At 38.4% G+C, this 57671-nt stretch carries 53 protein-coding genes and 4 pseudogenes (2 of these 57 cut by a window edge); 11 read left to right on the forward strand and 46 right to left on the reverse strand.

The window, feature by feature from the left end; all coding sequences use genetic code 11:
• The 6 genes from ANG_RS07260 to cdaA form a co-directional block, all read right to left on the reverse strand.
• On the reverse strand, positions 1–287 hold the 5' portion of the coding sequence (locus ANG_RS07260) for an EbsA family protein (RefSeq protein ID WP_003035038.1). It extends 208 nt beyond the left edge of the window; only the first 287 of its 495 coding nucleotides appear in the window; its start codon is at positions 285–287; its stop codon lies beyond the left edge, outside the window.
• A gap of 215 nt (positions 288–502) precedes the next feature.
• Positions 503–1615: a glycerate kinase gene (locus tag ANG_RS07265; protein ID WP_003035006.1), complete on the reverse strand. Its 1113-nt coding sequence runs from the start codon at positions 1613–1615 to the stop codon at positions 503–505.
• A gap of 3 nt (positions 1616–1618) precedes the next feature.
• Complete coding sequence (serB, locus tag ANG_RS07270; protein WP_003034888.1) at positions 1619–2269, reverse strand: phosphoserine phosphatase SerB; 651 nt, start codon at positions 2267–2269, stop codon at positions 1619–1621.
• A gap of 112 nt (positions 2270–2381) precedes the next feature.
• Complete coding sequence (gene glmM / locus ANG_RS07275) at positions 2382–3734, reverse strand: phosphoglucosamine mutase (protein WP_003034891.1); 1353 nt, start codon at positions 3732–3734, stop codon at positions 2382–2384.
• Between the two features lie 23 nt (positions 3735–3757).
• Positions 3758–4486, reverse strand: a complete 729-nt coding sequence (locus ANG_RS07280; protein WP_003035032.1) for a CdaR family protein — start codon at positions 4484–4486, stop codon at positions 3758–3760.
• Positions 4473–5330 carry a diadenylate cyclase CdaA gene (gene cdaA, locus ANG_RS07285; protein ID WP_003034897.1) on the reverse strand — a complete coding sequence of 286 codons (858 nt, stop codon included), beginning with the start codon at positions 5328–5330 and terminating at the stop codon, positions 4473–4475. Before cdaA ends, ANG_RS07280 begins: the two co-directional genes overlap by 14 nt.
• Before the next feature lie 107 nt (positions 5331–5437).
• Here cdaA and murT point away from each other — a divergent pair, with 107 nt between their 5' ends.
• Genes murT through ANG_RS07300 form a run of 3 tightly spaced genes read left to right on the forward strand, consistent with a single transcriptional unit; the run spans position 5438 to position 7843 of the window.
• Positions 5438–6781 (forward strand): lipid II isoglutaminyl synthase subunit MurT, encoded by a 1344-nt coding sequence (gene murT / locus ANG_RS07290; protein ID WP_020999546.1) that lies wholly within the window; start codon positions 5438–5440, stop codon positions 6779–6781.
• On the forward strand, positions 6781–7566 hold the full coding sequence (gatD, locus tag ANG_RS07295; protein WP_003035035.1) for a lipid II isoglutaminyl synthase subunit GatD: 786 nt from the start codon (positions 6781–6783) through the stop codon (positions 7564–7566). The genes murT and gatD overlap by 1 nt, the downstream gene beginning before the upstream one ends.
• 28 nt (positions 7567–7594) lie before the next feature.
• Entirely contained in the window at positions 7595–7843 is a 249-nt protein-coding gene (locus ANG_RS07300) for a LapA family protein (RefSeq protein ID WP_003035088.1), read from the forward strand.
• A gap of 378 nt (positions 7844–8221) precedes the next feature.
• On the opposite strand, the gene ANG_RS07305 is transcribed toward ANG_RS07300, so the two are convergent.
• From ANG_RS07305 to ANG_RS07335, 7 genes are all read right to left on the reverse strand, one after another.
• The gene (locus ANG_RS07305) at positions 8222–10120 is read right to left on the reverse strand and encodes an ABC-F family ATP-binding cassette domain-containing protein (RefSeq protein ID WP_003035094.1); all 1899 of its coding nucleotides are present in this window, start codon (positions 10118–10120) and stop codon (positions 8222–8224) included.
• Between the two features lie 74 nt (positions 10121–10194).
• The gene (locus ANG_RS07310; protein WP_025271866.1) at positions 10195–10560 is read right to left on the reverse strand and encodes a hypothetical protein; all 366 of its coding nucleotides are present in this window, start codon (positions 10558–10560) and stop codon (positions 10195–10197) included.
• 1 nt (position 10561) lies between these two features.
• Positions 10562–11266, reverse strand: a complete 705-nt coding sequence (locus tag ANG_RS07315; protein WP_003034985.1) for a matrixin family metalloprotease — start codon at positions 11264–11266, stop codon at positions 10562–10564.
• A 144-nt stretch (positions 11267–11410) separates the two neighbouring features.
• On the reverse strand, positions 11411–12202 hold the full coding sequence (locus tag ANG_RS07320) for an alpha/beta hydrolase (RefSeq protein WP_003034999.1): 792 nt from the start codon (positions 12200–12202) through the stop codon (positions 11411–11413).
• Between the two features lie 97 nt (positions 12203–12299).
• Entirely contained in the window at positions 12300–13961 is a 1662-nt protein-coding gene (locus ANG_RS07325; protein WP_003035058.1) for a ribonuclease J, read from the reverse strand.
• Positions 13962–14658: 697 nt separating this feature from the next.
• The gene (locus ANG_RS07330; RefSeq protein ID WP_025271867.1) at positions 14659–15945 is read right to left on the reverse strand and encodes a peptidase U32 family protein; all 1287 of its coding nucleotides are present in this window, start codon (positions 15943–15945) and stop codon (positions 14659–14661) included.
• 130 nt (positions 15946–16075) lie between these two features.
• The gene (locus ANG_RS07335) at positions 16076–17005 is read right to left on the reverse strand and encodes a peptidase U32 family protein (RefSeq protein WP_003035012.1); all 930 of its coding nucleotides are present in this window, start codon (positions 17003–17005) and stop codon (positions 16076–16078) included.
• Between the two features lie 138 nt (positions 17006–17143).
• Between ANG_RS07335 and ANG_RS07340 the strand changes: the two genes are divergently transcribed.
• Positions 17144–17437, forward strand: a complete 294-nt coding sequence (locus ANG_RS07340) for a DUF3270 domain-containing protein (RefSeq protein WP_003034955.1) — start codon at positions 17144–17146, stop codon at positions 17435–17437.
• Positions 17438–17523: 86 nt separating this feature from the next.
• On the opposite strand, the gene ANG_RS07345 is transcribed toward ANG_RS07340, so the two are convergent.
• The 12 genes and pseudogenes from ANG_RS07345 to ANG_RS07395 all read right to left on the reverse strand — a co-directional run.
• Positions 17524–17994: a YtxH domain-containing protein gene (locus ANG_RS07345; protein WP_003035000.1), complete on the reverse strand. Its 471-nt coding sequence runs from the start codon at positions 17992–17994 to the stop codon at positions 17524–17526.
• Between the two features lie 15 nt (positions 17995–18009).
• On the reverse strand, positions 18010–18393 hold the full coding sequence (locus tag ANG_RS07350) for a DUF948 domain-containing protein (protein ID WP_003035016.1): 384 nt from the start codon (positions 18391–18393) through the stop codon (positions 18010–18012).
• Between the two features lie 18 nt (positions 18394–18411).
• On the reverse strand, positions 18412–19185 hold the full coding sequence (gene lgt, locus ANG_RS07355) for a prolipoprotein diacylglyceryl transferase (protein ID WP_003035056.1): 774 nt from the start codon (positions 19183–19185) through the stop codon (positions 18412–18414).
• Entirely contained in the window at positions 19178–20110 is a 933-nt protein-coding gene (gene hprK, locus ANG_RS07360; protein WP_003035022.1) for an HPr(Ser) kinase/phosphatase, read from the reverse strand. The genes lgt and hprK overlap by 8 nt, the downstream gene beginning before the upstream one ends.
• A gap of 117 nt (positions 20111–20227) precedes the next feature.
• Positions 20228–20749, reverse strand: a complete 522-nt coding sequence (locus ANG_RS07365; RefSeq protein WP_003034911.1) for an NUDIX hydrolase — start codon at positions 20747–20749, stop codon at positions 20228–20230.
• Between the two features lie 50 nt (positions 20750–20799).
• Positions 20800–21072 carry a PspC domain-containing protein gene (locus ANG_RS07370; protein WP_025271868.1) on the reverse strand — a complete coding sequence of 91 codons (273 nt, stop codon included), beginning with the start codon at positions 21070–21072 and terminating at the stop codon, positions 20800–20802.
• Positions 21073–21176: 104 nt separating this feature from the next.
• Positions 21177–21626, reverse strand: a complete 450-nt coding sequence (locus ANG_RS07375) for a SprT family protein (protein ID WP_020999542.1) — start codon at positions 21624–21626, stop codon at positions 21177–21179.
• Positions 21613–23742: a Tex family protein gene (locus ANG_RS07380; protein ID WP_025271869.1), complete on the reverse strand. Its 2130-nt coding sequence runs from the start codon at positions 23740–23742 to the stop codon at positions 21613–21615. The genes ANG_RS07375 and ANG_RS07380 overlap by 14 nt, the downstream gene beginning before the upstream one ends.
• 167 nt (positions 23743–23909) lie before the next feature.
• Positions 23910–24086: pseudogene (locus ANG_RS10995) on the reverse strand (DpnII family type II restriction endonuclease); the annotation flags it as partial.
• Positions 24087–24096: 10 nt separating this feature from the next.
• Complete coding sequence (locus ANG_RS07385; RefSeq protein ID WP_003027635.1) at positions 24097–24531, reverse strand: DpnD/PcfM family protein; 435 nt, start codon at positions 24529–24531, stop codon at positions 24097–24099.
• A 2-nt stretch (positions 24532–24533) separates the two neighbouring features.
• Positions 24534–25304, reverse strand: coding sequence for a DpnI domain-containing protein (locus ANG_RS07390; protein ID WP_003034993.1), 771 nt, complete (start codon positions 25302–25304; stop codon positions 24534–24536).
• Positions 25305–25377: 73 nt separating this feature from the next.
• Positions 25378–25515, reverse strand: a pseudogene (locus ANG_RS07395) (DNA adenine methylase); the annotation flags it as partial.
• Between the two features lie 142 nt (positions 25516–25657).
• Between ANG_RS07395 and ANG_RS11115 the strand changes: the two are divergent.
• From ANG_RS11115 to zwf, 5 genes are all read left to right on the forward strand, one after another.
• Positions 25658–25798, forward strand: a complete 141-nt coding sequence (locus ANG_RS11115) for an SPJ_0845 family protein (RefSeq protein ID WP_003035023.1) — start codon at positions 25658–25660, stop codon at positions 25796–25798.
• Positions 25795–26700, forward strand: a complete 906-nt coding sequence (locus tag ANG_RS07400; RefSeq protein WP_003035039.1) for a permease — start codon at positions 25795–25797, stop codon at positions 26698–26700. Before ANG_RS11115 ends, ANG_RS07400 begins: the two co-directional genes overlap by 4 nt.
• The gene (locus tag ANG_RS07405) at positions 26697–27512 is read left to right on the forward strand and encodes a TIGR03943 family putative permease subunit (RefSeq protein WP_025271870.1); all 816 of its coding nucleotides are present in this window, start codon (positions 26697–26699) and stop codon (positions 27510–27512) included. Before ANG_RS07400 ends, ANG_RS07405 begins: the two co-directional genes overlap by 4 nt.
• Positions 27513–27626: 114 nt before the next feature.
• A complete protein-coding gene (locus ANG_RS07410; protein ID WP_003034989.1) occupies positions 27627–28991 on the forward strand; it encodes an MFS transporter in 1365 nt (454 codons plus the stop codon).
• Between the two features lie 47 nt (positions 28992–29038).
• Entirely contained in the window at positions 29039–30526 is a 1488-nt protein-coding gene (zwf, locus tag ANG_RS07415; protein ID WP_003035033.1) for a glucose-6-phosphate dehydrogenase, read from the forward strand.
• Between the two features lie 52 nt (positions 30527–30578).
• Here zwf and ftsY read toward each other — a convergent pair whose 3' ends face one another.
• From ftsY to ccpA, 13 genes and pseudogenes are all read right to left on the reverse strand, one after another.
• Entirely contained in the window at positions 30579–32081 is a 1503-nt protein-coding gene (gene ftsY, locus ANG_RS07420; protein WP_003035042.1) for a signal recognition particle-docking protein FtsY, read from the reverse strand.
• 12 nt (positions 32082–32093) lie between these two features.
• The gene (locus tag ANG_RS07425) at positions 32094–32906 is read right to left on the reverse strand and encodes a Cof-type HAD-IIB family hydrolase (protein ID WP_003035079.1); all 813 of its coding nucleotides are present in this window, start codon (positions 32904–32906) and stop codon (positions 32094–32096) included.
• Positions 32906–33700, reverse strand: coding sequence for a Cof-type HAD-IIB family hydrolase (locus tag ANG_RS07430; protein WP_003035015.1), 795 nt, complete (start codon positions 33698–33700; stop codon positions 32906–32908). The genes ANG_RS07425 and ANG_RS07430 overlap by 1 nt, the downstream gene beginning before the upstream one ends.
• Before the next feature lies 1 nt (position 33701).
• The gene (smc, locus tag ANG_RS07435) at positions 33702–37235 is read right to left on the reverse strand and encodes a chromosome segregation protein SMC (RefSeq protein ID WP_003034919.1); all 3534 of its coding nucleotides are present in this window, start codon (positions 37233–37235) and stop codon (positions 33702–33704) included.
• Positions 37226–37924, reverse strand: coding sequence for a ribonuclease III (gene rnc / locus ANG_RS07440; protein ID WP_003035086.1), 699 nt, complete (start codon positions 37922–37924; stop codon positions 37226–37228). Before rnc ends, smc begins: the two co-directional genes overlap by 10 nt.
• Before the next feature lie 382 nt (positions 37925–38306).
• Positions 38307–38666, reverse strand: a pseudogene (locus ANG_RS07445) (YbaN family protein).
• An 8-nt stretch (positions 38667–38674) separates the two neighbouring features.
• A complete protein-coding gene (locus ANG_RS07450) occupies positions 38675–39478 on the reverse strand; it encodes an MBL fold metallo-hydrolase (RefSeq protein ID WP_003034882.1) in 804 nt (267 codons plus the stop codon).
• 1 nt (position 39479) lies between these two features.
• Positions 39480–40832 (reverse strand): cell wall metabolism sensor histidine kinase VicK, encoded by a 1353-nt coding sequence (vicK, locus tag ANG_RS07455; RefSeq protein ID WP_025271871.1) that lies wholly within the window; start codon positions 40830–40832, stop codon positions 39480–39482.
• A complete protein-coding gene (yycF, locus tag ANG_RS07460) occupies positions 40825–41526 on the reverse strand; it encodes a response regulator YycF (RefSeq protein ID WP_020999538.1) in 702 nt (233 codons plus the stop codon). Before yycF ends, vicK begins: the two co-directional genes overlap by 8 nt.
• A 300-nt stretch (positions 41527–41826) precedes the next feature.
• Positions 41827–42159: a hypothetical protein gene (locus tag ANG_RS07465; RefSeq protein ID WP_003035050.1), complete on the reverse strand. Its 333-nt coding sequence runs from the start codon at positions 42157–42159 to the stop codon at positions 41827–41829.
• Positions 42160–42185: 26 nt separating this feature from the next.
• Complete coding sequence (locus ANG_RS07470) at positions 42186–43499, reverse strand: glycosyltransferase family 4 protein (RefSeq protein ID WP_003035045.1); 1314 nt, start codon at positions 43497–43499, stop codon at positions 42186–42188.
• 1 nt (position 43500) lies between these two features.
• Positions 43501–44499, reverse strand: coding sequence for an LTA glycolipid anchor biosynthesis glycosyltransferase, IagA/BgsA family (locus ANG_RS07475; RefSeq protein WP_020999537.1), 999 nt, complete (start codon positions 44497–44499; stop codon positions 43501–43503).
• A 179-nt stretch (positions 44500–44678) separates the two neighbouring features.
• A complete protein-coding gene (ccpA, locus tag ANG_RS07480; protein ID WP_003035075.1) occupies positions 44679–45683 on the reverse strand; it encodes a catabolite control protein A in 1005 nt (334 codons plus the stop codon).
• Positions 45684–45947: 264 nt separating this feature from the next.
• Here ccpA and ANG_RS07485 point away from each other — a divergent pair, with 264 nt between their 5' ends.
• Positions 45948–47030 (forward strand): M24 family metallopeptidase, encoded by a 1083-nt coding sequence (locus ANG_RS07485; RefSeq protein WP_003034946.1) that lies wholly within the window; start codon positions 45948–45950, stop codon positions 47028–47030.
• Positions 47031–47399: 369 nt separating this feature from the next.
• On the opposite strand, the pseudogene ANG_RS07490 reads toward ANG_RS07485, so the two are convergent.
• A pseudogene (locus ANG_RS07490) lies at positions 47400–48742 on the reverse strand (LTA synthase family protein); the annotation flags it as partial.
• Positions 48743–48861: 119 nt separating this feature from the next.
• Between ANG_RS07490 and ANG_RS07495 the strand changes: the two are divergent.
• The gene (locus ANG_RS07495) at positions 48862–49797 is read left to right on the forward strand and encodes an IS30 family transposase (protein ID WP_020999450.1); all 936 of its coding nucleotides are present in this window, start codon (positions 48862–48864) and stop codon (positions 49795–49797) included.
• A 22-nt stretch (positions 49798–49819) separates the two neighbouring features.
• Here ANG_RS07495 and ANG_RS07500 read toward each other — a convergent pair whose 3' ends face one another.
• From ANG_RS07500 to cps2T, 7 genes are all read right to left on the reverse strand, one after another.
• Positions 49820–50644 carry an LTA synthase family protein gene (locus tag ANG_RS07500; RefSeq protein ID WP_148290569.1) on the reverse strand — a complete coding sequence of 275 codons (825 nt, stop codon included), beginning with the start codon at positions 50642–50644 and terminating at the stop codon, positions 49820–49822.
• 282 nt (positions 50645–50926) lie between these two features.
• Positions 50927–52690, reverse strand: a complete 1764-nt coding sequence (locus ANG_RS07505; protein ID WP_003037304.1) for a rhamnan synthesis F family protein — start codon at positions 52688–52690, stop codon at positions 50927–50929.
• On the reverse strand, positions 52687–54084 hold the full coding sequence (locus ANG_RS07510; protein ID WP_003037479.1) for a glycosyltransferase family 2 protein: 1398 nt from the start codon (positions 54082–54084) through the stop codon (positions 52687–52689). Before ANG_RS07510 ends, ANG_RS07505 begins: the two co-directional genes overlap by 4 nt.
• 17 nt (positions 54085–54101) lie before the next feature.
• Positions 54102–55313, reverse strand: coding sequence for an ABC transporter ATP-binding protein (locus ANG_RS07515; protein ID WP_003037426.1), 1212 nt, complete (start codon positions 55311–55313; stop codon positions 54102–54104).
• On the reverse strand, positions 55313–56116 hold the full coding sequence (locus ANG_RS07520; RefSeq protein ID WP_003037475.1) for an ABC transporter permease: 804 nt from the start codon (positions 56114–56116) through the stop codon (positions 55313–55315). Before ANG_RS07520 ends, ANG_RS07515 begins: the two co-directional genes overlap by 1 nt.
• A gap of 2 nt (positions 56117–56118) precedes the next feature.
• Positions 56119–57054, reverse strand: a complete 936-nt coding sequence (locus tag ANG_RS07525; protein WP_003037440.1) for a glycosyltransferase family 2 protein — start codon at positions 57052–57054, stop codon at positions 56119–56121.
• Positions 57051–57671, reverse strand: partial view of a beta 1-4 rhamnosyltransferase Cps2T gene (gene cps2T, locus ANG_RS07530; protein ID WP_003037254.1) — the 3' portion only. The gene runs 528 nt beyond the window's last position; the window shows 621 of its 1149 coding nt (coding positions 529–1149); its start codon lies beyond the right edge, outside the window; its stop codon occupies positions 57051–57053. The genes ANG_RS07525 and cps2T overlap by 4 nt, the downstream gene beginning before the upstream one ends.

Consider the following 57671-nt stretch of genomic DNA (forward strand, 5'->3'; position numbering starts at 1 on the left):
TCTACCTTACGAATCGTTGAAATTTCAATCTTTGAAGGTGTAAATGGGTTTGCCGTTATGATTCTTAAAATCCCATCGTCATATATCGTAAAATATCTATGCACGCCAATTCCCAATAATACCATGAATAAAAAGAAAGAGAACAGGACTAAAAACGGAACTTCTGAACTTTCAAACAAAAATGCAAAACCTATAAAAATCGGAATAACCGATAAAGACCAATAAATAATTAGAAGAGAAAGATCTGGCTGCCAATGGTAACGCAATTGCCCAAAAATCTTTATCATATCTACACCTCCTCTTATATAGTTTATCATAAAAAAAAGAAAAATGGGAGTGAGATTAAACAACAAAGAAAAAAATTAAGGATGCAAGATACTATCCCTCTCATCCCTTATCACAGTAGTCGAAAATGATAGCGATGTTAGAGAAGAATACCTCAACTGACTCACAAGTAACTTGACATTTTATTTTCCTAATATTCAACCGACAGAATGGATGGTCATATTTTCATTCTCAATAAATTTCCGATATTTTGTGCTGTTCGGACGAGGTTTTCTTCTGCCCTATCTAAAGTAATAATTAAAGGTTCGACTTGAGAAATGATTGGAAAAGCAGCCTGAATGTTCTCTACTGGAAAATCCGGTAAATCATTCCTTAGACTACCACAAATAGCAATTACAGGAATATTGATTGGCGTTCTCCTTGCTACTCCAATAGGGGCTTTACCTGACAGACTTTGCTGATCCATTCGACCTTCACCCACAATCACTAAATCAGCCTTTTTGACACGATTATCAAAATCGAGCAAGTTGAGACAAGTATCAATCCCTGATACAATTTTTCCATGCGCAAATGTCACCAGCCCTGCTGCCATACCTCCTCCAGCAACGGCACCAGCCAGTGAAAAGATTGTTGGATTCGCCTGTTTATAAAACGTTGCCATGGCTTGATCTACTTGAGAAAATAGCAAATCAGGCAAGCCTTTTTGACCCCCAAAAATGTATGTAGCTCCGTTTTCACCACAGAGAGGATTCATAACATCTGTCAGAATCTGAATATCCAAATTTTCTAAAATTGCAGGAACTTTATCTGCTGAAATGCGAGCCACATGGTCTAAAGACGAACCCTTTGCTTGGAGCAAGTGATTATCCTTATCAAAAAATTCATAACCCAATCCAGCTGCCATTCCAATTCCACCATCATTGGTAGCCGAACCACCTACGCCAATATAAATTTGCCTCACATCTTCTTTGGCGAGATACAAAATTAACTCTCCTAATCCTCTGGTATCAAGAGTCAAAGGGTTTCTTTTTTCTGATGAGATACTCGCCAACCCAACCAAGTCAGCCATTTCAAAGAGAGCCACATCGCCTTTACGAGCATATTTCATCGTAACTGCCTCGCCGAATGGTCCGGTTACTGTCCTTTCATATTCGGATAATTTCATTGAGGCGACTAAAGCAGCAACTGTTCCTTCGCCACCATCTCCAATAGGTAGCAAGTCAAATGTTGCTTCCGGGATTGCCTTAGAAAAACCTTCTTTTATGGCCTCTGCAACACTTTTAGCCGATAAACTTTCTTTAAAAGAGTCAGGTACAATTAAAATATGCATACTCTAATCCTCGCTTTCTATCTCTTCCAAAAGTTTTACGACCTGATACAAGTCATTCTGATGAATTTGATAAGGTGCTTGCGCTCTCACAATAGGCTTGGCATTAAAAGCAATCCCAATTCCTGCTGTTAATATCATTGGAAGGTCATTAGCACCATCTCCTACAGCAATGGTTTGAGCAAGAGTCAAGTTGTTTTCCTTTGCCCATTGCTTTAGCATTGCTTTTTTGACTTCTTTTGTGACAATTGTTCCTAAAACTCTACCTGTTAGCTTACCGTCTTTCACTTCCAAACGATTAGCTTTTATGTAATCTACGTTCAACTTCGCGGCTAATTCGTCTACCATTTCATGAAATCCACCTGATACAATGCCAACCTTGTAACCACGCCAGTGCATGTCTTCTATCAACTCTTGAGCACCTTTGGTAAAATGAATTTTCTTAGAAACTCGTTTAAAAATTGTTTCAGGAAGTCCTTTGAGCAAAGTCACACGTTCTATCAGAGCCGTTTCAAAATCATATTCCCCTTGCATAGCCCGTTCTGTAATGGCTGCGACTTGCTCACCAACTCCTGCTGCAGCACCTAGCAAATCGATTCCTTCTTCTCTAATCAAGGTACTGTCTACATCCAGTACCAATAATCCTCTTGTTTTCACGTCATCACCTCATATATTGCTTGTATTATATAAAAAATTGATTGACAAAACAAGTTGCAATATAAAGACAAAGAAAAGCCCTGTTTGTTATACAAACAAGAGCTTCTTTGCTTTATTCAATACCAATTTCAGCGCGCACAATATCTGCAATTGTATCAACGTAATAGTCTACTTCTTCGTGGCTTGGTGCTTCTGCCATGACCCGTAAAAGTGGTTCTGTTCCGCTTGGACGAACAAGAATACGACCATTGCCAGCCATTTCCGCTTCCATTTTTTCAATCACCGCTTTAATAGCAGGTACTTCCATGGCCTTGTGCTTCATGCTGTTTTCAACACGGATATTGACCAATTTTTGTGGATAAATCGTTACTTCTGACGCTAATTCAGACAAAGGTTTACCTGTTTCTTTCATCACTTTTGTCAATTGAACGGCTGTCAGCTGACCGTCACCCGTCGTATTATAATCCATGATGATTACGTGACCAGATTGCTCACCGCCCAAATTGTAACCAGATTTGCGCATTTCTTCTACAGCATAGCGGTCACCAACAGCTGTAATCACCTTGTTAATGCCTTCACGATCCAAAGCTTTATGGAAACCAAGATTTGACATAACAGTTGTTACAATTGTATTTTGAGCAAGCAAACCTTTTTCAGAGAGGTATTTCCCAATGATATACATGATTTTATCGCCATCGACAATCTCACCGTTCTCATCAACTGCAATCAAGCGATCGCTATCGCCGTCAAATGCCAGACCAAGTTCCGAACCTGATTCACGGACTGTTTCTTGCAATTTTTCAGGATGTGTAGAGCCAACATTCAAGTTGATATTTAGCCCATCTGGATTTTCCCCGATGACCGTCAATCTAGCTCCCAAATCCGCAAATACCTGACGAGCACTCGTTGAAGCAGCACCATTTGCTGTATCAAGGGCAACTTTCATTCCCTCTAAATCAAGACCAGTGGACACGAGATATTGTTGATATTTGCGCAATCCTTCTGGATAATCCATAAGAGTTCCTAAACCTTCCGCACTTGGACGCGGTAAATCGTCTTCTTTGGCATCAAGAAGAGCTTCAATTTCCAATTCACGCTCATCGTCCAATTTATAGCCGTCGCCACCAAAGAATTTAATACCGTTGTCAAGCGCTGGATTGTGGCTAGCTGAAATCATGACACCAGCACTTGCTTTCTCAGATTTCACCAGATAAGCCACACCTGGTGTTGCGATAACCCCAAGCTTGTAAACACGGATTCCAACCGATAAAAGTCCTGCTATTAATGCACTTTCCAGCATTTCTCCTGAAATACGTGTGTCACGTCCTACAAAGACGCGCGGCACATCTTTCTCATGTTGGCTCAATACATAGCCACCAAATCGCCCTAATTTAAACGCTAACTCTGGTGTTAATTCCACATTTGCTTCTCCACGAACTCCGTCCGTTCCGAAATATTTTCCCATTTTTTTAAATCCTTTCAATACTTTTATTTCGATGAGCTCGTCGAACTTGAAGACGAACTTGATGATTTAACAGTAATTTTTATGGTTGTCTCATAAGGAGTAATCACACTTGGCAAAACTGTACCATTTGCATCAACTGCCTGTAGTGGGGCATTTCCTGAATAGTTAGCGGATATTTTTTCACTAGTTGGCACTACCGCTTCCACATGATCTACCTTAGCCAGCGTATCTTCGTCACTTGTAACAGTTACCTTATTGTCACCAACCGTCACGCGATCAACCATCAACCCATCTGCTAACTGTGCTGAACTGATAGTTGTTTTCACTTCAACTGTCTTACTTGCTTTCTTGCCAACTTTCACCGTAATCTTAGCCGGTGTAACAGTCGCAGTCAACCCACTTGGTAAATTTTTAATAGCTAAAGGTACCTCTCTTGTTCCTTCCGTAGCTTTTGTCAAATCCGCCACAACCTTGAATTTTCGTGTACTTTCTTGCATTTCACTGGCAAGGGTTACACGATTAGAGCCTGTCAGCACCACCGACACTTCAGATGAAAATCCACTAATAAAATATTTTTCACTATTGTATTTAATATCGATTGGTACACTAGGCAAGGTGTTGGTATAGGTTTCAGAAGTTGTTTGTCTAGCATTTGAATTATTTTGGTAATTTGTCGTGGTGGCGTAAATAAATAAAACACCCGCAAAAAAGATTGAAGAAATGATGTACCAAATCTGTTTACGATTTTTCATGTTTCCAACCTCCTAGCACACGATTTCTAAATGGTGATTTTGGTGGTTCATCTGAAATCAGTATTTTCCGCAATTCTGCTTCAAATTCCTCTAATGTCAAATTATGCTTGAAAACTCCATTATGTGTGATAGAGATACCTCCAGTTTCCTCCGATACTACAAAAGTAAGGGCATCGGATACTTCTGACAGACCGATTGCCGCGCGGTGACGTGTCCCAAATTCCTTAGAAATCCCTGTGTTTTCTGTGAGCGGAAGATAAGCGCAAGAAACGGCTATTTTATTGTCTCTTACAATGACAGCACCGTCATGTAGCGGTGTATTGGGAATGAAGATATTGATTAACAACTCACCAGATACATCAGCGTCCAACGGAATCCCTGTTGCAATGTATTCTTGCAAGGTTCTGCTTCCTTGGATAGCAACGAGAGCTCCAATTTTCCGCGGACTCATATAATCCACTGCTTTGACAAATGCCTGCACCATTCTTTCTTCTGAGCTAATGGGTGCTGTCGAAAACAAATCGGTAGCACGCCCCAGCCTCTCCAGACCTGTACGAATCTCAGGTGTAAAAATCACAACCGCCGCAATGACCCCATAGGTGATAACTTGGTTAATCAACCAAGAGACCGTTGTTAAACCAATGGCATTGGCAAGAATCTGAGCCAGCACAAACATTAAAACCCCTCGAACGAGAATCATAATTTTAGTGCCAGCGATTGCCTTTGTAAAATAAAATAAAATCCAAGCAACCAGTGCAATATCTATAATATTGGTAACAATACTCCAAGGGCTAGAAAATAAACTAGACCAATATTGGAGATTGGACAATTGCTGAAAATTCATTTTCAGTGTCCTCTCTTTCTCAACCTAAAAACGTTCTTGACTATTATATCACTTTTCAAAATATTTTTCTGTAACCTTCTTTACTTTTTTATGATAAAATATTTCTTATGAAGATAAATACATTATTTGGCAAACTTGTAGGAAAATCCTCCCATTTTGTGTTAAGCAAATTGGGACGCGGATCGACCTTGCCCGGAAAGCTTGCTCTGAAATTTGACAACAACATTTTAAACACACTAGCGCGTGACTACGAAGTGGTGGTAATCACAGGAACCAACGGTAAAACTCTGACTACTGCTCTTACAGTTGGAATCCTCAAAGAGGCTTTTGGCGAAGTTGTGACCAATCCCAGCGGAGCCAATATGATTAGCGGGATTGCGACGACTTTTCTGACCGCTAAAAAAGGAAAATCCGGCAAGAATATCGCCGTACTAGAAATCGATGAAGCCAGTCTCTCACGCATTTGCGACTACATTAAACCGAGCCTCTTCGTCTTTACTAATATTTTCCGCGACCAAATGGATCGTTACGGGGAGATTTACACGACCTACCAAATGATTTTGGATGCTGCTCAAAAGGTTCCTACGGCAACTGTCTTACTAAATGGAGACAGTCCGCTGTTTAACTCTGTTACTCTCAAAAATCCGGTCCAATATTATGGTTTTGATACCGAAAAAGGAGAACCACAGCTAGCTCATTACAATACGGAGGGTATTCTCTGTCCTAAATGTCAGCACATTTTAAAATACAAGCTCAATACTTATGCTAATCTAGGCGATTATATTTGTGAGCACTGTGATTTTAAACGTCCTGAATTAGACTACAAACTGACCCAATTGACCAGCCTTCATCACAACAGTTCAGAATTTGTCATTGACGGTCAAAGCTATCACATCAACATCGGTGGTCTGTATAATATCTATAATGCTTTAGCTGCCGTTTCCGTTGCTCAGTTCTTTGGAGTTGACCCAACCACTATCAAGACTGGTTTTGACAAGAGCAGAGCCGTTTTCGGACGTCAGGAAACTTTCAAGATTGGCGACAAAGAGTGCACGCTGGTTCTCATTAAAAACCCTGTCGGAGCCACGCAAGCTCTGGAGATGATCAAGCTCACTCCTTACCCATTTAGCTTGTCCGTTTTGCTCAATGCTAACTACGCGGACGGTATTGACACGAGTTGGATCTGGGACGCGGATTTTGAGCAGGTTTTGAACATGGATATCCCGCATATGATTGCTGGCGGGGTTCGTCATTCTGAGATTGCTCGCCGCTTGCGAGTTACTGGTTATAATGCTGAACAAATCAGTGAAGTAGCTGATTTGAGCCAAGTCTTTGAAGAAATTAAAAACCAAGAAACCAAGCATGCCTATATCCTAGCTACTTATACCGCCATGCTAGAATTCCGTGAATTGCTTGCTTCTCATCAAGTCGTCAGAAAGGAGATGAACTAATGGTTTATACATCACTAACTTCTCCTGAAAATCGGGATTATACTTATGATTTAAAGATTGCTCATCTCTATGGCAATCTCATGAATACCTACGGTGACAATGGCAATATTCTCATGCTCAAATATGTAGCTGAAAAGCTAGGCGCTCGCGTTCAGATTGATATTGTCTCACTTGAAGATGAGTTTGACAAAGATTACTATGATTTGGCGTTTTTTGGCGGAGGGCAAGACTACGAGCAGACCATTGTGGCACGAGATCTGCCTGCAAAAAAAGATAGCTTGGAAGAATTTATCAATCATGACGGCGTGGTGCTAGCTATTTGTGGTGGCTTTCAGCTTCTAGGTCAATACTATATCGAAGCTTCTGGTCGGCGGATTGAGGGACTTGGAATTATGAGACACTATACTCTCAATCAAAAAAATAACCGCTACATCGGCGACATCAAGATTTATAACGATGAATTTGACGAAACCTATTATGGTTTTGAAAATCACCAAGGACGGACCTTTCTATCTGACGATGAAAAACCGCTCGGCAGAATTATTTATGGGAATGGAAACAACAAGGAAGACCAAAGCGAAGGCGTACACTACAAGAATGTCTTTGGCTCTTATTTCCACGGTCCTATCCTATCCCGCAATGCCAATCTAGCTTACCGCCTAGTGACAACTGCTCTGAAGAATAAATATGGTCAAGATATTCCCCTCGCCAACTACGAGGACATTCTAGCTCAAGAAGTCCCAGAAGAATACGGAGACGTCAAGAGCAAGGCAGAGTTTGAATAGGGATATGAAACACAAAAGGAGACCAATGATGAAAGAAAGAATGTACTACATTTTACTGCTACTTGCAATCCTCCTAATCGCTGGACTGTCTTTGGCAAATATGCAAAGCGTCACCGTTAGCTTTATTCTCTTTCGTTTTAAAATTCCACTGATTCTCTTAATTTTACTCTCTGTCTTACTTGGAGCTATCACTACTATCCTCATCAGCATGCCAAAGAATTTTTCTCTCAAAAATGAATTAGCCAAAGCCAAAAAAGAACTCAAAACAAAAAACTAGGTTGGAAATCCAACCTAGTTTTTTGAAGATATTCTTAAAAAATTCGGATTTTACTTTCGGACACGTCTTTTTTTGTCAAAATCCTCTTGTCCGAAAATCGGACGACATTATTTTTTCAAAAAAGCTTTGTCCGAAACAAGAATGTTCGGAATTTTCTCCAAAAACTTCCTTCCGAAAACTGGTCAAAGCAATCTCTCCCCTAAAACTTCTCGTCCGAATGTGGAAAATGGCAAATTATTTAAAAGTTGCCTCGTCCTTCATGAAGGACAAAGTTTTTTGCTCAAAAAACTCTCATTCCCGTTTGAAACGTTCGAGATTTACTCTCAGGGAGGAATTTCTCCTCTTCGGATGAACTTTCTTGACTTAAAAATAGCGCGCTCACACCTGTTCTGCCACTTCTTCCCACTCTGTCATGGCTGCTTCCTGTCGTTCAGTCAGCTGGTCTAGCTTCTGCTGAAACTCCATGAGCTCACTCGCGTCATTGGTCTCCTGCATAGCTGTAGTCAACTCGGTCGTTTGCATCTCCAGCTCTTCGATTTCAGCTTCCAGCTGCTCCAAACGGCGAGCTAATTTTCGCGCTTCTTTCTGCGTTTCTTTCTGGAGTTGGTAGTTGGTGACTGGCTGAGGCTGAGTGGGCTCTGATGCAGTAGCTTTCTCCTCTCTCAAAGCTTCCAGCTCTGCTTTTTTCTCCAGATAATAGTCATAATCGCCCAGATAAAGAGTAGAGCCAGTATCAGAAAGCTCGATAATCTGCGTGGCAACGCGGTTAATAAAGTAGCGGTCATGGCTAACAAAGAGCAGAGTGCCGTCAAAGTCAATCAAGGCATTCTCCAACACCTCTTTGCTATCAATATCTAGGTGGTTGGTTGGCTCATCCAGCACCAAGAAATTTTTATTTTCCATAGACAGCTTAGCCAGTAAAAGCCGCGCCCGTTCCCCACCTGACAGCATACTGACAGACTTTTTGACATCATCTCCTGAGAAGAGAAAGGCACCTAGACGATTGCGGATTTCCACTTCTGGTGTTAGTTTAAAATCATTCCAAAGTTCGTCCAAGACTGAATTGCTCGGTGTCAATCGGCTTTGGGTCTGGTCATAGTAGCCCAGTTCCACATTTGCCCCCAGATGCTCCTGCCCACGGATAAAAGGAATTTGTCCCACAATGGACTTGATAAGAGTTGTTTTGCCAATACCATTTGGTCCGACAATAGCTACTGCGTTAAATTTACGAATATCCAGATTGATAGGCTCGGACAACACTTGGTTATCATAACCGATAGCCGCATCTTCTACAATCAGAACGACATTTCCAGAAGGTTTAGCCGAGCGAAAGGTCATATTAGCAGAACGGCTGCCTCTGTCTGGCTTGTCAAGACGCTCCATTTTTTCTAGCTGTTTGCGTCTGGATTGAGCGCGCTTGGTTGTAGATGCCCGAACCAGATTGCGATTAACAAAATCCTCCAAAGCAGCAATTTCCTTCTGCTGCTTTTCATAATTCTTGGCCTCTGTCAAGAGCTTCTGCTCCTTTTGCTGAACAAAACTAGAGTAATTTCCCACATAGCGGTCCAACGAATGCTGGGTCAAGTCCAGCGTCACAGTGGCTACTTTGTCTAGGAAATAACGGTCGTGACTGACGATGATGAGAGTTCCGCTATAGTTGCTCAAATAGTTCTCCAGCCAAGCAATCGTCTCTATATCTAAATGGTTGGTAGGCTCATCCAGTACCAATAAATCTGGCTTTTCCAACAGCATTTTCGCTAAAGCCAATCGAGTATTCTGCCCGCCCGAAAGCTCTTCTATCTTCATCTGCCACATAGACTCATCAAACTTAAAACCATTGAGAATTGCACGAATATCTGCCTCATAGGTAAAGCCACCTGCCTGACGGAAATCCTCTGACAGCTGATCGTACTGAGTCATGAGAGCAGTCAGCTCTTCTCCTGCCAATTCTCCTATTTGCAGCTCCATCTGACGCAACCTCTTCTCCTGCTGACGCAAGCCATCAAAGACCAGCAGCATCTCGTCATAGATGGTATTCTCCGACTCAAAGTGGCTGTCCTGAGCCAGATAGGACAGGGAAAGATCTCGTTTTTTATTGATTTGACCAGAAGTAGGCTCTTCCTCACCTACTAAAATCTTGAGCAGGGTTGACTTTCCAGCTCCATTTTTACCGACTAGGGCAATCCGGTCAGCCTCATCCACCTGCAGGTTAATATTATCAAAAAGAACCTCCCCTGCAAAAGAGCGTTCAATCTTATTTGCTTGTAAAATAATCATAAACCTATTATAGCAGATTCCTATCTCAACTGCTATCTTAGAAAACAAAAATACGGTTCATTTCGACCGCATTTTCATTTAAAGCTACTTAAAATTTCTTGATTTTGCATCACAAGGTAAACACCTAATAGAATAATCAAAGCAAAAAGCCCTAATTTGATGATTCCTTTTACAAAACGAATGACCCAAAGAATTATCATCGAACCAATCAACCACATCACAGCTGAATGATTGAAAAATCCTTGAATAGCTTGACTATTTTGACCAAAGAAATTCTGAATGGACACAGGAACATGTTCCTGCCATGCAGCTGTAACACCGATATGATTGGCAATATCAGAACCACTTTGCCATAGCCAGGCAAAAATGCTAGAATTAAAGACAAACAAGAAAACTTGCTCTGGGAAACGTCTAATGATTTTAAAGATACTTCTTATCATGCTATGCTTGATACAACTCCTTTACTGCTTGAACATCTACTGCTTGAATCCCGTAAAACGAGCCAGAAGATTGCATGACGGATTTTTCTTCATTATGCTCCAATCCAATCGCATGTCCCAGTTCGTGTTCTGCTGTGTTTACGATTCGCTCATAAGAGTAGCCATATTGACTATTCAATAGATAGTAACGATTTAGTCGAACCGTTACATTTGTGAAGCGTTTCGTCAATAAATTAGTTTGTGATTCTGCCTCACCTGCCGCACTCACCGTACCATCATTCATCTCTGTCGCCACAATATTGGCTTGATTTTTATCATTTACAATCTGAAAAGTAAAAGCACCTGTTTGATTCCAAGCACGAATGGCTTCTTGATAAGCTGAGCGAAATGTCTCATCTTGTGTATCTATATAAACCGTAGCGCTTGCTGTGTCCCATCGGACACCAGACGCTTGATGAACATGATTGTCCGATAGCTGTTTGGTCAGGTCTTTCACATTTTGCCCGACGCCTAGCTGACTATCCTGTCCACTTACATATCGATAAATTTGACTGACATCTTGCTGAAGTGTTGTCGAAAAACTGCTTTTAGAAGGACTCATGATATACAAGATTCCGACTAAAAAGAGTGCTGTTAATGCAAGACTATAAACTAAACGCCATATCAAGCGCAACAGCGCTGAAAATATTCGAAATATAAACCTCATACTTCCCTCCTAATCTCAAATGTAAAGAGTAAGTATAATGAGATTCGCTTAAAAATTTCTTAACATAGAGAACTGTAAAAGAAAGAATAAAATATTGACAAAAAAATGTAAATTGCTGTCAAAAAAGTCATCTCTCAAGCAACTTTAGGATAAGCGCTCCTCCACTTCAAAATCAATCGGCAACCATTTCAGAAATTCTTCTAGTTGATTTTCCCAATAATACCACTCATGCTTTCCCGGATTATGATGATAGGTGATATCTAAGCCACATTCGCGCAATTGTTTAACAGCTACTTCATTTGCTTGATAAAGAAAATCCTGCTCCCCACACCAAGCGTAAAATTTAGTCTTTTTATCTGACTTCTTTGCCATTGTCGTCAAAAAATGCCGCTTGACATCAGCTGCTTTCAAATCGCCAAACACACCTTGCCAATAGTTGAGCGTCCCACCTGGAAGTTCTTCTATGTCCACATCATCTAGACCGAGCCCAATAGCGCCTGAAAATGACCCTGCATAAGAGAATCGATCTGTCGTCAAGGCTATTTTATAAGCCCCATAACCTCCCATTGACAGACCTGCAATAAATGTTTTCTCCCGTTTCCGACTCATATTGGGGAAGAATCGCTGCATAACCTCAGGCAATTCTTTTGCTATGGCATCATAATAATTCAATCCATAAGCAGTATTGGTGTACCAAGCAAGATCTGTTGACGGCATAATGACAATTAAATTTGTATGGCGCAGTAAACGCTCAATATTCGTCCGTTTTCGCCACGAATTTTCATTGCCTCCCATGCCGTGCAAAAGGTAAAGAACGGGAATATCCATATCTGCTATCTGACTGGGGGCTACTGCATCCGCATCAGGATAGATGACATTGACACGACGCTCCATTTCTAGTACTGCTGAATGATATTCTATTTCAAAAAATGCCATTTTTTCTCCTTTTAATATAAGTGTAAGAAAGGGGTTGGAACAAACGTCCTGACCCCACGATTTTTGTAACTATATAAAATGTGCTAATTTAACCTACTTAACGCACTTCCATTACAACAGGTAAAATTGCCGGACGACGTTTGGTTTGCTCAAAGAGATATTTCGCAAGATTGTCACGCACCGAGCCTTTCAACTCACTCCAGTCAAAATTATCTTTTGCAAGGTAATCTTCAACTGTTTTATTGATTAAGTCAGCACTCTCACGCAAAATATCACGGCTTTTCTTGACATAAACAAATCCACGTGTATGAACCTTGGCTTTGGAAATAATCTTCTTGTCACGACGGTTCACCGTAATGGCGACGATAAAGATACCGTCTTCAGACAGAACTTTACGGTCACGAAGAACGATATTTCCGACATCACCAATCGCATTTCCATCAATCATGACATCACCAGAAGATACCGCACCAGAAGGTACAAAATCACCCTTTTCATATTCCATAATGCTACCACGTTTTGGAATAAAAATGTTCTCTGGCAACATACCAATTGCCATTGCAGCTTTAGCATGTGCTGCCAATTCACGATATTCTCCTTGAATTGGGAACAAGAATTTCGGCTGCAAGAGGTTTAACATCAATTGCAAATCGCGCTCATTTCCATGTCCAGACACTCGTAAATCTTGCGTAATTAGTTTGACAACACCACCTGCTTGGTAGATCATGTTTTCCACACGCGCCACCAAAGCTTCTTTTGCGATAGACGGTGTTGTAACAATATAAACCAAATCGCCTTCTTTGATTTCTACATAACGGTGACGTCCGATAGACATCTTGCGCAAGCCATTGATTGGCTCACCCATACGCCCAGTTTCCAAAATAATCAACTCATGATCTTCAAACTTGGACATTTCTTTTGCCTTGATTAGCAAACGTTCGTCCACGAGTGATAATTTCTTCAAGCGAATAGCAGTACGAACGATATTTTCAATGTCAAACCCCGTCAGCACAACACGACGACCTGTCCTAGCAGCAGCTTCAAAAACCTGTTGAATACGAGAAAGATTGCTTGCAACCGCTGCAACTATGACGCGTCCATTCCAATCACCAATCGTATCGGTGATTTCTTTGCCGACTTCACTTTCACTCGCCACTTGAATACTACTATCTGCATTTGCAGAATCACTAAGAAGAGCTAGAACACCTTCTCGACCAATTTCTGCTAAACGCGTAAAATCTGTTGCATAAGACTGACTAGCCGTTTGGTCAAACTTAAAATCACCCGTATAAACAATATTTCCCTCAGACGTTTTCAAAACAATCCCTAAACTCTCTGGAATGGAATGCGTTGTTTTAAAGAAAGATACAACTGTACCTCCAAAATCAATCTCTGTGTCTTCATCAATCACATGAAAATCATTGAACTTTTTGACCGTATCATTTCCTTTGACAAATAACTTAGCCAACTCAATCGTCAATTCTGAGCCAAATACAGGGACTTTCGTTTCAGCTAATAAATAAGGCAAGGCACCAATTGCATCCGCATGCCCGTGTGTCAAAAATACCCCTGCAATACGGTCCTTATTTTCAAACAAATAGTCCATATTTGGAATGACAAAATCCACACCAAGCTGTTCATTTTCCGGATACTTTAATCCGACATCCAGGACGAAAATAGATTCATCCACTTCAGCGATGTAAAGATTTTTTCCATTCTCACGTACGCCACCTAAAGCAATCAATTTAATATTGCTCATTGATTCTCCTTTTCAAATTTTTTTACTAACGGTCCTTGGAATCCCAAGTCGAATTACAGTTTTGCAAATCTTTTGCATATCCAATTTATTATACTACTTTTCATGATTTTTTTCAAAGAACAGAGCATACAAAAAACTCCTAGTTACTGTATATCTACAGAAAGCTAGGAGCCGTCTCTATTTGCTAATAAGTGATAGATAGACTTTCAGAAAGTAATTATCTGAAAAGAGATTCTTATGATGATTCCATCGTTATTTTATTAAAGAATGATTTTCTTGTCCACAATATATCAAAAACAAGTTTTTTCATCTAAAACAATAGCGGTTTTATACCAAAGCGTGAAAATCATTAAAAAGCTTCTACCGACTGCATCAAATAACATTCTTATTTATTCTTACTTTGCGTTCTTTATACGCGATGCAATTCTACAAACCACTACATGACATCTTCAGAAATATTTATCAAATACCTCCAATTAAGAAAAACAATTAGCAAATAGAAACTAATACATCATAAACGATTTAAAATATGAACGTTCCGATACCCATTGGAATCAGCCCTTTCTTATCTTTCTTTAATTATATTGTACACCTTCTTTTTTAAAAAAGCAAGCGTTTACATCAAAATTTTTAAAATATTTTTTGCAAATGAAAAGAGGTAGAATTAACCATTCAAACCTCTTCTCAATGTGGATTTTTATGCCCGTACTGTGACACTTATGCCGTCTTCTTTATAAAGATTTATCAAACCTTCTTTACGACTACGTACCATATCACCTGGATAAACCGGATGTGGCAAGGAAATCGTCAATAGTTCCATCGGATTTGGAGCCCGATCAATTTTATTTCCATCTGAATCGTGTAAATCTGTAATGACTGCATCAAAATGACGGAAACCAGGACCATAAAACTCAACTGGGTCGCCCTCGTTAATGACATTTCGTTGCCGAATAGTCGCTGTTTGCGTATCAGGGTCATAAGCCACCACTTCTGCCACAAATTTATATTGCGGAATTTTGCGGCGTGCTCCAAAAAGCTGCTCATTTTCAGTCGGTGTATGATAATAAAATCCTGTCGCCAACTCACGTTGCGCAACTTTCCACATTTCATCTACTAAATCTTGCTTGATTGCTTCAAACTTTTTAGGACTTTCAAGATAAGCATCTACTGCCGCCTTGTAACAATTTGAAACAGTAGATACATAGTGAATAGACTTCATACGTCCTTCAATTTTCAAGCTGTCTACTCCATTTTCAATCATATCTGGAATATGGTCAATCATGGACATATCCACAGCCGACATAGAAAATTCTTCTGGAATTTCGCCTTTTAAGCTCTTGTGCTCTTGTCCAAAGGGCATATCGTAGAGATCATATTTCCAGCGGCAAGATTGAGAGCAGCCCCCCCGATTGGCATCCCGCATGCTCATATGATTGGACAAAGTACAACGTCCTGAGTAGGAAATACACATAGCACCATGAACAAAAGCTTCAATCTCCACATCGGTATGTTTGCGGATTTCTGCTAGTTCTTCCATAGAAACCTCACGCGCCAAAACGACACGTGTCAACCCCAAATCTTTCCAAAATTCTAAGGTTTCATAGTTTGTTGCGCTAGCTTGTGTTGACAAGTGTACTTCCAAACCTGGCGCTTCTGTACAAGCAATGGCAATCAATGCTGGGTCAGATACGATAACGGCAGAAATGCCAATATCTCGCAAAGTGCGGAACCATTCCCCAGCTCCTTCTTCATTTCCTTCGTGGGTTACCATGTTCGCAGCCACATAGACTTTTGCGCCATGTTCACGAGCAAATTGAACGCCCTCTTCCATTTCTTCAAACGTAAAATTTCCAGCACGACTGCGCAAACCATAGGCTTGTCCGCCAATGTAGACAGCATCCGCTCCATAGCGAATGGCGACTTTTAATTTTTCCAACGTTCCAGCAGGCGCCAGAACTTCTGGTCTTTTCAAAGTTTTTGTCATATTCTCGCTCTTTTCCATATTCTAATACTTAGCCTTTTTATTTTATAGCAAAAAGGGCTTGAAAGCAAACTAAAGGTAGCAGATTGTGAATGTTAAACAAGCAGTCACAACTCGCGACCACCTGTATTCCTTATTTCACCTGATCTGGATCATATTCATAAAATCCAGTATCCAAGAAACGATTATTTGGATGCAATTGATGAACCTGCTCATCCAAAAGGAAAGCCTGATCATGTGTAAATTGATTGGTCTCAATCAACTCACGTGCTTGCACAAAAAGTTGAGCAATTTCAACAAAATTGTGTCCCGGCGTATAAATCCCTTCTAATTTCCAATGTGTAAAGCCATGTTCTACCAACTCTCCAAGTTTCGTCATCATATCCAAGTCATTATTTGCAAAAATATGCGTCCCATGATTGTCCTCAAAAATAGAATAATGGCTATCTGGGTCACTCGGCTCTGCAAGGAATAAATCACGCTCACGACTCTTTTCGTCATCAATATGAGTGAAATTATAATAATTCTGCAAAAGTGGACGCTTAGAGTGATGAATGACGCTAGCGCCATAAACTAAAATCTCAACAGGAATTTCTAAAATATCTTGCATTTTAAATAGTTCAGCAGATGGGATTTCACGCGCTAGAACTGCCTCAGAAGCGCCAGCTTTTTGCCCCCAGAAGTTTACTTGACGACTGCTAGCAACCATAGTCGAGGCATCATAAATCGTCTTAAACGGATAACCGTCACGTTTTAACACATAAAAAACTCCAGCATCTCCCACAGTAATATAATCTGCCTGAATATCCACTAAAAAATCTAGAAATGGCTTGATTTTATTCATCATTTCCTGATGCATCAAAGCATTGACAGCAACTGTCAACTTTTTGTCTGCCTCATGTACAAGGGCTGCAATCTGCCGCAATTCATCATAAGAAAAAGTATGGGGTAACCGAAGACCATACTCTTTTTCACCTACATAAATGCGATCTACGCCTGCTTCTAAAAGCTCTTTTACTTGTTCAACGCTCTCAGCTGTCGCTGTAATGATAATCTTTTTCATAGCAAAATTATAACATATTTTTGATTTCTCTTCTATTTTTTAATTTGAAAAGCATTTTTAGCCTTTTTGTAACCGTTATGTAATATTTATCTAATTAAAATCATGATAAAATAAGAGAGTACTGTAAGGAGATAGAACATGACCGCAAGAAAATATCAGTCCTATCAAGAGGACTACACCTATCCAGAACTAGAGCAAGAACAATATCCCCTTTATCAAGATTACATTCCTGAAGCAAAAACGAATCCAAACCTGAAAGAATTACTATTTTTCGTGAATATTGCTACATTTTGTATCTTGACAGCTTTATTTAGCTTTTTATTCCTGTCTATTAAAGTAAACACTTTCTTAGCTTTTACTTTAGCAATTGGTGTTAGTTTAGTCTGCATTAAAATGCAGCAAGCATTTATTCGTCGGAAAAGAAATAAATAGTTTTGGGATTGAAGTGCCTATTTGCAAGGCACTGTTTTTGTTGTGATTCGTTGTGATGTAAAATCGATGTTAAAAAAATTGAGGTGCTAGTCCTCAATTTTTTTGTCTTCATTTTCCGATTCTTGGTTTTCTTCTGTCAAATCAATGACAATATCCTCGGAAGTAGGCTCATTTTCTGCTGATTCAGGAGCAGATTTTTTAAATTCTTCTGGTGAAATCCCTTCTGACTCCATTTTTTCTTTCCATTCTTGAAATTTCTCTTGTGAGAAGTCAACTACTTGTTTCGTTGCTTCTTTCACAGAGTCAAGAATTGTTTCACCTGTAATTTCTCCGCTCTCAACCTTTTCTTTGGCTTGGTTGACTGCTTCTGCAGCTTGATTAGAGAAATGATTGGCTTTTTGTACTACTTGTTCTTTAAAATCATCTGGATTTTCTTTGACGTCATTCATAAAATCAGAAACCTTCGCAGTCACTTCTTTTCCTTTTTTGCTAGTAAGAAATACAGCTGCAGCTGCTCCAGAGAGTGTTCCTAAAAGGATTGATGAAAATTTCCCCATAATAAACCTTCTTTCTTATTTTTTAAATAGTTTTGTAATCATCCGTAAGACCGATAAAGTTGCACCAGCTTTGATACTATTTTTTCCTGCTGCAGCAGCTTTTTTGCTCAAATGACGAGCAGAATCATTCAAATCCGAAACGGACTCAGATAAATCTGCAACTGCAGTGAAAAGCGGGTCAATGGTTGTCATTTTTCCATTAATATCATCTGCTAAAACATTCACTTTGGTTAACAATTCATTGGTTTGATAGAGTGTCACATTGACATCTGTCGTCAATACCTGAATTGTTTTTTCTGTTTCGTCAACAACAGTTGAGATTTTCCTGACTAAGAAAATCGTGTAAACAATCAAAGCAATCAAAGCAAGGGCCACTAAACTATAAGCAATTTCAAGCATTTTTCTTCTCCTAACTTTTTAATAATAAGGGGTATCTTTTTTTCTGCGTTGGTAAATGACGAGAATGATTCCTGCAACCACTAGAACAGCAGACAACCATTGTGACACACGCAAGCCAGCAAACATGAGACTGTCTGTCCGCATACCTTCAATGACCATGCGCCCCATTCCGTACCAAATCAGATAAAACCCTGTAATTTCACCACGTTTGAGGAAGTTTTTCTTTCTTCTAGCAATCATCACCAGAGCGAACCCTAGCAAATTCCAAACCGACTCATAAAGAAAAGTTGGTTGTCGGTAATGACCATCAATATACATTTGGTTGCGCATAAAACTTGGCAAGTAATCCAAACGTTTAACAATCGCTCCGTAAGCCTCTTGGTTGAAGAAATTGCCCCAGCGTCCAAGACTTTGGGCAATCATTACGCCCGGAACGGCAATATCTAAAAAGTCTAGCGTATTGATAAGCTTTCTCTGTGAGAAAAAATACAAGACAATCGCTCCAGTGATTAAACCGCCATAGATAGCAATTCCTCCGTGCCAAATGGCAAAAATCTCAGCAGGATTTTTAGCATAATAGCCCCAATCAAAAATGACATAATAAATGCGAGCTCCAACGATTGCTAAAGGAAACGCAATGAGGATAAAATCAAGAATGTCATCTGGAATGATTTTCTTTCGCGGCGCTTCACGCATAGCCAGATAAACAGCTAAAACTAAACCTGTTACAATACAAATCGCATACCAGCGAATACTTAGAGGTCCTATTTTAAATGCAATTGGATTAATCATGAGACACCTCATTCTCACTAATGAGATTGGTCAAGCGTTCCTCAAAAGTCTTCGTGGCATCAAAGCCCATTTCTTTTGCACGGTAATTCATCGCTGCTGCTTCAATCACCACCGAAATGTTGCGACCCGTTTTCACAGGAATACGAATCCTTGGAATGGACACACCTGATACTTCAAACTCTTCACCATTATTTCCCAAACGGTCAAATGTTTTATTGACATCATAATTTTCCAGATAAACAGCCAATTGAACCTGTGATGAATCCTTGACAGCGCTAGCTCCATAAAGGCTCATGACATCAATAATCCCAACACCGCGTATTTCAAGTAAATGGCGCAAAATTTCCGCTGGCTCGCCCCAGAGGGTCATTTCATCTTTTGCGTAGATATCTACGCGGTCATCCGCAACTAAACGATGTCCCCGTTTCACCAGTTCTAAACCAGTTTCGCTTTTTCCGATTCCACTATCTCCTTGAATCAAGACACCCATTCCGTAAATATCCATTAGAACGCCATGAATACTGGTTCGCTCAGCCAAACGTGAATCTAGATAGCTAGAAATTTCACCGGATAAACGACTCGTCGGTGTGTGACTGCTGAGAACAACAATTTCATTTTCCTTTGCAGCCTTTAACATCTCATCGGGAATTTTCAAATCACGCGCAACAATCACAACTGTATCTTGTTCAAACATTTTCCGTAAAACCTGATAGCGGTTATGTGCCGTCATCTTCATCAAGTAAGACCATTCTTTCATGCCCATTAGCTGGATACGCTCTGGTGTGTAATAGTCAAAATAACCTGTCATTTCAAGTCCTGGACGGGAAATATCAGAGGTCGTAATTTCTCTTTCCAACATTTTCTCGTCGCCATAAACCACATTTAACCTGACTTTTTTTAATAGATCTTTGATCTTTACAGTCATATTCTTCCCCTTTGATAGTTTCTTTTTCTATTATAGCAAATTTTGAGATTAAAGGAGAGTTTCATCCTTGATTTTGCAAAGAAAATGGATGCAACCATATATAATATATAGCATTTACTACTTCTCTGACTGGAGCATTTTTTCTACAATTTGTTTTTGATTTTGAAATAAAGGATAACGATTCATAAAATAACGGAGTTCACTAGGTTTCAGCCAGATGTGGCTATCCGTTTCACCTTCTTGATATTTCACGTCTTTCTCTGTGACGATTGCCTCATAAAAATCAAAATGGCAGTGATCTTTAGGTGAAGTCGTCTGCTCAATCAGTTGTATTTTTCTAGGAATCAGCCCAGTTTCTTCCTGCAATTCACGATAGGCTGCGGTCATGCTATCTTCACCAGCCAACACACTCCCTCCTGCACCAAACTCATAATAATTAGGATGAATTTCTTTTTTTGGACTGCGGTGCATCAGGAGAAATTCTCCATCTATATGGCGAACGAAGACATTGACACAAAGGTGATACTGCCCTTCTGCAATTGGTTGACCTCTCTTTAGAAAATCTCCTTGTCGTTCTCTTTGCTCATTATAAGCATCCCAATATTCCATTTCTCCTCCTCCCAAAATAAAGGAGTCCATTGTCCGAACTCCTTTCTAGCATATATAACCAAACGCTTGCTCCAACACACTCACCAAAACCAGCCGTCATCTTCTTTGATTGCTTCTGCTTCTTTGCGCTTACGAGGTCCTGTTCCATACATTTCTTCTTCTACGTCTTCCTTGTAAGGCATCACAGATGATAAAATGATGTAGATGATAATCCCTAAGCCCAAATTAGAAATGGTAAATAAAACGAATAAAAAGCGAACAAGCCCTACATCTAAACCAAATTTGTCCGACAAACCAGCCAAGACTCCTGATACAGCGCTATTTCGGCGTAATTTATAAAATTTTGTTTTCATAATCATTTAGCCTCTTTCATTGATACTAAATCTAGTGTAGCACATTTCAGTCATCATGCCATCCGTCCCTAGGCGGATTTCTGATTGTTTCGCGAAAATAGTCATTAAGACTGCAACTGTCTGATAAAAATGAGTTTCCCTTGACAACGTCCGCAGCAATACCGCTCAGTATTGATTCGTCTTTTTCTATGATATTGTGCACGACAATGCAAGCATTGATAAACAAGCGTTTTTGAAGTTGATTGGCTTGATAAAGTAGGGGCATAGCGCAAACCGTCCACTGCTTTCAATAATTGTTTAAAATCTCGATCCTTATGCCGATAGCCCTTCTTTTCAAAGTAAAGATGATAGTGACACAACTCATGCCGCACAATTTTTCGGAAGGTTTCTAAACCAAACTGTTCATAGATTCTAGGATTAAAATCAAGATGACCATCCTTTGGAAAAAAGCGTCCACCTGTTGAGCGAAGACGCTTATTCCAAGAAGCCATATGTCGAAATTCTTTGTCAAAATCTTCCAAAGAGACTTGTCTAACATAGTTAGTTAGATTCACGCGGTGCCACCAAGGAAAGATTGACCTTTTCTCTTTCTATATCCAGCTTATCCACCCACACGGTTACCAAATCACCAACAGAAACTACTTGGCTTGGATGTTTGACATAGCTGTTACTGAGCTTCGAAATGTGAATCAAGCCGTCTTCGTGAATGCCAATATCGACAAAAGCACCAAAATCAACAACATTGCGGACAACGCCTTCTAACTTTTGCCCAATTTGTAAGTCCTTCATATCAAGGACATCTTGACGCAGAACTGGTGCATCAAATGAATCACGCATATCACGTCCTGGCTTGAGCAAGTCTGCAATGATATCCTTGAGGGTAACTTCTCCCAAGTTCAAATCTGCAGCAACTTTTTTGACATCTAAAGACTGCAATTTTTCTTGAGCGGCTTGATCTAAGTCCGTAATTGCAAGCGTTTGGAACAATTTCTCAACAGCTGGATAACTCTCTGGGTGAACACCTGTATTATCCAAAACATTGTCACTTTCGGGAATTCGTAAGAACCCTGCCGCCTGTTCAAATGCTTTAGCACCTAGACGAGGAACTTTTTTAATCTCCTCACGCGAGCGAATCACGCCTTCTTCTTCACGATATTTGACAATATTTTCAGAAATCGTTTTGTTTAACCCTGCCACATGCGATAGAAGAGATGGGCTTGCGGTATTGATATTAACGCCGACTTGGTTAACAACGGTATCTACGACAAAATCCAAGCTTTCAGATAATTTCTTCTGGCTCACATCATGTTGGTATTGACCGACACCGATTGATTTTGGGTCAATTTTAACTAGCTCTGCAAGAGGGTCTTGCAGTCGACGTGCGATAGAGATAGCCGAACGTTTCTCAACGGTCAAATCAGGGAACTCATGCCGCGCCAATTCGCTAGCAGAATAAACAGACGCACCGCTTTCATTGACAATAACATAGCTGACGTTTGGATGAGTTTTCAATACTTCAGCGACAAATGCTTCACTTTCACGACTAGCTGTTCCATTCCCAATAGCAATGATTTCAACACCAAATTGGTCAATCAAGTCTGACAAATCTTGCTTAGAAGCTTCAATTTGCGCTGCTTTTGCCGGTGGAACAGGATAGATAACCTGAGTTGTCAGCATTTTCCCGGTGGCATCTACGACCGCTAATTTTGCTCCTGTCCGAAAAGCTGGGTCAAATCCTAGTACCACGCGTCCTTTGAGTGGTGCAATCAAGAGCAGATTTCGCAGATTATCTGAAAAGAGCTGAATGGCTCCGTCTTCTGCAGTCTCGGTCAATTCTGCCCTAATCCGACGTTCCATAGCTGGAATGATTTTCTTTTTCACAGCTTGCTGGATTGCTTCATGAATGTAGTCATTTTTGACCTTAAAGCGCACTTCAAAGAAGCGGATAATCTTATCTACATTGTTCTCAAAACTAACTTTGAGAACACCTAGCTTTTCACCACGATTCAGTGCCAAGGTGCGATACCCCTGCATATCTGCGATTTTTTCGGAAAAGTCATAATAAATTTGAAACACTTGCTTTTCGTCCAAATCTTGATCTTTTAAAGTTGAAACAATGCTTGAATTTGTCAGCATTTCATGATAAGTCCAAGCACGCAGTTGTACATCTTCTGAAATGGCTTCCACTAAAATATCTACAGCTCCAGCTAGAGCTGCTTCTGCCGTCGGAAATATTTCGTTAGTTAAGGCAGTTGCTTCCTCTTGAAGAGTGGCAGCATTTTGTAATATGAGTCGTGCCAAAGGAAAAAGTCCTGCTTCACGTGCAATCGTAGCTTTTGTCCGACGCTTTTCTTTGTAAGGAAGATAGAGTTCCTCCACATCAGCCAACTTTTCAGCTGCTTCAATGGCCGCACGCAATTTGTCCGTCAGCTTTCCTTGTTCCTCAATCTTTGCCAGCACCGTTGCCTTACGCTCTCTGAGGTTCGTCAGACTTTTATCCAAATCAAGAATAGCCTTAATCTCTACCTCATCCAAATTACCTGTCATTTCTTTCCGATAACGAGCGATAAACGGAATCGTGTTGCCCTCTGCTGTCAGTTCCAATACTTTTTCAATTTGCTTCTGACTAATCTTTAAACTTTGCGATAGTTCGATAATATTTGTTTCCATAAAGAACATTATACCATACCTTATCCAGCAGTCCAAATGCAATTGTCTCTCTGGCTACTTTCTTCTTTCGCCATTATTTATTCATTTGATAAATTACAAGAATAAGTGCAATTTATCATTCTAAAAACACTGATAAAGATGAATTATTCTTCAGATTATGTACTTAATCATTGTAACAACTCAGTTAAATACCCTCGCTTAATCATCTCCAGATTAAATACATTTGGAATATGAGCAAAAGCTTCCGCAAGAGGTAAGTGTGCCGTTTTCCAGCCCTGTCCATCTGTTACCCAGACAAAGTTCACATCATCTGTTGAACTCTCGACAAATTGGCTTAGTTCTGTGAGACTCCATCTAATTTGTACGATTACTCAATAATTCTTGTATAAGTAATAAACGGTGTTCAATAGAGTCCAACCATTCTGGATGATAATCATATTCAAATAAATCTTGATCAAAAAATTCTAGGTTTTCACTCATCCATCGAATACAGTCGGGATCTGACAAAGTATAAATCATAACGGAGAGAGATTCGGCGTCTTCTTCATTGTCCCAATTAGGCCAAAATAATTTTACAAATTCATATACTTCGGATGGCGCTACTTTGTCCTTTGAACTATTTACGTTTACCATATCTAAAGTTACATACTCTGTTGATAGATAATCATTGGTATCTAGGATAATTTCTTCATTTCGATACAATTGATCAACTTGATTTATCCCCTCTTCAACGGTTGAAGCGTCAATTGTTACAATTTTTGACAAAGTTTCTATTATCTCAATATTCATCCTTACCTATCCAACTTTCTATACTGACCTCGTCCAATAAATTCAATGATATTTTTATCTCTCAGCACTTGTAACTGCTGCCTAATTTTGTCTTTAACAAAGTGATTATTTGGATATTGTTCCTGCAACTCTTTTTCAAATGCATATACATCACTCAAAGTAAAGTTTTTCTTCGGGATTCTATCAATACAATTCAGAATATCTAATGTCCACCCTCGTGCATCTTTCGTCTTATTTCGTAAAAAAAGTGTTTTTTGAAAATTTTCTTGTACTTGTCTCTGTTTTGCAATCTGTCCATCTCTTACTAAAAATATTTTTCCAATCTCTGGAACGTGCGAAATATCAATATTGCAGCCTATCCAACCTGCTCTTTGAGCACTGGATGACAAGGGTTTTCTTTTAATAATAATTTTAGGTGTAAAAAAATGTTTCGGAATTAAAATAAAATTTATTACCGTCATTTCTTTAGAATAGTTCAAAAAGAAAAAGTTAGGGTTATTCTCACTTTCCAGACGACGAATCATCGTATCATAAGCACCGTCGTTAATAATTGTGGAAAAATTAGTTTGCTTACTTTTCAGCTCAAATTCTTCTCTACAATTAGCACAAAAGAAATCTGCAACAGGACGATTATTTTCAAAATGTGATAAGTAAATCTGCCCACAATTGGGACAATAAGCATTTTCCGCAACCCATGATTCTGTTATCACCCTTGCAATTTGAGATTTACTCTTATAACTCTTTGCAAGATGAGTGGGTAACTCTAGTTTCATATATAGTTCCTCTGTATTTTCATTTATGCATCAGATCTTCGTAATTCGCTAAAATTCTTTTTGACGAAGGAGTTACAAAAGGCTCAAAATAACGATTATATTTTTCAGGCATATAGCTCCTCAATACACTTAAAAGTTGTCGCTTTCCGCCTGTCCATTTGGTAAATGGTTGAAGATTATAGTATTTTAATTTTATGTTGTCTGAAGACATGATTGTTCCTTTGCACATATAGTCTATTTATTATACCACATTCATCTCCTTCTTTCACAAGCTAATCTTTATTCTGCTGACTTTATTTCACCATAATTTTCAAAATGATAGTATAATAGTTAAAAAAGAAAAGGAGGCTGTTATGGCTATTAAATTTACACGTTCAGATGATTTGGACAAAATGTTTGAAGAATTTGCAACATTACCTAAAATTGAAAAAGTAGAATTTCCTGATGAAAAAGAAAAAAAGACCCCAAAAGAGCAAAAGGCTAAAAAGTCATGAGCTTTTTTAATCAACTGCCACCTAGCGTTTTGCAAGCTGGTGCGATTTTCCTCTCCATTATTATTGAAGCACTACCTTTTGTGCTGATTGGGAGCATTATTTCAGGTTTTATAGAGGTTTATATCACACCAGACAAAGTTTATCGCTATCTGCCTAAAAATAAATGGGGTAGGATTTTCTTTGGTACGTTTATTGGCTTTATTTTCCCTTCCTGTGAATGTGGGATTGTACCCATTATCAATCGTTTTTTGGAAAAGAAAGTACCGAGTTACACAGCTGTTCCTTTTATGGTGACAGCACCTGTTATCAATCCTATCGTTCTTTTTGCGACCTATTCTGCCTTTGGGAATTCCTTTAAAATGGCTTTGCTCAGAGCTCTTGGCTCTATTGTTGTAGCAATTGTTCTAGGAATTTTCTTTGGCTTTCTCAACACAGCAACTATTCAAAAAGAGAATCGAATTATTCAGCATGAACACGACTTCTCCCATTTAAGTCAGCCAAAGAAAGTATTTCAAGTGTTTGTGCAGTCTATTGACGAATTTTTTGATACAGGTCGTTACTTAGTCTTTGGTTGTCTCTTTGCCAGTATTGTCCAAGTCTATGTGCCTACACGCATCCTGACTTCCATTAGTGCAACACCGCTTATGGCTATCTTACTATTGATGCTGCTTGCATTTCTTCTCTCACTTTGCAGTGAAGCAGATGCCTTTATTGGTAGTTCGCTCATTTCTAGTTTTGGCTTAGCGCCAGTCCTGGCTTTTCTCGTCATTGGACCAATGCTAGATGTGAAAAATATCCTCATGATGAAAAATTACCTCAAAGGACGATTCATCTGGCAATTTATTGGAATTGTTAGTTTAGTTGTCGTTATTTATTCTTGGCTTGTGGGGGTAGTGCTATGATTCGTTTTCTAATTTTAACTGGTTATTTTGAAATTACCATGTATTTGCAACTTTCTGGCAAGCTCAATCAATACATCAATATGCATTTTTCTTATTTGGCATATATTTCAATGGTTCTTTCTTTCGTGCTAGCCATTGTCCAGCTCATTGTCTGGATGAAAAAAATGAAAGTACACAGCCATTTGACGAGCCGCTCAGCAAAATTTGCTAGCATTGCTTTTCTTGTTGTACCACTTATCGTTGCTCTCTTCTTTCCAACGGTCAATTTGGACTCTACAACCGTTTCTGCTAAGGGCTACCATTTTCCTCTAGCTGATGGTAGTTCAAAGAGCATTCAAGCTGATGAAGGCACTACCAATCAGTATCTAAAACCTGATACCAGCACTTATTTCACTAAAAGTGCTTATGAGAAAGAAATGCGAGCAGCCGCCAAAAAATATCTGAAAAAAGATACCATCTCTGTTACGAATGAAAATTATATGGAGGTCATGGAAGTTCTTTATGATTATCCAGATGAATTTGCTGGAAAACGACTAGAATTTACCGGTTTCGTCTATAATGATCCAAGCGATGCTAAAAGTCAATTTTTGTTCCGCTTTGGCATTATTCATTGTATCGCCGATTCGGGGGTTTATGGACTTCTGACAACTGGAAATACTGAGCATTTCGAAAATAACACCTGGATAAGAGCGAGTGGGAAAATTACGATTCGCTACCACAAACAGCTAGGCCAAAGTTTACCAATGCTTGAAGTAGATAGTTTCAAGAAAGTTGAAAAACCTAGCAATCCTTATGTCTATCGTGTCTTTTAACCCACATTGAATAAACAAAAGAAGACCTGAGAACTATTTCTCTAGGTCTCCTATTATGCTCTTTTGTGAGCAATTATGATAAAATAAGAGAGATTTATAATTTTAGGAGATACTATGTCAGAACACAACCAACCTGTTTCAAGAAAAACCTTGCTATCCATTTTTGCCACAGCACTCATTGCTTTTGCTGGAATTCTGTCTGAAACCAGTATGAATGTCACCTTTCCGCACCTTATGAAAGTTTTTCATACAGACCTTGGCACATTGCAATGGATTACAACAGGTTACCTGCTCGCTGTCTCCATTACAATTACACTAGGAGCCACACTAGCGCACAACTGGTCTGAACGTAGAATTCTCTTTACCAGCCTAGCTATTTTTACAGTAGGAAACGGTGTAGCGATGCTTGCGCCAAATTTCGCCCTACTCATGCTAGGCCGCATTTTGCAAGGTTCTGCAACTGGAATTGCCACGCCACTTATGTTTAATCTTATCGTAGAACGTATTCCGCGCAATCAAATCGGGTTTTACATGGGACTGTCTGGACTCGTTATAAGCCTAGCTCCTGCGATTGGTCCCACTTATGGCGGCTTTATGATTAGTTTGTTTGATTGGCATATGATTTACACATTCATCATGCCGATTCCGATCATCTCTTTCATTTTAGGATTTTTCTTTTTAGAAAATACTCCCAATAGAAAGAAACGCCCTTTTGAATGGATTTCTTTCTTACTCCTTGCCCTCTCGCTTACTTTTTCTATTATGACCATTTCTAGCTTAGAAGAAGGTAGCTTTAATTGGACTTTTGTCATCATCTTTTTATTATCACTTCTACTTTTCATTTGGAGAAGTTTAACAGTGGAACGTCCTTTTTTAGATATTCGTATTTTGAAAAATCCAGCTATTTTACTTGGAATCATTCCGTTCTTCCTTTACCAATTTTCAAATTTATCAGCCAATTTTCTGATTCCTAATTTCTTAGTTTTAGTAAAACACGAAGCTACCTCTGCTGCTGGTTTTGCACTGCTGCCCGGAACAATGTTAGGAGCTTTCTCGGCACCTTTTTTAGGGAAATTGTATGATAACAAAGGACCAAAACTTTCCCTATATGGTGGGAATCTCCTCTTTTTCTTAGCTGTTTCCGTTTTTGCATTCTTTACGAAGTCCCTAACATTACCACTGATTATTCTCTTTTATATTTTCTTTACAATTGGGCGCAATATGGCGTTCAATAATACGATGGCTTTGTCTGTTTCACAAATTGGTCGTGAGAAGTCGCCAGATGCCACTGCTCTCTTTCAAATGGCTCAAACATTTGCTGGAGCTTTAGGAACGGCGATTGCTGCTATCATAGTCAATCAAGCTCCTAATACTACAACAGGTGTGCATCTTGTCTTTCTACTTCTTTTCTTCCTTGTTATCCTTATTTTTTATCTCTTTTACTCTTTATTTCGAGTTATCAAAAATCAGAAATTTTAATCAATTTATGGTAAAATAAATAAAATATTAGAAAATGGGTGTTCAAAATGTCTTCAAAAGTGATTATTACAATTTTTGGTGCCAGTGGAGATTTAGCAAAAAGAAAACTCTATCCTTCTCTTTTTAGATTGTATAAATCTGGCAATCTGTCTAAGCATTTTGCCGTTATCGGTACAGCTCGCAGGCCTTGGAGCAAGGAATATTTTGAATCTGTCGTGGTCGAGTCTATTACAGACCTCGCAGACAGCCCTGAGCAAGCGCAAGACTTTGCTAGCCATTTCTATTACCAAAGTCACGATGTCCAAGATACCGATCATTATATTGAATTAAGAAAACTACAAAATCATCTCAATGAGCACTATCAAGCAGAACACAATAAACTTTTCTTCCTATCTATGGCTCCTCAGTTTTTTGGGACGATTGCCAAACATCTCAAATCCGAGCAAATTGTAGACGGGAAAGGATTTGAACGCTTAATTGTAGAAAAACCTTTCGGCACAGATCTTGCCTCTGCTAGCAAACTAAACGATGATTTGTTAGCAACATTTGACGAAGAGCAGATTTTCCGTATTGACCATTATCTCGGCAAGGAAATGATTCAAAGTATTTTTGCCATTCGCTTTGCTAATCTTCTTTTTGAAAATGTCTGGAATCGTGATTATATTGACAATGTACAGATTACCTTTGCGGAAAAGTTAGGTGTGGAAGAGCGCGGTGGCTATTACGATCATTCAGGTGCCTTGCGTGATATGGTGCAAAATCATACGCTTCAACTCCTATCTTTACTTGCTATGGATAAGCCCAAAGCATTTACTAAAGATGACATTCGGGCTGAAAAAATTAAGGTTTTCAAGCACTTGCACAAATCTACCGATAATGACCTGAAAAAACTTTTCATTCGTGGTCAGTACACTTCTGGAAAAGTGGACGGAAAAAAATATATTTCCTATCGCAGTGAACCAAATGTTGAGCCAGAATCTACCACTGAAACCTTTGTTTCTGGTGCGTTCTTTGTGGACAGCGATCGTTTCCGTGGTGTGCCATTCTTCTTTCGTACTGGAAAACGTCTCACTGCCAAAGGAACCCATGTCAACATTGTTTTCAAACAAATAGAATCTATTTTCGGCTCCTCGCTTCAACCAAATGTACTGACGATTTACATTCAGCCGACTGAAGGATTTTCACTTAGCATGAATGGCAAAGAAGTAGGCGAGCAATTTAACTTAGCTCCGCTGACACTTGATTATCGTACAGATGCAACCGCTTCTGGCGCATCACCAGAACCTTATGAGAAGCTCATCTACGATGTGCTAAACAATGACTCAACCAATTTCAGCCATTGGGACGAAGTACGTTCTAGCTGGGAATTGATTGATCGCATTGAATCCCTGTGGGCAAACAACGAAGTCCCTCTTCATCAGTACAAATCAGGTACTATGGGACCCAAAGCTAGCTTTGATCTCCTTAACCAATTTGAAGCTCATTGGAATTGGCAACCAGACGAAACCTATCGCAAAGAAGGACGATTGGGTTAAAGTAAATATATGCAAAAGACTTGCAAAATGAATGAATTGCAAGTCTTTTTTCTTATACCAATCCTTCCAAGAGCCCTTTCATAAAGTTTTCAGAGTTAAATACTCCAATATCGTCAATTTTTTCTCCGAATCCAATCAGTTTAACTGGAATATCGAGTTCTTGGCGGATTGCAAGAACGACACCACCACGCGCAGTTCCATCAATTTTTGTCAAAACAATCCCCGTTACTGGCGTAATCTTTGAAAATTCCTTCGCCTGAACAAGGGCATTTTGTCCCGTCGAAGCGTCCAGAGCTAAGAAAGTTTCATGCGGCGCAACAGGATCTACTCGTTTAATAATTCGTCCAATTTTTTCCAACTCTGCCATGAGATTATCTTTGTTTTGCAAACGTCCAGCTGTATCAATCATGAGAATATCTACATTTTCATCCTTTGCGCGCTCCATGCCATCATAAACAACACTAGCTGGATCACTCTTTTCTGGACCTGTCACAACAGGAACATCTACTCGACGTCCCCATTCCACCAGTTGAGCAACAGCTCCTGCACGGAAAGTGTCTGCTGCAACTAACATAACTTTTTTGCCAGCTTGTTTATATTTATAAGCCAATTTCCCGATGGAAGTGGTCTTTCCAACTCCATTCACACCTACAAAAAGCATAACTGTCAGACCGTCTTGTAAATTAATTTTTTCGTTAAATTGACCGTCTTTTTCATAGATGTCTACTAACTTTTCGATGATGACCCGACGAAGGGCATCTGGTTTTTTAGCATTTTCAAGGCGAGCTTCTTGGCGTAATTCCTCAGTCAGATTGGAGGCAACTTGCACCCCAACATCACTCGTAATCAAGAGTTCTTCTAACTCTTCAAAAAATTCCTCATCTACAGAACGGAAAGCTGCAAAAAAAGCATTAAGGCGGGCTCCAAATCCTGTCCGCGTCTTTTTGAGACTGCGGTCATACTTTTCCTGAACCGTTTCTTCCTGAATAGATGAATTTGCATCAACTGCTTCATTAGTTGATGTTAGGCTAGAAAAGTTTTCCGAGATTGTTTCTGCACTTGCTGCATTCGCTTCGTCCAGTTGCCTCATTTTTTCTTGTTCTGCTTGTAGTCGTCTAGCTTCCACTAAACGAGCCTGTAAATCTGCAGCAGCACCTGCTTGTTGGGTCGGAGTCTGAGAAAAAGATTTTTCTTTGTTTACGGGTTGTGAATCTGCCATTTCACTTTGCAAGGCATGACTTTCTGGAACTTGTGAATCTCTTTCATCTGACTCTATCCTTGCTTCTGTCTCGGCCATATCCGAGTCTATTTCTTCTACTTTTTCTTGAATGGTTTCAAGACGCGTTTTATCCTCAGCAAGCCGTTCTTTTAGTTCTGTCTGGAGCTTTTGTTCATCTAGATTCTCAGATTGCGCATTCTCTACAGAATCCTTTTCTGCTATTTCTAGATTCTTTCCTTGATTATCCTCTGGTACTATTTCTACAGCTTCTTCAAGAATATTTTCAACTGGTTTTTCTTCTTTTTGGCGACCAAAAAGGCGATTAAATAACCCCATCAGATTCCTCCTTTATTTCAGTACATGTTTTTCTATAGCCCAAGCAACAGCATCTTCATCATTCGTCATCGGCGTCACCACATTGGCAACTTCTTTGACTGCTGCTACTGCATTTTGCATAGCTACACCAAGCCCTGCCCATTTTATCATAGATAGGTCGTTTGCTTCATCTCCGCAAGTCATGACTTCACTTTGTTCAATTCCTAAATGACTAATCAATTTTTCTAAGCCATTTGCCTTATGAACATTCTTTGGAGACCATTCTAACAGCATATCGCGTGACTTAAAAATTTCATATTTGTCAAATAAGTCAGACGAAAATTGAGCAATACCACGATCAAGTAGATCTGGTGCATAAGCTGTCACACATTTATTATAAGTTTGTTGGCTAGATAAATCTGCAAATGAAACAGACTCAAATGTTAAAGCAGGGTTACAAGTTTGATAAAGCGACTCATGATCTGACTGGATTTGGTAAACAGTCCCTTCACAAATCGCATCTAACGGCAAGCCCAACTTTTCTGTTTCCTCAAAAATACGGGTCACATCATCATAAGCAAAAACTGTTTTATCAAGAATTTCACCTGTGTTGCGTTGCACCAAACCACCATTAAAAGTAATGGTGTATTCATCCTCTTGATTAGCAACACCCAATTCGTTTAAGAAAAGTTCCATTGCTTTAAGAGGTCGACCAGTCGTTAAAACAACCTTGATTCCTTGTTCTTGAGCCAGCTTAAGAGTTGCTAAATTTCGAGCAGAAATTTTTTTCTCAGAAGTTAGTAAAGTCCCATCTAAATCTAGGGCAATCAATTTTATATCTGCCATTATAAGCCCTCCATATACGTCATAACTGAATGCGCCGCATGATGCCCAATGACCTCTTTGGCTACTTCCAAAATCTCTGGACGAGCATTTTCAGGGGCAATGGGATAACCTGCTACTTGCATCATGTGTAGATCATTCAAATTGTCACCAAATGTCATGACCTGATCCATCTCAAGATTTAATTTTTTTGCCAATTCGACAATGGCAACGCCCTTGTCCACATAGTCTAGGACAATATCAATTGACTTATAACCTGTCGTCATGGCTTTGACACCAGGAACGTGTTCATTGACCCAGGCCTCACCAGCAGCTACTGTTTCTTCAGAAAAATTGGTTGTAAATTTGAAAATTTCATCTGTAATATCCTCCAAGCGAGCTACTTTTTGGATGTTTTCATTATAGTGCGCACTAAAAGCTAAATAAGCTGGATCAACCGTTTCCAAGACATAACAGCCTTTTTTACCTGTTAGAAGCAATTCACTGGTATTGATGAAAGGAGATGTCTTCAATTTCTCAAAAGCTGACAGATAAAAATCTTTGGACATAGTTGCTTCATAGAGATCTTCTCCGTGAAATTCTACCAGACTGCCATTTTCAGCAATAAAAATTATCTCATCTCGCACATCCTCAAATAGCTTTTCTAATGACAGCAAACCGCGTCCACTGGCGACTGCAAAATAGATGCCCTTTTCTTTAAAACGGAGCAACAACTGCTTCAGTCGAACCATATCAAACTGCCCTTTGTCATCTAAAAAGGTGCCGTCCATATCTGTCGCAACTAATTTTATATTCATTTTACATACTTTCTAAATCTTTTAATTTTACGGAGACAATCTTTGATACACCGGACTCTTGCATGGTTACCCCATAGATAGAGTCTGCTGCGGACATCGTTCCTTTACGGTGTGTTACCACGATAAACTGGCTGTCCTTGTCAAAGCGATTGAGATAGTCTCCGAAACGTTTGACATTAGCTTCGTCAAGTGCAGCTTCCACCTCGTCCAAAATGACAAATGGTATCGTCTTGACACGAATAATGGAGAAGAGTAATGCTAAGGCTGATAGCGCCTTTTCTCCTCCGCTCATCAGATTGAGTGATTGGATTTTTTTGCCGGGCGGTTGAACCGAAATTTCTACCCCCGCAGTCAACAGGTCGCCCTCGGTCAAAATCAAGTCCGCTGAACCGCCACCAAACATCTGTCTAAAAGTCACTTTGAAGCTCTCACGAATCGCTTCAAAGGTTGATTTGAAGCGCTCTTTTACTTCGTCATTCATTTCTTCAATGGTTTCTAAAAGCAAATTTTTCGCAGAAAGTACGTCATCTCTTTGAGTATTGAGGAAATGCAGGCGTTGACTGACTTCTTCAAATTGCTCTACCGCATCAAGATTGACTGGTCCTAAAGCTCGGATAGTTTTTTCTAAGTCCTTGACCTTAGTTTCAGAAACCGCAAGATTTTCTAGTGGACGAGCCTGTTTACTAGCTTCATCAACAGACATTTGATAATCATCTGTCAAGTTCGTCAGAAGACGACGAAGGACGTCTGCAACCTTATCTTTTTCAGCTTCTGTTTTGGCTTGTTTGCGAATTAAATCTTCATTTTGGTGGCGCACTTGTTCCAAATGACTCGTAATGTCTTCGGTTTGACCTTCCAAATCGTCCAACTCAAACTGACACCGAATATTGGCTTGGTTCAAAGCTGTCTTTTCCTGCTCTGCCTGTGTTAATTGCTCTTCTAAAACAGCAATATCCACTTTTGAAGCGGTCTCTTCCTTTTGCTCCATTAAAAATTGCAAAGTTGAAATCTCTTTGTCCAATTCAGATTTTTCATTGGACAAACGTGTGAGATCCGTCTGAACGTAACGCTGATGCCCCGTCAGCTCGGTACGAGCCAAACGAAGCTCAGATAAGCGGGCTGTTAGCTTGTCTAAACGTGCTTGAACAGCATCTTTATCCGACTTAATCTGCTCAATCTCGGCTTCTGTTTCGGTTTTCTCTTGCTCAATTTCTGCAAGGCGATTGACTAACTTTTCTTTTTGCTCCGCCATATCAGGAAGAACTTCACGAGATAACTCTCTTTCTTGCAGCACTAAGAGCTCAGATAAGTCTTCAACCTGTTTGTGCGTTTGCTCATAAGCCATTTGAGCCTTTTGCTCTGCTAATCGTGCTTCCTCACCACTTACTTTTATTTCTTCTAACAGACTGTTGGCTTGGCTTAGATGCGTGTGCAAATCTTCCACTTGTTTTTCTTGCTCTGCTAAAGTCGCATTCTTCTCAGAAAGTTCCATTTGTAAAGCGTCTAGCTCCGGCTTGATGAAAATCGTATTGTTACTTCGATTAGCGCCACCTGCATAAGAACCGCCTGTCCGCAATTCTGTTCCATCCAGCGTGACAATTCGTACTTGATACCGAACTTTGCGAGCAGCTGCTCGCGCATTTTCTACCGTATCAAAAATGGCTGTTGTACCTAGCAAATTTTGGAAAATATGCTCTAAACTCTTATCATAGTGCACCAAAGACGAAGCCAAACCAAGAAAACCTGTGCTTTTTTCAATGCTTGCTTGATGATGATCTGGTAAATGCCGCGCTTTAATCGTTGTCAGTGGCAGAAAAGTTGCCCGTCCTGTTCGATTGCGTTTCAGAAATTCAATTGCTCGTGTCGCAGCTTGTTCGTCCTCTACGATAATATGCTGGCTACTTGCTCCAAGTGCAATTTCAAGTGCTGTCTGGTAATGCGAATCAAAGCTCAATTTTTCACTAACAGCACCGATAATACCGCCCAGGCGCTCTGCTTCTTGAAGAACGCTTTTCACCCCAGCATAGAAATGACTGTGATTTTTCAGAATAGCTTCTAAACTACCAACACGCGCCTTTTTATTTTTTACATCATCCATTAAATCAAACATTGCCGTTTGGTTTTGCTGATAATTCGTTTTTACAGTTTGCACTTGCTTTAGCTGTGCCTGATAATCTGCCAGTAACTGCTGAACCAACTGCCGAGCTGTTGCTAAATCTTCCAGTTGACTTTGCTCGTTGATTTGAAGATTCTTTAAATTTTCTTTTAACTTAGCAAATTCTGCTTGTTTGCTTTCAGATAATTGCAATTCGTTGGCTAAGCGACTTTCTAAAGCAGTTAAATCATTGGATAAGTCCGCTTCTTCCTGCATCAATTGGACAAATTCAGCACGTAATTTTTCAATCATCTGGTCAGGATCATCCGAAAATGCCTCAATTTCAGCTTCTAATTTATGAATCGCTTGTTGATTTTGTTCCAATTTTACAGCAAAATCAGTCAACTGCTCGTCTTTTCCCTGCCATTCTGTTTGAACCGCCTCTAATTTTTCTGTCAATCCTTTCAGGCGTTCCTCATTTTCCTTCCGACTGTTGGCAGCTTGACTAGATTCTAATTTGGAAACTTCGATTTGGCGTTCTAAGTCACTGATGAGGCGTGTTAGTTCAAGCAAACTCGCTTGGTCATCTGCCATTTGTTTTTGCAAATCATGGCGTTTTTCTTTCAGAAGAGCATTTTCTTGCTCTAGCTGGTCACGTTTGCTGTAATAAGCAGACAAAGATTGCTGAATCCCCACAAGCCGTTCTTCAGTATCATTCAGCTGTGTCTTATTTTCCTTTATTTGAGCAATCAATACATCCAAATAAAGAGCACGGCGTTCCTCATCCAATTTCAAAAACTGCTTAGCTGTCGTAGCTTGCTTTTCAAGAGGCTTCACTTGACTATCGAGCTCATAAATAATGTCTTCCAGCCGATCTAGATTATCTTGTGTTTGGCTGAGCTTGCTTTCAGTCTCCTTGCGCCGCGTCTTGTATTTCAGTACGCCAGCCGCTTCTTCAAAAATGGCACGGCGCTCCTCTGGCTTGCTATTGAAAATTTCTTCCACCTTTCCTTGGGAAATAATGGAAAAACTATCTCGTCCGAGCCCTGTATCCATAAACAAATCATGAATATCTCGTAAACGTACCTTTTTACCGTCTATTTTATACTCGCTATCCCCACTGCGATAAATATGACGCTCCACACGAATCTCATCTGCAGCTTGCTGGATAAAACGGTCTTTATTGTCCAAAACGACAACAACAGAAGCATAATTCAGTGGTTTGCGAGTTTCAGTCCCCGCAAAAATGACATCTGGCATTTTCCCGCCACGAAGACTTTTAACACTGGACTCTCCCAGTGCCCAACGCAGGCTTTCAGTAATGTTACTCTTTCCTGAGCCATTTGGTCCAACGACTGCTGTCACTCCCTGATCAAATATTACCTTGGTCTTATCTGCAAAAGATTTGAAACCTTGAATTTCAATTTCTTTTAAATACATGAATGACTTTCCTTTTCAAATGCATTTTTAGCAGCTTCCTGCTCTGCTAATTTTTTCGAGCGTCCTTGACCTTGTCCAACCGTTCTGCCATCAACAGATACCGCTACAGCAAATTCTTTGGCATGAGCTGGACCGGACTCAGAGATGACTTGATAGACAATCTCGACATCACCATTGACTTGGAGCAGTTCTTGTAGCTTGGTCTTGTAATCAACCACCTGCTCAAAGTCTCCAACTTCTACCTTTGGAATCATGACTTGATACAGGAAGTTTTTGACCGCTTCCACTCCCTTATCTAGCAACAAAGCTCCTAAAAAGGCTTCAAATAAATCCCCAAGAATGGTATCCCGATTACGCCCACCTGACTTTTCTTCGCCACGACCTAATTTAATAAATTGATCAAACTGGCAATCTCGACTAAAACCAGCCAAACTCTCTTCACGTACAATGGTTGAGCGAAGTTTTGACAAGTCCCCTTCTGGTTTTTTCGGATATTTTTTATACAGATATTCTGAAATCAATAATTGCAGAACAGCGTCTCCTAAAAATTCCAAGCGCTCATTGTGTGAAATGTTTAAGAGGCGGTGCTCATTGGCATAGCTAGTGTGTGTAAAAGCTGTCTCCAGCAATTTTTCATCTTGGAAGACAATTTCAAATTGCTGACTTAAAACTTTATGTAAATCTCTCATTTTTTCTCCTTTCAAGAAGAACTTTTTCTTTTAAGACTCAATGAACATCCAAAATTTAACAATCACCTCCAATTGTCTCCCAGACAATTGGAACTAGAAAGCAAGCTGCGTGTGAAGCAAAAACTCTACTTGAACTTTTGAAGTTGCAAGTGTAATCAACGAAGTCAGCAACAAAGAGTACAGCAAGGTTGGCAAAAGTTTCGCTTTCCTTCTTTGCCACCTCTCACAGTCACCCGAACTGTGAAATCCGACGAAGTTTGAAGAGATCTTCACAGAGTATAAAATGAAAACAAATTCTCTATTATTATATCAAAAAAATCCTTGATACTCCAACGATACCAAGAATTTGATAGGAAAAGTTCATCAGAGATGAAATGAATTTTCATTCTTTATCTGGAATGACTTTGAATAAATAATACGTCATAAAAAGGGTTAAGGCAGCCAAAGCAAACTTCACCTAGATAAGAGATGCAAAGAAGCTAGAAATTCCCATTAGAATATAAATGGAAATAAAAATTTGTCTTTTACACTCCCGAGCAATAGCACCTGTTTCGCGAAAGTCCGCCACATAGATTTGATACAACTTAGTATGGTATAGCCATTTTTCAAATCGTTTGGAAGAGCGTGAAAAGCATGCAATCGCCAACAGCAAAAAGGCGGGTGTCGGTAATAGCGGTAAAGCAACTCCCAAAAGGGCTAATCCTACTGAAATAAAACCAATCATTAAGTAAAAAATTCGCATTCTTTCTCCTAAATATTTGTTAAAGGTGTCGCCGTATCTGGCGATGTATCACAAATATGAAAATCATGCTCAACCGCCAAATCAGCCTGTGCCAATTGATTGACCATTGTGATATGAGCCAATTCTTTGGTATTGTTTTCTTTGCTAAGATGACCTAGATAGATTTTCTTAGTGCGATAACCCAACGTACGAATCATGGTTTCTGCCCCGTCATCATTCGACAAATGTCCTTGGTCAGATAAAATCCGTTGCTTCAGACTCCAAGGATAAGCTCCGCTACGAAGGATTTCAATATCATGGTTAGACTCAATCAAATACCCGTCCGCATTTTCAATAATCCCTGCCATACGATCGCTAACATAGCCAGTATCCGTCAGTAGAACAAAACTCTTATCATCCTTCATCAATCGGTAAAATTGCGGCGCAACCGCATCATGACTGACCCCAAAACTTTCAATGTCAATATCGCCAAATGTCTTGGTTTTTCCCATTTCAAAAATATGCTTCTGACTGACATCAATCTTCCCAAGCGCTACTTCCATAGCATTCCATGTTTCTTGATTGGCATAAATGTCTAAATGATATTTCCGTGCCAAAACGCCCACACCGTGGATATGATCCTTATGCTCGTGCGTCACCAAAATAGCATCCAAATCCTCTGGCTTGCGGCCAATCTCACTCAATAAGCTGGTAATTTTCTTCCCAGACAAGCCCGCATCAATCAACAACCTCTTCTTTGGAGTTTCTAAATAAAAACAGTTACCGGTAGAACCCGATGCTAAAATACTATACTTAAATCCTTTCTCGCTCATACTATCCTTCTAATTCATCTTCTTCCCAATCATCATCTTTGACAGCTTCTTTGTCATATGGCAGAACGATTGTAAACGTCGAGCCTTTGCCGTACTCGCTCTTTGCCCAGATAAATCCGTTATGTTGCTTGATAATCTCTTTGGCAATGGCTAAGCCCAGTCCGGATCCACCTTGGGCGCGACTTCTTGCTTTGTCTACACGATAAAATCTATCAAAAATTTTCGGCAAATCTTTTTTAGGAATCCCTAGGCCCTCATCTGATATAGACAAAATCATTTGGGTCTCGGTTGTTTTCATACTCACTGTGATCTTACCACCGTCAGGAGAATATTTAATGGCATTGTTGATAATATTATCAATCACCTGTGTCATCTTATCTGTATCAATTTCGACCCAAATAGAGTTAATCGGATAATCTCGGATAATTTCGTACTTTTTATCATCATTCTGGCTTCTGATTTTATCAAAACGGTTCAAAATAAAGGTGATAAAAGCTGTAAAATTCGTCAATTCAATATCCAAATGACTGGTTGCATTGTCAATACGTGACAAACTCAGCAAGTCCGAAACCATGCGCATCATCCGATTGGTCTCGTCTAATGAAACCTCGATGAAATCTGGTGCGACTGGTTCTGATAAGGCACCTTCATCTAGTGCTTCCAGATAAGACTTGACACTGGTCAAGGGAGTACGTAATTCGTGACTGACATTCGAAACAAACAGTCTCCGCTCACGCTCTTCTTTTTCCTGCTCCGTTGTATCGTGTAGCACTGCAACCAGCCCTGAAATAAAGCCTGATTCTCGCCGAATCAAGGCAAATCGGACACGTAAACTTAAAAACTCTCCATTTTCATCCTGCGAATCAATGGTCAACTCTGGAACTTTCGTAATCAAGTCTCGTAAGTCATATTCGTCTTCGATATCCAACAGTTTTAAGATATTCATCTTTCGTGCTTCAGACTCTTTGACCCCCAACTGCTTGGTCGCCATATAATTAATCATGATAATCTGCCCACGACGATTGGTCGCAAGAACACCGTCCGTCATATAGGATAAAATACTCGACAGGCGCTTAGTTTCTTGCTCTAAATTTTCATACGTTAGACGGATTACCTCAGATAAATCATTGATACTATTGGTAATATCCGTAATTTCTGGACCACCTTGTACATCTAAAATTTCTGAGTAATTGCCTGCAATTAAATCTTTTACTTTTTGATTCAATTGGCGAATACGAACGTTGTCACGCCTGTTTTCCAAGGAAAGCAAGGTAATCACCAAGATGAACCCTAAAATAAGTAAAACAAATACAAAGTCTTTTGATACAATAAATTGTCTAATATTATCAATCATTGTTTCTCATGTAATATCCAACGCCGCGCCGCGTTAAAATGTACTCTGGTCGGCTAGGAATATCCTCTATCTTTTCTCTCAAACGACGAATTGTCACATCAACAGTCCGCACATCTCCAAAATAATCATAACCCCACACCGTTTCTAGCAGATGTTCACGCGTCATCACTTGTCCGATATGCGTTGCCAAATGGTGCAGCAATTCAAACTCACGGTGTGTTAAATCCAATTCTTCACCATGCTTTTTCACGACAAAAGCATCGGTCAAAATCTGCAAATCTCCAATCACAATTTCTGTCGGAGCAGCTTCTGCTTCTTGATTTTCAATTGTCAAATCTGTGCGACGCAAAATAGCTTTGACACGCGCCTGTAACTCACGATTAGAAAACGGCTTTGGCATATAATCATCTGCTCCGATTTCGAGACCAATGACTTTATCAAATTCACTGTCTTTGGCAGAAAGAACGATGATGGGAACATTGCTCGTTTTCCGAATCGTTCGCGCCACCTCTAAGCCGTCCAGTTCAGGCAACATCAAGTCCAAAATCAAAATATCTGGACGTTCTGCTTCAAACATCTCTAATGCTTCACGACCATTGAAGGCTGTCACTACTTCATAACCTTCTTTTACCATGTTAAATTTTATAATATCTGAGATTGGTTTCTCATCATCTACAACTAATATTTTTTTCATTTTATTCACCTTTTTCTATCTTTTCATTATACCAAAATTTCCTTAAAATTTACCAATTCAACCCATAAAACAGTATTTCTTTACTTTACAATTTTAGAACAAATATGTTAAAAATATAACACATTCTCTTCGAGAAGGCGTTCTTTTGAATATCAAAAAAGGTCAAGACAAAAGTCTTAGACCATTCATTAAATTTTTATGAAAAGATTCCAAGACACGCTGCAATGATCTTAACTTTTCACTGCTACTGTAGTAACTTCCTAAAGGAGCAAATGTCCAACTGCTTAGTGATCATTTATCTCACTTTCTCCAGCGAAATACTCCATAACCTAACAGCGTCCCCAACAATAAACAGATAAAATAAGCCACATGATATAGTAAAATCCATTCCTCAAAGGTCAGAATCGTCACAAAGAACATGAGCGTTGCTAGAAGCACGAAACGACGAGAAAAACCGTACAATCCCGCATAGACAGTTGCCACAAGGAATGTTGCCAGCGGTGAATATATCAAAACATTATTCACCACCAATCCCTTTCGTAACAATTCGTCCATCGGTATCACGTAAACAATTCCATAAAATAACAAATAGAAAAAGAGTAGTACGGCTAAAAAAGGAATATCGCGTTTCATTTTCCCACCTCGCTAGTTTTGGAATTTTATTTCAGGTATTTCTGTATATTTTTGATTTGTCGTTTAGATGCTTTAAACATTCGCGCTGATCCATTTACAGGAAGGGCAATCGCTTTTTTGGGAAGATAAATGACAGATTTCGCTAATCGCTTACTAACAGATTCCTCCGGATATAAATCATTGTTGAAATCTTTTGAAATGGTTAAATCCAAATAAAATTCATAGACACGACGGCCGAAGTTTTCAGCAGAGATTTCGTATAATTTTGTAGCAAGACTCTTTTCATCCAAGTCTGGTGTTGCAATAACAGCTTCCAAAATGGCTCCCGCCAAATCACGTTCTTCATAATAAAGCGTTCCAAACATTTTATCATTGATAACATTGTCTAGATAAGGATTTCCATGCGCAATAATTGGAGTGCCACTAGCTAGGCTTTCTAAATACGTCAAGCCCTGCGTCTCACTCGTTGAAGCGGAAATAAAGAAGTCCGCTGCTTTATAATACAATGCGGTCTCACTTGGCGCAATCATTCCCGTAAAAACGACTGCATATGTAATACCCAAGCGTTTGGCTTGTGCTTTTAAGTCAGATAAATACGGTCCATCTCCTGCCACTACTAATTTCACATCTGGATTTTCTTCTAAAACAGCCGGCAGAGCAGCCAAAACTGCCTGAATATTTTTTTCATACGAAACACGTGATAAACTAAGCAACATAGTTTCTTGATTTGAAATGCCTAATTTTCCCCGTAAATCAGCAATGTTCTCACTAGTAATTTCTGGACGTTCAAATTTGGCCAACTCAATTCCAGTCGGAATAACACGTTTTTCTACTTTTACTTTGTATTTCATGAGCAAGTCATAAACAATCTCGCTCGGACAAATCACACCGTCTAAATCACTCATAAAACCGCGAACAATGTATTTGACCATACTAGGACGAATGACCATGCCTTTAGCAATATAATGTACATAATCCTCATACTGTGTATGATAAGTATGAACAACTGGAATTCGCAGCTCCTTTGCAATCCAAACACCTAATAAACCCAAAGAAAATTCAGTCTGGGTATGAATAATATCCAATTGATATTGGCGAGCAATCTCTAAAGCCGTTGAAAAACCGCGATAAGCAATTCGCCGATCTTTAAAGGCAAAAAACGGCACGCTGGGAATTCGAATAATCTGCCAATCCTCATAACGATTGACATCCTTATCTGTCGTTGTAAAAATAAAAACAGTATGTCCAAGCTTTTCTAATTCTGTTTTCAAAGTACGAATACTCGTTGCCACTCCAGAAACTTGAGGAAAATACGTATCCGTAAAAAGACCAATTCGCATGCTACATCTCCAATACTTCTTGATAAGCATCCACAAGTTTATAAGCCACATCATCAATTGAACGACTCTGCGCTACCTTATAGCCAGCTTCTCGCTTATCTACTTTACCATCCAAAATCTTTTGGATAGAGTCTACAAATTCATCTACATTATGCCCCAATTCAGCTGATTGCTCATCAATCCAGCCCTCATATACAGGAATATCCCGTAAAACGACATGTTGATGACTAGCCAACGCCTCTAGCACTACAATCCCTTCTGTCTCCTCATAACTTGGGAAAAAGAAAAGACTGCTACCACTCATAGCTCCCTCAAAAACGGCACCTTTAAAATAACCCGGGAATTCAACATTTTTAGGATGATTAAAAAGCACAAGATTTCTGATTTTCCGAGGAATGATCCACTTGTTAATACTGCCCAGCCAAATAAAGCGAACATCTGGCATTCTGCGTGCTACCTCTACAAAGTCTTCTATTCCCTTGCGTCTGAAATAAAGTCCCGCACAAACAACCACCTTATCTCCTTCTTGGATATGAAAATGTTTTCTAAATACTTCTTCTTTATGTGGATCTTTTTGATATTTATGAAGGTCAATCCCATTAGAAACAGCCACAATTGGTGTTGTCACGCCATAGCCCTGAATCAACTTTTTGGAGTATTCAGACGGTGTAATGATATAATCCGCCATTTGATACATGTGAGCTAGATATTTCCCAAAAGCAGAGGCAAAAAGATTTGACCCAATAAACGAATTGCAAAAATCTTCCTTCGTTGAATGCCCATGCATAATCACTTTTTTTCCTTGCTTTTTTGCTTTGTGCAAAAGTCGCAAACTCCTAGGTCCATAGGTATTGATATGCACTACATCATAATCTCCTGAAGGATCTGTCGTGTAGGGAATCCCAGCCAAATCTAGGGCTTTCATCTGATGTTGCAAAGCTCGTCCAATGCCTGATTTTTCCAAAACTGCCTTGCCTTCTAAATAAAGTAATACTTTCATGTCTTCTATTATACCCAAAAGATAGAAAAAATAAAACCACAAAGGTATAAAGCCTCTTGAAAACAAAAATGTCTGAGACAATAACATCTCAGACATAAACTATTCTCATAATAAACGAATAGCAAAACGATTGGACAACGAACTTAAAATTGAAAATTTCAAGTTCTGTCTAACTCTACTTACTTTCTTATTGAACGGCGCTCAATAAGACCATGAGCTAATACCACTTCACGTTCTTCCAACTCTTCCTTGTGCATAATCTTAGTCAGCATGCGCATACTAATCGCACCAAGGTCATACAAAGGCTGACCAATAGTCGTCAAATTTGGACGGGTAAAGCGTGCTACCTGTGAATCATCGCTAGTGATGATTTCAAAATCTTCTGGTACATTTACACCTTTGTCTGATAATCCATTTAACAATCCAGCTGCCAGTTCATCACCAGTCACAAAAGCTGCTGTAGCTTTAGAAGCAATGACCCGTTCTGCTAATTGATAACCATCATCATAGCTGTATTTTGACTCAAAAACCAATCCTTCACTATAAGTAAGTTTAGCTTTCTTCAAAGCTTCTTTGTAACCAGCTAAACGAATCTTACCATTGATATCATCCACCAAAGGTCCGCTTACAAAAGCAATTTTTTGATTATTTTTCGTAAGACGTTCAACTGCATCCATGGTCGCTTGCTTATAGTCAATATTCACACTTGGTAATTGATGCTCCACATCAACTGTGCCTGCAAGCACAACTGGCGTCCGCGAACGAGAAAACTCGGAGCGAATCTTTTCTGTTAAATGATAGCCCATAAAAATGATACCATCTACTTGTTTTGAGAACAGCGTATTAACAACAGAAACTTCTTTGTCATCATCTTCATCACTATTGGCTAAGACAATATTATATTTGTACATCTCTGCGATATCATCAATTCCTTTTGCAAGCGTTGCAAAATAACTGCTTGTGATATTTGGAATGACAACTCCAACAGTCGTCGTCTTTTTGCTAGCAAGACCACGCGCCACCGCATTTGGACGGTAATCAAGGCGGTCAATCACTTCCAAAACTTTTTTTCTTGTATTTTCCTTTACATTTTTATTTCCATTTACCACACGGCTAACGGTTGCCATTGAAACTCCCGCTTCACGCGCGACATCATAAATGGTTACTGTATCGTCTGTGTTCATGCTTCTTCCTTTCTATATTGAAAATATCGTTTTCACATTCCTACCAAACTCATTTTATCACTTATTGGAAACACTTTCAAGCATTTTGATAACTTTTTGAAAAATCTTGTTCTTTAGGCAAATTTCTAGCAATTTTATCAATGATTTTACAAGAAAAATCTACCCAATCTGTGAAATTTTTGAAGCGACAAAAAAGTTCTTACTGTCCTCTTGATTTTTACTTATTTTTTTGCAAAAATAGAGGAGTAGAAAGAAGGTACTAGAATGACCAAAATAAATCAAATTATTTCTTATCTGGAAACAGAAAAAACAGATGTTGCCGTGGTTTCTGATCCTGTAACGATTAATTATTTAACAGGATTTTATAGCGACCCTCATGAACGCCAGATGTTTCTTTTTATTTTCACAAATCATGAACCACTACTCTTTGTCCCAGCTCTTGAAGTAGATCGCGCTAGTGCGATTGTTGATTTTAAGGTTGTGGGCTATATTGACTCTGAAAATCCTTGGGAAAAAATCAAAGCAGCCTTGCCAGCGGACAGCGCCCGCAAAATTGCTGTTGAATTTGATAACTTGATTTTGACAAAATACAATGGATTGCGTACTGTTTTTGAACAAGCTGAATTTACAAACTTAACACCTTGTATCAATCGTATGCGTCTCATCAAATCATCCGATGAAATTAAGAAAATGTTTGTTGCTGGAGAATATGCAGATAAGGCTGTTAAGATTGGTTTTGATACTATTTCTCTCGATAAAACAGAAACAGATATTATTGCTCAAATTGACTTTGGTATCAAACAACTCGGCTATGAGATGAGCTTTGAGACTATGGTTTTGACAGGTGATAATGCTGCTAATCCGCATGGCATTCCGGGTGCAAACAAAGTCGAAAACAATGCCCTGCTTCTATTTGACCTTGGCTGTATGGTCAATGGTTATGCCAGCGATATGACACGGACAGTTGCTGTTGGAAAACCAGATCAGTTTAAAAAAGACATTTACAATCTAACGCTTGAAGCTCAACGGGCAGCTCTTGACTTCATCAAGCCCGGAGTAACAGCTCATGAAGTAGACCGCGCAGCACGCGAAGTCATCGAAAAAGCCGGTTATGGTGATTATTTCAATCATCGTCTGGGACATGGTATCGGTATGAGCGTACATGAATTTCCATCTATCATGGAAGGAAACGATATGGTTATCGAAGAAGGTATGTGCTTCTCTGTTGAGCCTGGAATTTATATTCCAGGAAAAGTTGGCGTTCGTATCGAAGACTGCGGTCATGTCACCAAAAATGGCTTTGAAGTCTTTACAAGTACAAGCAAAGATTTACTCTATTTTGATTAAAATACTGAAAAAGAAGCTAAAATAGTTGATTTAAGGACTGAAGCCTGTATTGGTTTTGGTTCTTTTTATTTTGAACTCTAACTTTGTTGTAATCATCGAATTAACTAATTAACTCGTTTAGTAATTAAATCTGTTTTCAAATCTATAAAGCATCTTAACTTTTAACATACCAAAGAAAATTTTATTGTTCTTGATGCCAATTTCTTTTCATGTCATAAAAAGATGAAGAATTCTTTTCGACAAAAAATAATGACAAAAGCAATTTTACATATTGTTATATTCTATTCATAACTCATTTCATAAGAAAAAACTCCATAGTTGAATTTTTAGCCAACTATAGAGATTTGTAGAGCTACTTATTATAGCTTTTTACTCACTATGTACTTTAAAAAAATCTTTTGACAAATAGCCTTTACCCGCCACCATATCATATTGAACAAGTTTCAGGTCTTCCGCAATTTGCCGCCCCTCCTCATCCAAATCTTTTTTATCAACACTTGCTTTGTGTAAAACTTCTGTTAATAAAGCATAATAAGGTGACACTTTTGAATTGGTTTGTTCTAATAATAGAGCTGTGAAGTCACTTGAATTTACAATCGGATAGTCCAATTTAGGCGTCTCATAATTACTCCACACAAAATAGTCGGTCAAATATTGGCTATCTGGATTATTTTTGAAAGCTGACTGTAGATAAAGCCCTGGTAAATGATCTCCATAAAAAACAACTGTAATTTTTTTATTTATTTTTGAAAGTTGATCAAGAAAATCCTTTGTGGCCACGTCTGTGTGGTATAATAAACGAGTATAGTTAGTTAATTGATCATTTTCATCACTAGAGAAACTATCGTTGCTTGCCTTTAATTCACTCGGTTCTTGTTCAGCCCATGGCGAATGATTTTGCATTGAAATAACAGAAAAGAATTGTCCGTTATCATTCATATTATTTAAAACAAACTGATAAGTTGATGCATCACTTGGATGATAACCTTCATTTTCATATTTAATATTTTTAGTATCTTGTGTAATAAAATCTTTAAAACCTAATTTTTCATAAATAACATTACGTGCATAATTTGTTGAGCTTTCTAAATGGATAGCAATTTTATTACTTTTATTATATTGATCACTAATCGAAGGAAATTTATTCATTTTTGGAACAACTTCAGTATAGATTACAGATACACTTTGAGAGAGATTATAAAAAGGCAAACCTGTTAATGTCTGAAACTCCATATTTGCTGTTCCACCACCATAGCCATCCGATTTCATGAGACCACTAGTTACGTTATTTTTAATTTCTTCAGTATTTGGAATCGGATTTTCACTAACAGATACACCATCTATGCGCCTAGGGTCGGCAAAACTTTCACTTAAAACATAAATTACTGTTTGCTTTTCAATAACCTCACTACGAGATTGATTCATGATATTAGTCAAAGATTTGTATTTTTTTCAATGCTTTTAATTTTTTCTTGATTATATCCTTTGGGATATTGCATATTTTGGGTTGTAAGCTGATTAAGCCAAACAAAACTTAGAGATTTAAAATGAGCATGAGTCGTATTTCCCATCCATGTAATATCTTGATTATTATTAATTTTAGATAAAATTGGAATACCATTTACAATTTTATTATCTTTTTTATTTGAGAATATTAAATGAACAAACAAGCATACTAAAATAATCATAGTCAATGATGTTATTTGATATCTTTTTGATGAAAAAATATTTTGTTTGATAAATTGTAAAATATAGTGCAACAAAAAAACTCATAGCGTTTCATTGGTGTAAACTGTAAGTAACCACACAAACAGAATCCCGAGGAAAAACTATGAGCTACTTCCATCTTACCATAACCGACCGAATAAAGATAGAAACCTACTTGGAATTAGGTTTGAAACCTTGCCAAATTGCAAGTAAACTTGGCGTCCATAAGTCTACCATTTCAAGAGAGTTAAGACGATGCCAAAATGGTTACTCCGCAGCCCTAGCACAGGAACAGTATGACCACAGGGCTAAGCAAAAAGGTCGGAAGTCTCGTTTGACACCAACGTTGAAAAAGGAAATTGAGGACGGTTTAAAATCCTCCTGGTCGCCTGAACAGATTTGTGGCCGCTATCAGCTTGAACAAAGGCCGATGGTAGCTTTTAAAACAATCTATAACTGGCTCTATGCTGGTTTGATTGCTCTGGATTTGAGTGTCCTTCGTCGTAAAGGAAAAACTCGACAACCTAAAGAAACACGTGGAAGATTTAGGATTGGCACATCGATTGCCAAACGTCCTAAAGAGGTCAGGAATCGTGAGACCTTTGGTCACTGGGAGCTCGATACTGTGGTGTCTTCCAGAGGCAAAAGCAAGGGCTGTTTAGCGACCTTTCTGGAGCGAAAAACGCGCTTTTACTTAGCTTTCAAGATACCAGACAGAACAGCCAAATCCATGTTTTCAGCCATCGAACAACTTTATAAGCTATTTCCAAAAGAGGCTCTTAAAACCTTCACTTCAGATAGGGGAAAAGAGTTTGCCTGCTATCCTCTGGTAGAGAATTTAGGAATTTCCTTTTTCTTTGCGGACGCCTATTCATCCTGGCAGAGAGGAAGCAATGAAAACGCCAATGGCTTACTAAGAGAATATTTTCCAAAGAAAACAGATTTAGCCGCTATCTCTGATGAGGCTTTGAACAAGGCCTTATATGATATCAATCACCGACCACGAAAATGTTTAGCTTACAGAACTGCTTGTGAAGCTCTAGTGGATGAGTACGAGTAAATGTTGCACTTATTCTTGCAATTTATCGTTTAAAAAGAAATTTTCTCAAGCCAATATAAAGACTTGCTCCTACTAATAATACAATCTCAAGATATTTTATGTTATTTGGGCTAACAAAAGATAAAAGCACTTTGGGCGATAACAACCAAGCTAAATCACTCGGTAAAATTGGTTCACTTCGCATACGAAATTTCAAAAAATTAGCATAAGCAAAAATTGAAAGTATAGTAACTAATAATATGCTAGCTAGTAAAAATCTATTGAGTACAAAATAAATAAATAAAGATAGTAATGCTATTGTTATAATTTGGAAACTAGTCGAACCCGGTAACGTATAAAGTCCCCAATAATCACCAACACCCAATCCCATACTCATTTGTATAAGTACATTAAAAAACAAGCCAAAGAAAATACTAACCACAATTGATGAATAAACTGTCCCTCTATTGTTTACAATATCTTCAATACCACGAATACTCAAATATATGATAAAAAGAACAAAAACCATAGCTAACGATGTTTCAAAAAAATAAGAAACCGTTCCAAACTGATTAAAGATTCCATCATTTGAAATAACCCAAGTTATTTTACTATCATTAATACAAAATAAAAGGAAAAATTGAGAAAGGAAAAAATTCTCATAGAGTGAATTAGTAGAAAATAAAAATGTAAGTTTATCAACATCAATTATTTTCTTGCCTCTCTTCCCTGGACTTATCATCCTATAAATAAATGTACTTAAAATAGAAATACTTAAAATTAAAAGAACTGGAAGCAAACCTTTATATTGCAGTAAATGATTTTTGTTAAAGCTCCAAATATTAAAGTTTGGATTATTAATATTCATTGATATGGTAACAAGATAAGAGAATATACAATAGATAATATGAATAAGTACTAATTTGAAATAAAATTTTTTACGAAATTTACAAAAGAATACACAAAGACCCAATATCAAAATGGAAAAATAGTATAAACTTTCAGGTAATATCCCAGAAAAAATTCTACTTTTCGAGTAATTAAACTTCCTTGATCACTTCTTATCAAACTATAATTTCCTAAAATATAAAAAAGAAAAAATATAACTGCCAAATAGATATAATCAATTTTAATTTTTTTCATAGCACTCTCAATTCTTTTTATTTAGAATTCTTTTAATAATATATTTAATCGCTCTGGCTGGTCCAATAAAGATATATTTGAAGGCTCCTTTTATGCCACCCATGTATGTAAAATCCACATAAGTATGTGGTGCGCTATCGCCACGTTCATTGTATAATTTATTATCGACAAAAGGTGTTATTTCAATTTTATTTTTAGAAATTCTAAAATCATAATGTTCATTCCAGGCAACATAAACTATTAATCTTTCGATAGCATGTAAAATTGAATTTTGAGGTAATGGTTCAATAGGAACATCTTTATCTGTCAAATCTAAATCAAATAATGGTTTCAATGCATCATACTTAAACCAAATAAAAGTTCCATAACTCATAACAAAAGTATGAAAAGTATTAAAATCAATTGGCTTAGTCATCTTCATTTTGTACCATAAATCATTCATTTCAGGAGCGATTAAGTGTTCATTCCATGCGTCTACAATTTTATTATACCTGAAAAAGGTTGGAATATCTGAAATAACAAGGCCTAGCTTATCATTTTCAAAATTAGCAAGGATATTATCAGCAGGTTTGATTAACATATCAATTAATTCGTTACGCCAAGATTCGCCTGCCCAGAAATCAGCTTCCTTAGATTTCTTTGTATGAAAATGTCCAATATAATCATAAGTTGACAGATATTTTTTCAATTTCAACATTGGTAAAACATCACGACCAATGTTACCTGTCACAAAAATATGAGCATTTTTATGATTCTGATTTAAAATTGCTTCAATTTCTAATTTCTTAGTATCATTATCAGTTGTAATGAATAAATCATAAGCAAAATGGAAGTTTTCAAATGCTTTTAGGAAATCTTCTAACAAATCAACATAAAAGACATGCAGATGCACTCCAATTTTCTTGTTTGACAAAGAAGTAGGTGCCGTTGTCTGAATATATTTGCGTGCTAAAAGGTACTTAAAATCAGGGAAATTAATTTCAGACATATGTGAAACAATCAAATCCACTGGATAATCTGACTTTTTAGCAATTTCTTCCAAGAGATAGGGGGCTATGTGCTGATTATTATCAATCGCTTTAACCTTTATGAAAGGAACCTTGTGATTTAAAATAGCCGTTGGATTATAGTAAGAAAAGTCAGGATGAAGCATGCCTGTTGTATCTTCATTAACTGTATCAAAGACCGTCTGGTAGCGGAAACCAGCAGCCAAAAAGGTCGTTGTTACCTTGGTTTCATAATCATTGATAACTTCTTGGACATCTGTATGATTTTTCACATTTTCCCAAAAATTTCTAAAAGCCGAAGATGCAATAACCGGCTTTTTAAAAGTAATAAAGTAACTTTGGATATGCTCAGGAAAGCCCTGCGTCTGACGAGATTTTTTTGTCCTACGATTATTGGTCAAGCCCCAGAAATCAACTTGGTCGTTAGCTTCATAATTGAGATAATAATCTTTAATATCCCAAAGAGGACCAAAACAAGTATCATTCATGATAGTAACAACATCATAGGTTGTAATATCATCAAAGCCGACATGAGTCATGCCATCACGCCAAGCTGCAAAATCAAACCCGACATTTTCACGTTGAATAAAATTATCCATCAAATGTAAATCAACTAATTTCTGATAATCATGCTCGCTAACTTGGCTATTTGAGATAAAAACAACCTTTGAAAACAGTGGTCGCATCTGTGTCAGTTGATAATAAACATGCGAACTCACACGATTATATTTATTAAAATGCACGTATAAAAGCAGACGCTTCATTTTCTTCTCCTAAAAAAGTTGATAATTTTTGTTGGAATCATCCAACGACGTGAATGGATAACCGAATCATAGCGAACAACCATTTCTTCCAGAGCTTGCTTGTAGTGCAGACGCTCTTGGCTAGCTATTTCAAACTGAACTTTATAAGAACTAAGTTCTTTTAGTTCTTGCGATACTTTAAAAAGATCCTTAGCTAGGAGTTTTGCCACAAAGTCATTTGAAGTGATATTATCTACATTAAACATTGAATAGTTTAATGTAAAATCTTTCTTTTCAATTTTCGAAATATCATAAATCAATTGTGGATCCGGATGATTGAAAAAGACGTAATCACCAACTAACTTACCATTAGTTAAACTTGGAAAGATTTCTGTTTGATAATCATTAACAACCAAGGAAACACGTTTATAAAAGCTTTCAATTTCAGAAAGATCAATTCGCAGCCGCACTGTATCTTCTGGCAAATCAAATGAAAAACTATCCTGATACTTCATAGGGATTTTCAGCACTCGCTCTTGACTAAAATCTTCATCATCACATGCAAAATAAATCGTCACAAACTGCTTATCAATCTGTGATATCAGATTACTTTTTTGAGACAATGCAATTTCAAAACGATTATCTTGTTTAAGTAATAGCTCAAGCGCACGCTGGTAGTCACAAGGATATTTTTTTAAATATTCCAACTGTGTTTGCAATAAACGCTCAAAACGCTGTTGAAGTTTAGCATCATTCTGAGTGCGCGAATCCGACTCTGGATCCATTCGATAGACCGTGGTCGAGTCTGGCAAAAAACTCAATGTAGTTCGTCGAAATAATTCTAGTTGGATGTTAAAAGTATCGTCCGCAGTGTTAACATCAATGAGGTCATTAACTTCTCGCATCAGCTCAGTATCAACCAGCCAAGTTGAAGCCATGGTCATTCCCTTCAAGACAAGCATCTCTTCGTAAGAAGTCAATAGTGGAATAACTTGGTTTTTAAAGACATCTGCCTGTGTTGTTCTACCAAAGGAATCCACCATATCAAACTCTGTATTAGACCATTTAGAATTTGGTGTAGTTTCCAACAAGTCAACCTGTTTTTGTAACTTCTCATCGTCTATCCAGTAATCATCCCCATCACAACGGGCAATATACTGACCGCGAGCTTCCTTACAAATAGCAACCCAAGTTTTGGCAATCCCTTGATTTTCAGAATTGAAAAAAGTACGAATTTTATCAGGATAGCACTGCCCATAATTGCGGATAATATCAACTGACTCATCTGTAGAACAATCGTCAACCAGAATAATTTCAAATTCAAAATTGGTTTTTTGGCGCAAAAAACTATCAATAGCATCTGCTATCCACTTTCCCTTATTGTAATTTGTACAAATAACAGATACTTTTGGCATGCTTATATCCTCAACTTTTAATCATTAAAGATCCAATTTCCATTTCGCTGAATTAAACCACTAGCAGAATCCAAGGCAGATTTGTCATCTGGCGCAATATCATCACGGTTAATCCAAATAATCGGTGTCTGTATACTATCAGCAAAACCAAGCATTTGTCCTGCTTTATCACGCACAGTAACCTCTAATTTCATTTTCAAATTATTAACATTTGGCAACGAACACTCATAAGTTACTTGCTTATGACCTGTTCCCGATGTTGGCAAATCCATTGAATTATCGTTATAAATCCAAATATTGCGGTCAATATCCGTCAAAGACAAAGCAATATAAGTTGGAATATCTTCAAGGACATCATAAGAAATTGTAAAAGATACCTTTTCGTTAGGCGTTATACGAGTAGGAGAATGAAGACTAACACTAACATTTTCAACTTGGATAACTTCATCCTTGATATTCTCGACTTCATCTTTTTCAATAATTTGCTCAGTATTGTCATAACTATATTGATTAGCAACATTAAACGGTTCTCCGTAAGCCTTTATTAAACCATCCTCAATCAACACAGCTTTATTACAATATTTCTTAACTGCACCCATATCATGAGTGACCAGAATGGTCGTCTTGCCTGATTTTTTGCGTTCCATGAAGTAATCATTACACTTGCGTTGGAAAGCTTCATCACCCACTGCCAAGACCTCATCCAAAATCAGGACATCACCTTGTGCCTTGATAGCAACAGAAAAAGCTAAGCGGACCTGCATACCGCTGGAGTAGTTTTTTAATTTTTGGTTCATGAATTCTTCGAGTTCTGCAAATTCAACAATACCGTCATACATATTATCAATTTCATTAGTACTAAAACCAAGAAGTGCACCATTCATATAAACATTTTCACGTCCAGTTAATTCTGGGTTAAAGCCGACACCAAGTTCAATAAAGGAAACCATTTTCCCGTTTACCGTGACTTTGCCCTTTTCAGGAACATAAATCTGAGAAATAATTTTCAAAAGTGTTGATTTCCCAGAACCGTTACGACCAACAATCCCAAAGAAGTCACCTTCTTCAACTTCAAAGTTGATATCTTTTAAAACATGCTGCTCTTTATACCCCTTAATGCCCCTGAAGCGATTCACTAAGGTTGTACGAAGACTATTGGTCGCTTCTGTAGGTAGTTTAAAATATTTGCTAACATGATCAACTTTTACTGCAATTTTTTTATCTGACATTATAAAATCTCCGCAAATTTTTTAGCATTTTTATTAAATATCAAAAAGCCAACTATAAAGATAAGAAATGGCAATAAATATGGAATAGCTACAATAAACTTATTATTTATCATTTGCCAAATAGGAGTGTTTGCCTTATCAATCAGGAAATAACGCATATCCTGAATAATTTGAGCTAATGGATTCATCATGACAAGCTTTGCAGCCGTAGGATTTTTATCTGCAATAAAACTAATTGGATAAATAATGGGGGTTGCATATAATCCAGCTTGTAACATGACTTCCCAAATTTGAGATAAATCACGAAAACGAACAAAAAGAGTCGCTAAGATAAAGGCTAAACCACTTGCAATGAGAAATAATTCTACAAATAATGGAAGAAGCCATAAAGCAGAAATGGTAAAGCGAACCCCATTAGCAAGCGCAAAAATCAAAACAACTATAAGGTTAATTGAAAAATTGATAGCTGCGCCTGCTACCGCTGAAATGACAACAATATGTTTAGAAAAGTTCAGCTTACGAAGTAAATCTCCACGGGTAACAATTGAAACCATGCCCATTGAAGTCGCTTCTGAAAAAAAAGACCAGATAACATTAGCTAAAAGAAGAGCTACTGCAAAATGAGGTACATTCCCACCTAAACGAAGAAATCTAATAAAAACAAAATACATAATTGTAAACATTAGAAGGGGCTTCAAAATGGACCATAAATGCCCAATCAAGCTTCCTTGATACCGTAATTTAAAATCTGTTTTAATCATCTCGCGTAAGAGAATCATATTTTTTCGACTAAATAAGTCCATCATTACTCCTTATAAGCAAATTTTGTAAGAATGAGTGTTGTAAAGACAAAAGTGTGGAAGGCACGATTTTTTCGATAACCATATTTTTGAAGACGGCGCAAACGCTCCATAAAAGGGACTTCCATGATTGTCACAAAATTTTCAATCAGTTCTTTATTTTGAGCAGTCAGAGGCAAGGCTAATAAATTCCTTGCTTGTTCTTGGCTGTCTTGAATCAATTTCCAATACTTGGCAAAAAGAATATGCGGGCGAATCCAATTTTGCATTCTTTTTCTGAGGGTTCTTGCACCTAAAACATTATTGGAATGTTGCCGATATAATTCACTTGGTTGGTCTATATAGACTAAATGACCAAAAGCTGCTGCCAACAAAGCCAAATACCAGTCATGCATGAGAAGATCATGAGCTTCTTGGCCTGTCCATAAGTCAGCCAGAGCTTGGTTAATCATCGAAACACCGCCTGTAACAGTATTTTCTGTTAATTCTTGGAGCAGTTCCGTGTTTGCATGGTCAGACTGTGTACGAATCATACTTTCATGTACGACATTTAACTCTTGATCTACAACTTTTAAATCCGTGTAAACCAGCAAAGGCTGACTGGTATCGTGTTTAATCGCTTCTTCTAGCTGCATTTCTACTTTTTCAGGCAGCCAGACATCATCCTGGTCGCTAAAAAAGTAAACATCTGATGTTTGATATTTCAAAAGATAAAAGAAACTTTTGATAACACCAAGATTTTCGACGCTATCAGGATTCACAAACTGAATGCGATTATCTTTTTGACAAAAATCTTGAATAATCTCACGCGTCCTGTCTTTAGAACCATCATCTCGGATTAACAGTTGCCAGCCTGTATAGGTCTGCTGCCGAATACTTTCAATCTGTTCTGCTAAAAACCGTTCACCATTGTAGGTGGACATGAGAATGGTCACTTTCATGATAAAAATAATTCCTCGTATTCACCCACAATTTTTTCCCAAGTGTAGTGTTCTTTCATGTTTTCTTTCGCAGCTTGACCTAGATTTGAAAAGTCAGACTGTTTATCCACCTGATGAAGGAGATCAACTAGGCTATCTTCTTTCTTATCCCAGTAAAAGGCTGTTTTTTTTGCCACTTGTCGGTTAAAGTCAACACCCAACACTAAATTCAAATCTGTTTGAGCTAGCGCCTCCAGCAGTCCAGGATTGGTGCCGCCGACCTCATGACCATGAATATAAGCAAACGCTTGATTGCGAATATACTTCAATAATTCTTGATCATAAACAGTACCGACAAACTTAATCCGCTCATCTTGGTCAAAATTTGTTTGTTGTCGTAGTTCTTCAAAATAAGCATTGCCTTGATGATTGCAGACAATCAGCAAGTCTCGTTGCGTCTGTGACTTCATAAACTCACGAATGATGATTTCATAGTTATTTTCTGGAACAAAACGCCCAACAATCAAATAATAATCTTTTTCTTTACTTGCCCATGTGTCAAAAAAGTGTCGGACTTTTTCATCCTGAACAGTTAAAGACGACAAGCGCAAATCGGTTCCATAGGCAATAAAAGTGGT

The organism is Streptococcus anginosus subsp. whileyi MAS624, from assembly GCF_000478925.1.
GTDB classification, from domain to species: domain Bacteria; phylum Bacillota; class Bacilli; order Lactobacillales; family Streptococcaceae; genus Streptococcus; species Streptococcus whileyi.

Excerpts from the sequence above, each read along its gene's own strand:
- ANG_RS07400 (WP_003035039.1), top strand. The coding sequence starts at position 25,795 with ATGAGCTTTTTTAATCAACTGCCACCTAGCGTTTTGCAAGCTGGTGCG.
- ANG_RS07515 (WP_003037426.1), bottom strand. The coding sequence starts at position 55,313 with ATGTCAGATAAAAAAATTGCAGTAAAAGTTGATCATGTTAGCAAATAT.
- ANG_RS07320 (WP_003034999.1), bottom strand. The coding sequence starts at position 12,202 with ATGGCATTTTTTGAAATAGAATATCATTCAGCAGTACTAGAAATGGAG.
- ANG_RS07325 (WP_003035058.1), bottom strand. The coding sequence starts at position 13,961 with ATGAGCAATATTAAATTGATTGCTTTAGGTGGCGTACGTGAGAATGGA.
- ANG_RS07305 (WP_003035094.1), bottom strand. The coding sequence starts at position 10,120 with ATGATTATTTTACAAGCAAATAAGATTGAACGCTCTTTTGCAGGGGAG.
- ANG_RS07330 (WP_025271867.1), bottom strand. The coding sequence starts at position 15,945 with ATGACAAAAACTTTGAAAAGACCAGAAGTTCTGGCGCCTGCTGGAACG.
- gatD (WP_003035035.1), top strand. The coding sequence starts at position 6,781 with ATGGTTTATACATCACTAACTTCTCCTGAAAATCGGGATTATACTTAT.
- ANG_RS07380 (WP_025271869.1), bottom strand. The coding sequence starts at position 23,742 with ATGGAAACAAATATTATCGAACTATCGCAAAGTTTAAAGATTAGTCAG.
- ANG_RS07475 (WP_020999537.1), bottom strand. The coding sequence starts at position 44,499 with ATGAAAGTATTACTTTATTTAGAAGGCAAGGCAGTTTTGGAAAAATCA.
- ANG_RS07405 (WP_025271870.1), top strand. The coding sequence starts at position 26,697 with ATGATTCGTTTTCTAATTTTAACTGGTTATTTTGAAATTACCATGTAT.
- hprK (WP_003035022.1), bottom strand. The coding sequence starts at position 20,110 with ATGACTGTAAAGATCAAAGATCTATTAAAAAAAGTCAGGTTAAATGTG.
- ANG_RS07470 (WP_003035045.1), bottom strand. The coding sequence starts at position 43,499 with ATGCGAATTGGTCTTTTTACGGATACGTATTTTCCTCAAGTTTCTGGA.
- ANG_RS07300 (WP_003035088.1), top strand. The coding sequence starts at position 7,595 with ATGAAAGAAAGAATGTACTACATTTTACTGCTACTTGCAATCCTCCTA.
- ANG_RS07265 (WP_003035006.1), bottom strand. The coding sequence starts at position 1,615 with ATGCATATTTTAATTGTACCTGACTCTTTTAAAGAAAGTTTATCGGCT.
- zwf (WP_003035033.1), top strand. The coding sequence starts at position 29,039 with ATGTCTTCAAAAGTGATTATTACAATTTTTGGTGCCAGTGGAGATTTA.
- ANG_RS07280 (WP_003035032.1), bottom strand. The coding sequence starts at position 4,486 with ATGAAAAATCGTAAACAGATTTGGTACATCATTTCTTCAATCTTTTTT.
- ANG_RS07390 (WP_003034993.1), bottom strand. The coding sequence starts at position 25,304 with ATGAAACTAGAGTTACCCACTCATCTTGCAAAGAGTTATAAGAGTAAA.
- ANG_RS07410 (WP_003034989.1), top strand. The coding sequence starts at position 27,627 with ATGTCAGAACACAACCAACCTGTTTCAAGAAAAACCTTGCTATCCATT.
- ANG_RS07465 (WP_003035050.1), bottom strand. The coding sequence starts at position 42,159 with ATGAAACGCGATATTCCTTTTTTAGCCGTACTACTCTTTTTCTATTTG.
- ANG_RS11115 (WP_003035023.1), top strand. The coding sequence starts at position 25,658 with ATGGCTATTAAATTTACACGTTCAGATGATTTGGACAAAATGTTTGAA.
- murT (WP_020999546.1), top strand. The coding sequence starts at position 5,438 with ATGAAGATAAATACATTATTTGGCAAACTTGTAGGAAAATCCTCCCAT.
- ANG_RS07340 (WP_003034955.1), top strand. The coding sequence starts at position 17,144 with ATGACCGCAAGAAAATATCAGTCCTATCAAGAGGACTACACCTATCCA.
- ANG_RS07335 (WP_003035012.1), bottom strand. The coding sequence starts at position 17,005 with ATGAAAAAGATTATCATTACAGCGACAGCTGAGAGCGTTGAACAAGTA.
- ANG_RS07495 (WP_020999450.1), top strand. The coding sequence starts at position 48,862 with ATGAGCTACTTCCATCTTACCATAACCGACCGAATAAAGATAGAAACC.
- vicK (WP_025271871.1), bottom strand. The coding sequence starts at position 40,832 with ATGATTGATAATATTAGACAATTTATTGTATCAAAAGACTTTGTATTT.
- ANG_RS07430 (WP_003035015.1), bottom strand. The coding sequence starts at position 33,700 with ATGAATATAAAATTAGTTGCGACAGATATGGACGGCACCTTTTTAGAT.
- ANG_RS07350 (WP_003035016.1), bottom strand. The coding sequence starts at position 18,393 with ATGCTTGAAATTGCTTATAGTTTAGTGGCCCTTGCTTTGATTGCTTTG.
- ANG_RS07310 (WP_025271866.1), bottom strand. The coding sequence starts at position 10,560 with ATGATAAGAAGTATCTTTAAAATCATTAGACGTTTCCCAGAGCAAGTT.
- ANG_RS07485 (WP_003034946.1), top strand. The coding sequence starts at position 45,948 with ATGACCAAAATAAATCAAATTATTTCTTATCTGGAAACAGAAAAAACA.
- ccpA (WP_003035075.1), bottom strand. The coding sequence starts at position 45,683 with ATGAACACAGACGATACAGTAACCATTTATGATGTCGCGCGTGAAGCG.
- ANG_RS07345 (WP_003035000.1), bottom strand. The coding sequence starts at position 17,994 with ATGGGGAAATTTTCATCAATCCTTTTAGGAACACTCTCTGGAGCAGCT.
- ANG_RS07505 (WP_003037304.1), bottom strand. The coding sequence starts at position 52,690 with ATGAAGCGTCTGCTTTTATACGTGCATTTTAATAAATATAATCGTGTG.
- yycF (WP_020999538.1), bottom strand. The coding sequence starts at position 41,526 with ATGAAAAAAATATTAGTTGTAGATGATGAGAAACCAATCTCAGATATT.
- ANG_RS07510 (WP_003037479.1), bottom strand. The coding sequence starts at position 54,084 with ATGCCAAAAGTATCTGTTATTTGTACAAATTACAATAAGGGAAAGTGG.
- ANG_RS07385 (WP_003027635.1), bottom strand. The coding sequence starts at position 24,531 with ATGAATATTGAGATAATAGAAACTTTGTCAAAAATTGTAACAATTGAC.
- rnc (WP_003035086.1), bottom strand. The coding sequence starts at position 37,924 with ATGAGAGATTTACATAAAGTTTTAAGTCAGCAATTTGAAATTGTCTTC.
- ftsY (WP_003035042.1), bottom strand. The coding sequence starts at position 32,081 with ATGGGGTTATTTAATCGCCTTTTTGGTCGCCAAAAAGAAGAAAAACCA.
- smc (WP_003034919.1), bottom strand. The coding sequence starts at position 37,235 with ATGTATTTAAAAGAAATTGAAATTCAAGGTTTCAAATCTTTTGCAGAT.
- ANG_RS07525 (WP_003037440.1), bottom strand. The coding sequence starts at position 57,054 with ATGAAAGTGACCATTCTCATGTCCACCTACAATGGTGAACGGTTTTTA.
- ANG_RS07450 (WP_003034882.1), bottom strand. The coding sequence starts at position 39,478 with ATGAGCGAGAAAGGATTTAAGTATAGTATTTTAGCATCGGGTTCTACC.
- ANG_RS07425 (WP_003035079.1), bottom strand. The coding sequence starts at position 32,906 with ATGGCAGATATAAAATTGATTGCCCTAGATTTAGATGGGACTTTACTA.
- ANG_RS07520 (WP_003037475.1), bottom strand. The coding sequence starts at position 56,116 with ATGGACTTATTTAGTCGAAAAAATATGATTCTCTTACGCGAGATGATT.
- ANG_RS07370 (WP_025271868.1), bottom strand. The coding sequence starts at position 21,072 with ATGAAAACAAAATTTTATAAATTACGCCGAAATAGCGCTGTATCAGGA.
- cdaA (WP_003034897.1), bottom strand. The coding sequence starts at position 5,330 with ATGAATTTTCAGCAATTGTCCAATCTCCAATATTGGTCTAGTTTATTT.
- glmM (WP_003034891.1), bottom strand. The coding sequence starts at position 3,734 with ATGGGAAAATATTTCGGAACGGACGGAGTTCGTGGAGAAGCAAATGTG.
- ANG_RS07365 (WP_003034911.1), bottom strand. The coding sequence starts at position 20,749 with ATGGACTCCTTTATTTTGGGAGGAGGAGAAATGGAATATTGGGATGCT.
- ANG_RS07500 (WP_148290569.1), bottom strand. The coding sequence starts at position 50,644 with ATGAATATTAATAATCCAAACTTTAATATTTGGAGCTTTAACAAAAAT.
- ANG_RS07315 (WP_003034985.1), bottom strand. The coding sequence starts at position 11,266 with ATGAGGTTTATATTTCGAATATTTTCAGCGCTGTTGCGCTTGATATGG.
- lgt (WP_003035056.1), bottom strand. The coding sequence starts at position 19,185 with ATGATTAATCCAATTGCATTTAAAATAGGACCTCTAAGTATTCGCTGG.